Here is a 56,334-nt window from a genome sequence, read left to right as displayed (position 1 = left end):
GGTCTTGTGGGGCGGGACGTCGAGGAGACAGACGGTGTCGCGGGCTAGGACCTGCTGTGAGTCACCGGTGATGGGGACGCCGTCGTGCTGCCAACGGATGCAGCCCACCCTCAACCGCGCGATCTCGTTGCTGCGTTGACCGGAGAACAACCAGGTCAGTGTGACCGCCCGGACCAGTTCGAAGGGGTAGAACTGCCCGGCCTGGGACTGTGGGAGATCAGCGGCTTCCAGGTTCAAACCCGCCCACAGAAGCTTCGCCCAGACCTCATCGGCGATCACCCGCGGGTCGGGGCCGAGGAGGGCTTTGATGCTGCGAGGGATCGCCGGCGCGCGCAGTGGGTCGAAGCTGCGGGGCAGCCACTCCCATTCCTGGCAGTCCCTGAAGAACGTCCGCAGCTCGGTGATCTGCCCGGCCTTGGTCGCCGCTTCGAGAGGCTTGCCGAGACGGTCCCCCAGGCCAGCCGTCCGCTGAACGTAGTCACCGACCCTCATCCGGTCCACTGCGGCGATCCAGGTCGCGCAGGTCTGCCGCGTCCAGTCTGTCGGGTCAGCAATGTCGGGCTGTTCCGCGGCTATCCACCGGCCCACCCTGAGGAGGGCGGAACGCATGGCGCCGCGGACGCCCGGGGTGAGCGTAGAGGTGGCATACCAGCGATCGACCCATTGTTCCCACGTCTTCGCGCCGCCGGTCGCCCGTACCGACTGGCGGCCAGTGATGGGCTGCGGAGGATCACAGAAACCGAGTTCGGCAATCGCCCGCCGCGCGGCATGCAGCGTGGAGCGCTGTGAGCCGGCCAGCATCTCCTCGCGCCGGACCCGGTCGAACAGCGAAGTGTCGAGATCCTCAAGATGCGGGCTCCGGTTGAGGAGAAGCAGCTGGCAGACGGCCATCGGCAGCAGCGTGTCGTCGTCCCGCCCCAGTTGATAGCCCCTGGACGCGAGGACCGCGCGGATGCGGGCGATCTCGCTGCTCACCAGGCCGCGTCCGAAGATCCGCCAGGACAGGGTGAGTCGCTGGAAGCTGCCGAGTCGGTGGAATTCGTTAAAGGAGCCCAACAGGTAGGCGTGCGCGGCGAGAGAGGGGCGGACCTCGTCGTTGACCCAGCCCGGGGCGTGCTGGTGGAACTCGGTCTGATTGCGGCCGAGCAGATGGATCCACTCCTGCGGGGTCCATCCCCAAAAGGTTCGGCCGGTCTCCGCGCAACGTGTCAGCAGCACAGCGATCACGTCGAGCATGGCGCGCCGACGGTGCGGGGTGGGTGACGAGTCCAGAGCGGCGTTGACTGCCTCCAGCGGGACCAGCAGACGGCGGATCGCCCGCCAGCCGGCAGCGGACGGGTCGTGGTCCTTGAGCCGGCGCAGATTCCGCACCCCGAGTTCGCTCACTGCCAGTGCCTCGGCGGGCCGGATCTCGACAGCAGTGGCGTAGTGGTCCGGGATGATCGGCCAGGACCAGCGGTCGGGCCTGTTCTCCGCAGGCAGGGCCAGCCGAAATGTACTCACCGTGCCACCTCCGGCGACGTGCCGTTCGAGGAGGTGAGCGCCTCTATTCGCCACGCGTGGATGTGCTCCATACCGCGGGCGGGCTTGTCGGCCAGGTCCCGGCCGGACAGATGGATGTACTGAAGTGTGGAGTCGGTGTGACGGTGGCCGGCGAAGGATGCGATCGCGTGCAACTCCCAGCCCATCCGGGCCAGATCGGTCAGACACAGGTTGCCGAGTGGTGTGCGTGGAGAACTGCGGGACGTCGGCCGTCACGGCGATCCGCCGTATCACCTTCGACCACGTCCACAGGCTCAGCGGCTGGCCGTAGTTGCGCCGTGATTCGGAGAGGAACAGCGGGCCTCTCGCCCGGCTGACCGTGGCCCGGTGGGCGAGGTAGGCCGACATCAGCACTCCGGTCGACGCCGAGTACGGCACCACCCGTTCCAGTCGGTTCTTCGTCGTCTCCGCGCGCACCCGCAACGTACGGTGAGCCGGATCCAGGTCATCAGTCCGCAGCGAGCACAGCTCTTCGCGCCGCAGCGCGGCATCGTAGGCCAGGGCCGGCATCACCCGGTTGCGGACCGGCTCGCCCCGCGCGACCTCCAAGACTCCCAACCACTGCCGTTCGCTGGGAATCCACGGCAGCTTCGTCAGCCGCGGCACCAGGCCACGCTGGTGCCCACCCCAACGACGGCCCGGCGTATAACGGCCCCGGCCCACCGGATTGGACTCCCGCAGTCCCTCTTCCATCAGGAAGTCGTAGAACAACCGCACCGGCACCAGCCGCTAACCGCTAGCCGCTGCTGGATCGTGGCGTTCGCCAGACCCGACCCCGAATCGATCGAGACCACGTTCACGCCCCGACGGTTCGGCCGCAGTCAACTCCCTTACATAGAGGGAATTATGAGACCCACTGGCAGCGAGTGGGGCGACCCCCTCTCGTTCGCACACCACCAGGTACTCGGCCGGCCCGCGGGCGTAGGCATCGACCGTCCGAGGCGCACGACCAAGATCGCACCACACCTGCAGCCAGCCAGCTGCCTGCTCGTGGCGGCCCAGCACCGGCCACTTCTCCGTCACTCCCACAGCGGCGCTCAAGCCGTCTCCCAAGTTCGTGGCTACACCGGGGAAACATGATCACCCCGGCAGATTCCACGTAACTTTTAAGATGCTCAAGCGCCAGATGTCCGGCCGAGCCGGCTTCCAACTCCTCCGGAAACGCGTCCTGTTGTCGTAACGCCCACCGCCGATTGCCCGACCTCTGTCCTGCATCAAGTCCCCGCTCGGCGCGGCGGCCTCGCGTCCGCGGAGGTCAGCGAACGTGGCCCCAAGGAAGCCGTTACGGCACCAAGGCGATGCCTCCGTCGACGCGCAGGTCGATCCCGTTGATGTAGCCGGCCAGCGGACTGGCCAAAAACGTAACGACTGCCGCAATGTCCTCCGCAGTGCCCAGCCGCCCGGCCGGGTTCGGCGCGTACTCGGCTACGACCAGCGGCTCCAGCTCCGCCCACTGCCCCGACCAGCCCCGCGCAGCCGCCCCATCCTCGAACATCTGCCGCATTCCGTCGGTGACAATCACCCCAGGGCTCACGGTATTCGCCGTGATACCCGATCCGGCCAGATGCCGGGCCAAGCTGGTGGTCATGTTGACCACCGCGGCCTTCGCCGCCGAGTACTCAACCATGTTCGGCAACGGAGTCGTCGCGGCCCGGCTGCCCACATTGACAACCCGACCCCATCCGCGCTCACGCATCTGAGGCACCAGGGCTCGGATCATCCGCACTGCCGATACGACGTTGCCGTTCACTGCCTCCAACCATGCGGCCGGCCCCGCAGTCTCCCAGTCATGCTCGACAAACGGACCGGCGTTGTTGACCAGCACCTCCACACCCCACTCACGAGCGCGCTGGGCCACCTGACCGGCGGCATCGTCATCCGTGAGGTCACCCAGCACGACGTCCACCACTCCGCCGGCGACGCTCAGCTCCGCTGCCACCTCGTCGGCACGCACTGGGTCGCGGCCATGCACCAAAACGGCACACCCTTCATCGGCCAGTCGCCGGGCCACCGCCGCACCGATGCCCCCACTGCTCGCCGTGACCAACGCGCGCCGCCCCGCAAGATCAAGATCCATGGTCCGGCAGGCTAGACCACGCCTATGACATTCCCGCCGAACAGACGAGTTCCCGCAAGACGCCACCAAGATCAACAGTCACAGAGCGTAGACACACCACGGAAGTTGATCCAGAGCCAAGACTCGTGAACATCACCCGAGCATGGATCGGGGTGCCTCCCGGGCCCGTGAACAACCGTCGCCGTGGCCCGGGTTCTGACATTCCGTGAAGCGCGCACGTTGTGTGACGGATGGGCGCTCGCCTCGGCCCCCACGAGGTCGCATTCGCAGGCGTTCGGTGAGCGGGATGGACGAGAACAAAACTGGCGACGTGTGGGGCACGGGGCCTGGAGGTTCCGGGAGTGGTGAAGCGTCCGGGGTGGAGTAAGGTTCCCGCCAGGCCGACCAGGCCGCCCCGATTGAGGATCAGCCTTTGACCCCGTACTCCCTGGCGTTCTATGTGGACGTCGTCACTACCGGCACCTTGCTCGGCGTGAGCCCCGCGGACTCTCCCGACCGCGTCACCAGGGTCCTGGGGTCGAACTTCGGTGAGAACACCTTCGGCGACCGCAGCATGTGCCGTGACTACGGCCTGGCCGAGTTCTACTGGGACCGCGCGTGCGCCGACCACCCCTGGTCGGGCAACCACTTCACCCTGCAGGTGCACAGGCTCGCGTACCAGGACCGCACCCTCGTCAACGAGACGCTCCGCGCCCGGTACGGGCGGTTCACCCCCAGGCTTCGGTTCGAAAAGCTGCAAAGCCTACTGAAGCGACGCGGCGTCCCCCTTCTGGAGATCCCGGAAATCCCGGCGAACGCCCCGTACTTCCGAACTTTCTGGCAGCCCGATTCCCGAGTGGCTGTCTCCGTCATCGGTACCTACGGTGAGTACAGCACGCCGGACAATCTGCGGGTCGGCGACGTATACAGCATCCAGGCCCCGATGGCTGCCGAGGAAGTGGAGTGGCGGAGGGCGCGGGTCGGGTAGCACCAGGGCCGGCCGGGGGCTGTCAATTTCGCGCAACTTCCAGAGATCCCGCTGGACCAGCAATTGTCACTCAACGTGCGCGCTTCACGGAATGTGTGCCAGAACCGTGGCCCGTGAACAAAGCCGGCAGCAGCACTTCCAGGTGGCCTCCGGCCAAACCCGGTCCCACCCGCGGCAGGACCGGCGGACGGCCGCCACGACTCAACGCCGAGCCGTGGCGGAATTTTGCAGAGGATCCGTTGCAGAGAACCCTCTGCAACATACGCTGCTGCCATGTCTGAAGAACCCGCACGCGTACCACAACCCGCCAAGCCCACTCGGCGCATTGATGCGCGCAGCCTGCGGGGGTTGGCCCATCCACTGCGGATGAACATCTTCGAACTGCTCAGTCTGGACGGCCCCGCCACCGCCACCCTGCTCGCCGAACGCCTCGGGGAGAACACCGGCACCATCAGTTGGCACCTGCGCCACCTCGCCGAGCACGGCTTCATCGAGGAAGAAATCGGACGGGGCACGAAACGCGAGCGCTGGTGGAGAAGGGTCGGTGTCACGAATGAGCTGAACACGGCCGATTTCCGCGACGATCCCGCAACCCGGGGCGCACTGTCGGTCTACCTGCATGAACTGGTGCACAACTACTTCAGCCGGGTCGTGAACTATGTCAGCGAGGACTGGGACGACAGGTGGCGGAGCGCCGGCACGATCTCGGACTGGCGTGACCTGCGGATGACCCCGAATCAGCTGGAAGCGCTCAACGCGGAGCTGATGGCCGTCATCGCCCGCCATACCCCTGCCCCGGACGCCGAACCCGCCCCGGACGCGTGCCCCGTCGTCGTGCAGCTCCAGTCCTTCCCCCGCAAGAAGCGTGCAACCGCATGAGCCAGGGCATACGCGGTGGCCTCCTGCGCCGCCACCGCGATTTCCGTCTGCTGTGGTGCGGCGAGACCGCCGGCAAGTTCGGCGCGTCCGTCACCGGGGTGGCGATGCCACTGGTGGCCGTCTCCACCTTGCACGCCAGCACGTTCGAGGTCGGCCTGCTGAGCGCCGCCACCTGGGCCCCTTGGATGGTCATCGGTCTCCCGGTCGGTGTCTGGGTGGACCGACTGCGGCGCAGACCGATCATGCTGGCCGCCGCCGCAATCTCCCTCTTACTCTTCGCCTGCGTCCCGGTCACCGCGTGGTCCGGCTGGTTGAGTATCGGACTGCTGCTGACCGTCGCGTTGTTGGCGGGCACGGCAGCGGTGTTCTTCCAGACCGCCTACAGCGCCTATCTCCCCAGCATTCTGGAACCCGATGACCAGCCCGAGGGCAACGCCAAACTGCATGGCAGCGCGTCCACCGCGCAGATTGCCGGGCTCGGCTCCGGCGGCCTGATCGCACAGTTGGCGGGCGCGGTGAACGGAATGTTCGCCAACACCGCGACATTCCTCGTCTCCCTCCTCTGCCTCGCCGGCATCCGGCACCGCGAGCCGGGCGTCACCGGAGCCGGACATCGCCCCAAAGCGCTGGTCGGTGAGGTCCGCGAAGGCCTGCGGCTGATCGCCCTCGACCCCTGGTTCCGCACGCTGACACTCTTCGGAGCCGCCTCCAACCTGGCCCTTATGGGATACCAGTCAATCCAGGTCGTCTTCCTGGTCAGGAGCGTCGGCCTGTCCCCGGGCACGGTCGGCGCGCTCATCGCGGCCACCAGCGCCGGAGGCGTGGCCGGGGCATTCGCCGCACGCCGGGTCGCCGACCGGATCGGCACAGCCCGCGCGACACTGCTGTTCGAGCTGGGACTTCCCATGCTCGCTCTACTCATCCCGCTGACCGTCGGCGGAGCCGGGGTCCTGCTCTTTGTGACAGGCGGCTTCAGCGTCTCCGCGGGCGTCGTGGCCGGCAACACCATCAAGGCGAGCTTCCAGCAACGCTACTGCCCGCCGGATCTCCTCGGTCGCCTCACCGCAAGCACGGCATTCCTCAGTTACGGAACGATCCCCATCGGAGCGTTGCTCGGCGGCACACTCGGAACCGCACTCGGCCTCCGCGCCGCCATGGCCATCACGACAGCGGGGGTCCCGCTCGCCGCACTGATCCTGCTCTTCTCCCCGATCCGGCGTTCCCGAGACCTGCCGACAACCCGCCGGCCGACGAGTAATTCCAAACTTCCGCTGGATTCTGACGGCGAGCCGGTCCTACCTCGTCATTGACCACGTCCGCACCTGGTAGTCGCTCCTCGGAACCGGGCGCCGGAACCTCTCCCGTCGGATCTCACGGGGGGCTTCGCACCCGTGGACACGATGAACTGAGACACAGTCACCCACTCACCGTTAGTGGCCACTGGCGGCCACTAGACGAGTAGTTCCGTTGTCCGAGCTGTTGCGCGGGGTGGATGTCGAGTGCGCGTGTGGTCAGGCCAGCGTCGTGCCCTGGGGTGCTGCTGGAGGCCGACGTAGGGTGACTAATCCATGTCGAGCACCGGCCTCCAGGCGTCCGTCAGTAAATGGAGGAGCGTACATCCCGCCAAGCCGGCGGATCTCCTCCAGTGGATATGGGGTCTGCCTGCTCTGGCGCTGGAACTTGCGGTTGAAGTCGGACATCACTGCGGCAATCGGCGCGTGCCGGGCGATGATCGCCGCGGCCTCCTCTGGGATTCCTGTGGGGCGCTTGCCCTCTGCGCAGGCGCGCACCAGCGCGTAGCGGCCCTCCCGGTCCTCCCTCTGGTACCCGTACAGAGCGGTGACCAGCCAGTTCACCAGATACGTGGCGGTGTAACAGCGGTCGTAGGTCTGGTGCCGGTCGAAGAAGTCGACCTCGTCCTGCGACAGCTCGAACCCGGAGGACAGGGCGAGGCCGTAGTCCGCGAAGTAGAGGCGCCGACCGTCGGTCAGGATGTTCTCGAAGTGCGCGTCGAAGTGAAGGAGCCCGCGGCTGTTCATGAAGGAGGTGCCGGCTGCCAGTTCCCTCTCCACCATGGCAAAGGCCCGGTTGGCGGTTTGGTCTTCTGCTTCGACCTGGGTGCCCAGCCACTGGTGCAGGTTCTGCGGGATGTACTCCAGGAACAGCGCGACGCTCGCCGAGGACTGCTGGAGAGCCAGGATCCGGTTGCGCACCTGCGATCCGTCGCCCCAGTAGGCGACGGCCCGTTCGATGTCGGCCAGTTCTTCGGGCAGGGGCGTCGAGTCGGGCAGCACCCGCCAGTGGTACATCAGGGGGAAGCCCTCGTATTCCGCCGCGAGCACCCAGTTCGTCGTCATGGTGTGCACGGCGAGTTCCCTCCAGGCCCCGAAGCCCGGCGCGCCGATGGTGCCGATACCGTACTGGCAGAAGACGGGCAGATCGAACAGATTCGCCGTGGACCGGACGTGCTCAGGTTGCCTCTCCAGATCGGTGAGGGGTACCCGTTTCACGAAGACCGGGGTACCGGCGACCTCCAGCAAGGCCGATTTCCCGCCGATGCCGGATCCGATCGGCACGGCCGCGTCCACGAGCTCGCGCAGGGTGCGATCACTGCACAAGGCCAGGGATGTCGAGACAGCGCTATGGGCGGTCAGGCGCGAACCGCGCGACATGTCAGGGCACTTCACTGCGGCCTCCACCTTGGTGCCGACCTCGATTCTGCAATGGCTACGCAGTGCCGTCGAGCGCAACGCCGCTGGCGCTGCGGTTTGGCCTCCGGAGCGAGCAGAGGGCGTCCACGATCCGTGTGTGACGACAGAGCTGAACACCCTCCTGACCGCACTCTACGTAAAGATCGACGACGAAATTGGAGGAACCCGGCGCCTCGGTAGACCGCCGCTGCTCAGCAACTCCGAACTCGTCTGTCTTGCTGTGGCCCAGGCCCTGCTCGGGTACCACTCGGAGGCCCGGTGGCTGCACTACGCGAACAAGCACCTGACCGACATGTTCCCGTACCTGCCCCAACGGCCCGGCTACCACAAGCGATTGAAGGCCGCACTGCCGCTGCTCAAGCGCACGATCCGAGACCTCGCCATGGACAGTGACTTCTGGACCGACACGGTATGGATCGCCGGCTCCACCCCGGTGCCGTGCGGCATGTAGCACCCGACCGTCCAGCGTTCGAGCGTGGCGGGCTGGGCCGGCTACGGCTACTGCCGCGTCCCACTCGCGTTTCTTCTGGGGTCTGCGGCTCTACCTGGTATGCGCTGCGACCGGGATGCCGATCATGTGGGCCTTGGCCAACCCGAAGATCGGCGAGCGCGAGGTGTTGGCGGCGATGCTCGAAGCCGACGCCGACTTGGTCGCCCGGCGCGAGGGAATCCTGCTCATCACGGACGAGGGATTCGTGTCCAAGCCGTTCGAGAAGGACCTCGTCACCCAGGTCATCGAGTTGCTGCGGCCGTCGCTCAAGCGGGAGAAGAAGCGCTACGGAGAGCCGATGCTCCGGAATTGTGAGTCCGTGCCATCGAAGCTTGATCGCCGCGGGCGTCCTACCAGCCCATATCCTTGGCCACCTCATTCTGGGCCGCGGCGATCTCCTCCGCCGTGGCATCACTGACGTCCTCGTCCTCCAGGCGCGCCAGCAGGTCTGCGAGCGCCTGCTTCTGAGCCGGATGCGTGATCGGGACCGTGTTCAGGTCGGTGTTGTTCAGCCAGTCGAACAACACGATGGCATCGGAGCGCCACAGGCTGACATCGACGGTTGGTGTGGAGCCCCACGGGAAACCGGTTTCCATGGGGACATCATTCCAGGCCAGCGGGTTGCGGGCCGTCACTGCTCAAGGCGAGCACGCCGGCGTGCTCAACCTTCGGCGGCCCAACCGCACGTACGGCGAACGAGCTGCTGCACCTGCTGGCCGCAACTGAGGAGGGCGGTGTGCACGTCGCACGTCACCTCGCGGGGGCCTGGCGCGGCGCCTGCCCTCCAGGGCTGACCTTCAGCCCCTTCAGTTTTCGCGAACGGCCCCCTCGACTGACAACACCGGCCTGAGACGGACAGCGAAGGATCCCCCGGCGGCTGTGGCAGACCCCGTACACAGACGCGGGCCCGCTGGGCGTCGACCGTTCGCCGGTCCGGCCCAGCAAGAGGCCCTTCAGATGCCGAGTCCGACCAGGGCGCCGAGGTTCGTTTCGTCGCTGGCGCCGTTGGGGCCGATATCTGCGGATGCGGTAGAGGCTGCTCCAAGCGAGAGTGCGATGGCCATCAGGGCGGCCGTGATGAGTGGAGATACGCGACGGCGATGCGTGGATGCTCCCGCGGCGGGGCGCTTGTGGTCGGCGTCGTGGGTGTTCTTCGCCAGGGCTGTGGGGTCCATGGCTCTTGAGGTAGCGGATGGGCGTGCATCTTGCACGTGGCGCGCCGTGGATGTCTCTGGTGGGGCACCGTTCGGCGGTAAGGCGGGTTCGTCATGTACGCCCCTGCCCGCTACTGTCTCTCGCCAAGCAGGCGGAAGCTCCCAGGCATTGCGCGTATTTGTCCCACTTGCCTCGCTCTCCTTGCCCTGCCCACCGACCCGTCGACTGACCTTGACGCCAACAGCTTTGTGGGCGGCGGAAGTTGGTGGCGACGACATCCCGCTGAGTCTTCCCCGGCGCCGCCTCACCGCCCTCCGCCCTCCGCCCTTTTCCGGCTGCCATGGAAGATTGATCAACCAGGCCCCAAGCGCACACAGCGCCCCCGGAGAGAATCGCTACCGTGCGTTGCGTAGCGTGAGAATGTAGGTCGCGGTGAGCGCAACGGCACGGTCTTCATCATGTGACAGTTCTGCGAGGGCACGGGACGTCGTGACCCCCGGGATGTCCGCGAGCGCCTGTGTCAGCCGTCGGCGTGCAGACGATCCCATGGTGTCGTGGGTGAGGCAGTTGACGAGCCTCGTGGCGATCTGATCCGCCAACGCGGGATCATTCGCCAGCGCGCTCAATGCATCGGCGGCGTCGACGTCCTTCGTCTCCTCGACGATCATGTCGACGAGCGTCGGGACCGCGTCGGCCACTCCACGTGTCCCGAGCGCCAGAGCCGCGTATCTGCGGACCACGATGTCGGGGTTCGTGAGGGCGTCCTGCAGCAGTGCGGTCGCCTCGGCGTTCGGCAGCTCGGCGATGGACTGGACGGCACGCTTCCGTACCTCGGCCGCGGGTGAGCCGAGGCCCTTCGCCAGCGGTACCAGCCCACCCTCGCCCGAGTGCGCCAGAGCCCAGCGAAGGGCTCCGGCGACGATTGGGTCCGATTCGCTCAGCACGGCCTCGACCAGTGCTTCCACCGGTGCGGGAACGTCCTCGACCGCGGACAGGGCCGCGCGCTGCCGCGCCCCCGCGCTCTTCGACCGCAACGCCTGGAGGAGCGCGACGGTCTGGAGGACATCCTCCCAGCCGGCGGGTTCCGCGGCACCGATCCGACGGAGTCGCGTGAGCAGCTCCGTTTCCGCTGCGATGCGCTCTCGCGTCTGGCGGATGAGGTCGTCGACGAGCTCCGCGGGCGCGAAGCCGGGGTCATCGAGCGCGCGCCCGACGTCGCGCAGCGACAGCCCCAATGACCGCAGGCTCTCGATGTGGAAGACGCGCCGGATGTTCTCGCTGGAGTACTCCCGATAGCCGGAGTCGGTACGTCCCGTTGGCCGCACCAGGCCGAGCGATTCGTAATGCCTGAGCATGCGGGCGCTGACCCCGGACCGTCGCGCGACATCACCGATCAACACTGCTTACTGCCCCTCCTGGCCGCCCCCGCCGAGGGCTACGACGCGCTTCGCCTCTTCGATCGCGAACTCGAATCCGGCATCCGGGTCGCGCCACAGCCGTTCCGTGGCGATCGCGTGCGCGCGCACGCGAGGGTCGGGATCCGTCGTCGCGGCGCCCAGTGTCGGCAACATCACCTCACCGAGCGCGATCAGCGCCCGGCTGAGGCTCAGTTGCGTCTCGCGTTCGCCGCGCCCGAGCTGCGTCGCCAACACTACGGCCAACTCGCGCTCCTCGCCTTCGGGTACGAGCACCACCGCTGCCCGCCAGGCGCTCCGGGCCACCTCTTCGTCGGCGTCGGACAGCAGCGCCGGTGTGATCACCGGCCACGCCTGCCGATCCCCGATCTTGGACAGCGTGTGCAACGCCTGGCTCCGTGCCTGCGCACGCTCCGAGCGGACTTCGTCGAGAAGCACCGGGACCGTTATCGATGCCGCATGGCGGGTGAGTGCCCACGTCAGCATTTCGCGCACGTAGAACTCGGGTTCGATCGCGCATCGCTCGACGAGCTTGCCGACGAACCCCGGGTCCGGGGCCGTGCCGACCGCGAGCGCCGCCTGCAGCCGGACCGACGAGCTGCTGTTCTCCAGCGCCTGGAGAGCGCGCATCGTGTTCGTGTCCTCTTTCGACATGGTCATGAGAACCACCTCCTTGGCGACAGTGAAGGCCTTGTCACGGTGTCAAGGTCAAGCGGAGCCGGGTCGGGCGATGGCCAGGCATCCTCGGACCAGCGAGTCCGGTGCTAGGCATCCTCGGACCACCGAGTCCGGTGCTAGGCACCCTCGGACCACCGAGTCCGGTGCTTGTCACGTCGGACGAGCCGTGCGGACGTCGTGAGACGGGGTCCGTCGGGGCCGCTCGCCCGGGAATCCGGTGCGCGGGCACAATCAGCAGCCGCGCCTCCCCCTCCTGATCCCGTTCTCCTGTTCCCCGGTGTCGCGGCATGCGGCAGCCTCGCCGCAGCGCTACGGGCCGAGGCGGAAGGCTGCCTCGGCGCCGTCCCCGTCACGTCCCCGGAGGTTGCTCCGCTGCTTCACGCGAGCGTCGCAAGCGCCCTGCCGCACCGCGAGCCGCTACAGATCAGCGCATGGCAGGACCGTCACGAATCCGCCAGCCGCGACGGCAAGGAGTCCGGCGGCCATCCGCTGCCGAAAGGGCAGGATCGCGGACGTACGCCCCCACGCACGTGGCCGGTACACGGGGCGTGGGGGCTTCTTTTCCGGGTGGGTGTCCTGCGGTGAGGGCGTTTCCTGCCCGGGTGGGCGGAGCGTTGCTCTGGGGCGGCGGTGGCCGGCGGTGGTCGGCGACCGCCCAGGAGTGCGCTTTACCTCTTGTCGGTCGCTGACATCTGTGGCTCCGCAGGGGGCGACGGGATCGCCTTCGAGTCGCCGATCTGCAGGTCCATGAGGTCCGGGTTGTACTTGGACAGGAGGTAGTACGGTCGGGCCGCGGCCATCAGGACGTCCCGCGAGGCTATTCCCCGGTCCATTGCGTGCAGTTCCAGGGATTCGGCTTCGGTGCCCCATCGTTCGCTGATGTGGGTGGACATACGGTCCGCCGACAGGGTGTGGATGTCAAAGGTGGGCCGAGTCTGCTGTGCATGGTTGTTCACCGACTTCGCGGCGTTGACGAGCTTCGCCGCCGCCGAGAAGACCGGCCGTCGGCGTAGCGCGTCCAGCACCAGGCCGTCCGCGGGTGCTCCAGGCGTCAGCTGGAAGCTGCGCACGAGAAAGGTGCCGAGCTGGTCCTTCAGTGGGCGTGCGGCTCGCTCTGCCGGGGTCAGCCACAGGTCGAGGAAGCTCAGGTCTTCGGGCTTGTCCGATCGGGGGTCCGGGATGATGTGGCGATGCCGCGCGTGCTCCAGCGCCCTGTCGAGGGGCGCCTCCGTGTGCTGGGTGTGGCAGTTGGCGGCGCACTCCTGGACCAGGTGGTGAAAGACCAGGTCCCGATAGAAGTCCGGGTAGTCGCGGGCGAAGAGCTGGCACATCCGCAGCACGCTCATCTCGGCGGTCCCGCCGTCCTCGGTGTCAACGCTGCGTGCCAGCAGCTGCCAGCGGCGCAGGTAGACGGTGGGTGCGACGGTGGGCCTGGGCGAGAGGTGTGTGGTGTCGTTCGTGTGCGACGTGTTGAACGTGCGGATTTTGTCGACCAGTTGCAGTGCGTCTTCGCGTTTGAGGTTGACCGGCCGGGTCGTGCACAGCTGCTGTAGCGCTTCGATGGTTGCGGCTGGTGTCCCGGTCTCGCGGGCGAGCTGAACGAGCTCGGGGTAGGACCGCAGGCGGTACGGCCGCCGGGCCAGCGCGGCGATGAGGTGGCCGGCGGTGGGCTCGTCGAGAAGCCCGTCCTGTACGCACAGGCGCAGGGTCGCCCGGATGTTGACGAGTGCTTCGGAGAGGGGTCTGTAGCTTTCGTCTGCCGGCCCGTGCAGGAGGGCCACCTCGTCGTCGGCCGTCAGTCGGCCTTCTCGGTAGTCGCGGTAGATGCGGCCCACGCCGTGCATGCCGAAGGTGTCGAGTTCGGCCGCGCGCAGGGCGCCCATGCTGGCAGCGCCGAGGACTGTCACGCCGCTCTGGAGGAGCGTGAGGATCTCTTTGTGCCGGACGGCGCGGGTCTGGCGGAAGTAGCCGTCGATGATGCCGACGACGTCTCCCCGCTGGGGGGCGAGTGTCAGCAGGTCTCCCGCTGCTACCGGCGGGAGGACGGTGATGTCGTCCGCCGCGAGCAGGGCGGGGGCGTCCGGCAGGCTGGGGCCGACCAAGAGGTACCGGTTCATTACAGGAACGCCGATTCGTGGCTGAGGCCGGGGCAGACCACTCGTACGACGGGGATGCCCAGGTGAGGTCTGGTGTGGTCGGCGACCAGCGGGGCTCGTCCGGTCAAGGAGAGGACACCGGCGACCGTGGTGTGCAGATCGTCCGCGAGAGATGCGTTACGGACGGAGGCGATGTCGTCGTAGGTGAGCGGGCCGGCTTCCGGAAGAGGTGTGGCAGGTACGGATCGGCTTGCGGCGGCGCGGCGGTAGGCGCCTGTGGTGAGGTCGTCCCGGGCTCCGGCGATCTGGGTGGCGCGCGACTGTGCGGCTTCGGTCAGAGCGCGGCACAAGGCGACGTCACGGTCGAGGTGGGCGCCGGCGCCGGCGAAGAGCACCGGAAACTCCTCGCTCCAGATGGTGGCCAGAAAGCAGGCGAGCCCGGTGGGTGAGGGGAGTACGTCGACTCGGACCTCGACGGTGGCCGCGTCCATGAGGTCCAGCAGCTCCCGAGCCGGGCCGTCCACGGTGGTGAGGTTCAGCGCCGGTGAGGTGCCCGTCTTGGCACGGGCCAGACAGTCGCGTTCGATGACCTCGTAGATGCCGTGGAGCGTCGCTTCGACGACGGTGTTGCCGCTGGCCAGCCCGTTGCTGCTCTGGGCGAAAAGGGGCGGCATCCAGGTGTCGCTCACGCGGCCGTCAAGGCGCAGCAGGTCGGTCGGCAGGAAGGTGTCCGTGCCGTCGTCCAGGCGGCGGGCTCTCGTCCATTCGAGCTCCAGGCCTGGCCAGAGGTGGTGGCGGGGTTCCAGGGGCAGTTCCTGGACGCGGTATCCGCAATCGCGTTCCATATCGGCAACGGTCGCGGTCGTCTCGCCGGGATCGATGCGTTCAGCGTGCCAGGACTCGATGGATTCCATGGCAGCGGAGATCCTGGCGAGGTCGTGGGTGAGGCCCTTGCCTTGGCTCACCGACATCGTCCGGGAGTCGGGGCGGACGGCCTGGTGGACCGGGATGCCGATCTCGTCGAGCCAGGTGACATCGGCGAGCCGGGTGACACCGAAGACGGGGAAGAGTGGCTGGATCCGGCGCAGCGTGTGCGCGGGAGTCAGAACGCGGTGGGTGCCGGAGACGCAGGCTTTGTGGGTGTCGTCGAGGGAGGGGACGGGGTGCGCGAGCGCTCCGTCCCCTCCCGACACGTTGTCCGCCATGCCGCTATCAGCGTGGTCGACAGTGGTAGCGCAGCTCAAATCGGGACCGTCACACGCCCTGGATGTCGGCGGGCTCAAGGTCGGTGTCGTCCTTCAGGTGGACGGTCCAAGTGCTGTCCCTGGACGCCGCCTTGAGGGTCTTGAGGTCCTGCTCGTCAAGGATTTCGGCTGCAGTGGGGAACTTGAGAGTCATCTGCCAACCCTTTTGTCGTAGGCCGATTTTCTCGCCGAATGTAGCCGATCTTCGACCTTCTTGTGAAGATCTCGTCCCGTTGAACGCCGGTTGCAGGCTTGGGCGTTCAACGTGCCGGCGTCACGGCGACGAGGAACGCCTGTTTGTCTGGACACGCGGTCCCTGCGGGTGTCATCGAGGGAGGGGACGGGGTACGCGCGCTCGCCGTCCCCTCCTCCCGAAGGGTTGTCCGCCATGGCGCTATCGGCGCGGGCGGCAGTGGTCGGGCAGCTCGAAATCGGGACCGTCAAACGCCCTGGATGTCGGCGGGCTCGAGGTCGGCGTCGTCCTTCAGCTGGACGGACCAACAGGTGTCCCTGCTGGCCGCCTTGAGGGTCTTGAGGTCCTGCTCGTCAAGGATTTCGGCTGCAGTGGGGAAGTTGATAGTCATCCGCCAACCCTCTCTCGTACGAACGGTTTCCGGCCGAATCTAGTCGACTCTTGACCTTCCCGTGCAGATTTCGTCCCGTTGAACGCCGGGTGCGGGCTTGGGCGTTCACTGCACCGGCGTCGCGGCGACGAGGACCACCTGTTTGTCCTGGCCGTGTTCGCACAGCCGCACCTGAAACCCACAGTCGGCCAACTGGTCGGCCACCGCCGCGCTGTCGTGGTAGAGGTAGCGCCAGACGAGCACGGTGTCGCCCGGCTCGAACGACACCGTCCTCTGGTCCTGTCCGACGTCGAAGGTCACGGCGACCGGCTCCAGGAACCGTGCCCGGACGAACACTTCGCTGCGCATGCGGTCGAATCCCGTTTCGGTGACGTACCAGGAACGGTCGATGCCGAGCAGATCCAGTCCCGCCAGTTGCTGCGGTTTGTAAGGGCCGCCAACGCTGACCTGGTCCATGAACGGGGGCCTGTCGACGCCGGTGTCGATGCGCAGCGTCAGCAGCAGCACGTCGTGGTCACTCATGACGCGGCGCACATGGCGCAGGACCTTGGCCGGCTCGGCGAAGTTGTACAGCGTCCCGCCGGCCAGGACGACGAAGCGGACCGGATCGGCACCACCGTGGCCGGGTGCGCCCCCGGCGGCGAGGAACCGGGCGAGATCGGGGCCGGTGAAGTCTCCCCGACGCAGCTCGAAGCTCTCCGTGTGAGCGGGGAATTCGGCACGCAGGTTCTCACGGGCCAGCGCGAGGATCTCCGCGCTGATGTCGAGGGCGCGATAGCCGGCCAGGCGGGTGCGCTCCAGCAGGTGGCGGATCAGGCCACGGACGGGACGCGTCGTTCCCGGCCCGAGATCGATGATCTGCACCGGCGGTGATGACGGGGCGAGGGCGAGGAGCTGCTCGGCGTGACGCGTGAGGAGGGTGTCGAAGTCCCCCAGCATCGGCTGACGGCCGGAGTGGGACGGCGCTTCGCCCTCTCGCCACATTTCGCTCCCGTCGCCGAGGTAGGTCAGCTCGTACGGGAACTCGGCTCGGTGGCTGAGCGAATCGACGATGGCATCCACCTGTGCTGCCGAGTAAAGGCGAGAGAAGTTTCCGCGCGGCGTCACCGCGTGCTGTTGTATACCCGTCATGGCGGCGAGTACATCGTCAGCCACACACATCCGTCCAGTCGCGGGCCACGGTCCTCGGCCCGGGGCAGGCCGGCTGCCGGCGGCTACGGCACCACCCGACCGGCCCTCGCCTCCAGCGCCACCGCCACATCCACATCCACCAAAGCAAGGAACCAAAGCAAGGTGGTCACGAGAGCGGGAGGATCCGCTACTCCGCGGTGAACGGCGTGTACCCGGCAGGGACTTCGCTGACCTGCAGATCTGAGAAGAGCAGGGTGAGACAGTGCGCGTTGGTCTCGATGCGTACCTCATGGAAGTCGACCCCGAGGGCCCTTTTCCAACGGCGAGTCGCTTCCGAGTCGGGGAGAACCTCCGCGCCTGGGTACATGGGGTGGCACTTCACGCCCCAGACGTATCCGTCGAGGTCGGCACTGGTCTCATGATCGATGAGGCGGTCGTCCAAGGACTTGTGCCAGATCTCAGGGGTCACCGATGACTCGCAGCGGGCCTCGACGCAGTACCTGAAGAGATACCGCTCGTAGGCCGGCTCGATGCCGGTACGGGGATCCGCGGTCGCGTAGACGATGATCTCGTAGTCGCGCATGTAGCTGGTGTATCCGTGGTGCACGACGGCGTGATCGAAGCTCTCGTCCAGCATCTGTTGCAGTACAGCGGCATCCATGCCGCCGTTGTATCCCACGTGATCAGACCTCTGCCAACCGGTTACGGGAGCCGGCAGGCCCGTGACGACCGGCACCGGCACCGGTCCAGGGTGCGTGTGGACTCCGCCGTGCGCCGGGCAAGCATGTCGGCGGCGCCGGAAACTCGTACGACAAAGCCGCGAGCCCTTGGCATGATCGACCGGTTGTCCTGCCCACACCGGCTCCGGAGGAACGCCACGACCATCGATTCCGACCTCGTCCCGGCCCGGTTGCCGTGGTCTGCCGTCGACCCCGATCTCATTCCCTTCGTGTGGGACGAAGAGGAGGGCTCCCGGCTCGCCACGGTGATCGCCTCGATGGTGCCACCTGCCGATGCCGGGTGGGACGAGAAGCATCGCTTCTACACCGAGGTCACGGCTCTGTTGGCGGCCCGCTACGGCCGGTGGGCCTGCGGATGGCATTGGGCAGTCGGCGAGGGCGGTGGTGGAGGCGTGGTCGCCAGCTGGTGCTGCGTGTCCCATTCGGTGGGCGAGCCCGCGGCGACGGCTGCCAAGGTGGTCGCCTCGCTGCTGGAGTGGCGCGAGTGGCTGGAGGAGCTGGCCGAGCGGTTCGCGCGGTTGGCGCCGCCCGCCGGAGCGGATGCCGAGGATCGCAGCTGGCACCTGGAACGCGCCGCTGTCCGGCTGGTGACGGTGGTCGTGGACCGCACGGGTGCCGAATGCGGCTGGTACGGGCTCTGCCGCACGGTGCTGACATGGTTCCTGTCGTCCACGGGGATGGGTCCGGAGCATGCGCAAGCGGCGGTGGAGACAGCAATCGGGGGCCGGTTCAAGAGCTGGACCGAGCCGTCGCGGTCCCTGGTCGACACCGTGGGAGAGGATCTTGCCGTAGGCCTGACCGGAGAGCAGCCCTACCGTGACCGCTGACGCCTTGGCTTCCTGGTGCCGAGTCAGGAAGCAGATCGACTGGACTTCCGCAGCCGGTGAGACGCCGGCCCCGGTCACCGCTGCCGCGGACGGCCTCGCCGCCTGGTGCGAAGCAGGGCGCCGTTCCGCGAATCCGGCGCGAGCCGACCGACTCGTCGCAGCGCTGGCTCAATCGCGCACGGATGCTGCCCACAAACGCCCCCTCACCTGCGCACTTCTGGCCGAATGGCAGCAGCTCGTCCTCGGCCTGCCCGAGGTCCCGTTCCGCCAGGGCGATGCCTTCGCCAAGGGCGGCCGGGAACGCTACGCACTGACGCCACGCACCCGGCGGGACTTCGAACGCTGTCTGCGCGACAGCGCCGACCTGGGAGTCCCCCTGGCATCCCGCGCGGCCAGGGCCTACCTCGACGTGGCGTTCTTCCACCCCTTCCCGGACGGCAACGCCCGCCTCGCCATGCTCACCCTCGGCTACCTCCTGGAGCTGGAGGGGGTCCGGCTGGATCAAACCGGCCCCTTGCAGACCACGCGCTACGCGGACGACGCTGCCGGGGCAGCAGACCTGGCGACCCTGGTCGCCGTCCTCATCCGCTCGACCCATCGCCGGGCAACCAGAGCCCGCTGCTGAGAACTCCCCCACCGGGCTGTCCCGATCGGTCCGACCGGGCGGCGAGCACAGCCTCGGCCCGGCCGCGGCCTGAGGCGGTCAGCCGGCCGTACGACGCGGCCTGTGCCGCTGGGCGCGCGCCCCGAGACCGACCTCGATGCGGTGATGCTGTTCGGCATCGAGACGGCCGTCGCCGCCATCCGGTCCGGCGCGATCGACACGCCCTTCCGCGCCGCAGGTGCCGGTCTCAGTACGCGTACTCACGACATGGCGATCGCCGTGGGACACAGTGGGGGCCGGTTGAACAACCAACGGGAGAGACCATGATCCGCAGCATCAGCCGCCCTTGTTCCGCCGGTCGACGCCGGCGAGTCCGCACTGCTGCTGACGTGATCCTCGCCGGCGTTGTCACAGTCGTTGCGCTCACCGGCTGCTCCGACCTGTCCTTCCGGGACGACATCTGCAGCGACGACGAGTACCCCGTCATGACCGTCGGGGCCACAGGCTCGGCCTGCGTCAAGGACGGCGAGAAGGTGCCGGAGGGACACACGCGCTACCCCAAGGGCAAGGTGCCGCAGAAGGTCGACGACAAGTGGGACGTGTACTGGCGCACCCACACCGTCGACGAGAAGGGCAACACCGTGGACGCGCCGGCCGGGCGGTGAATCCGTCCTGGCCCAGGGTGCGACAGGCCCTCGGCGGCCGCAATCGCCGCGAGCCGCTCCTTGACCTCCTCGGGGCGGCGGATATGGGCATCGGACAATGTCATGCTCGTTGCTCGTTCCCATCCTCCGTGCCGCAAGGGCATCCCGCTGGCCAGTGGCTCCCGGGCGTCAGGTGTCGCCGTGGTCCTCGGGGATGTCGTCCAGGAGGTGTGGGCCGTTGTTGCGTACGCTGTTGACCGCGGTGGACACGGCCCGGGTGTCCAGGTGGCCGGCGGCCGGAGCTCCCAGTAGGGCGCGCAGTTCGTCGGTGTCCTGGTGGGCGGGGTCGAGCCAGGCGTCCCAGCCGTCGGGTGCGATGGCGAGCGGCATGCGGGGGTGGACGCGTCCGGCGGCGTCGGTGGCCTCGGTCGTGATGATCGTGCAGGTGGTCCACCAGGCGCCGGGGTCGTCGTCGGCCGCGGCGGGGTCGCGCCAGAACTCGTACAGCCCGGCGAGCGCCATGACCTGGCCGTCTTCCGGGCTGATGAAGTACGGCTGCTTGCGGGCCTTGGCCGTCCCGGTTGCGGCGATGGCCTGCCACTCGTAGAAACCGTTGGCCGGCAGGAGGCAGCGGCGCTTGACGAAGGCCCGGCGGTAGGCCGGCTTCTGCGCGACGGTCTCCACCCTCGCATTGATCATTTTCGCGCCGACATTCAGGCTCTTCGCCCACGACGGCACCAAGCCCCAGCGCAAGGGCCGCAGCTGCCGCGTGACCTCGCCGGTGTCGTGCTCGACGCGCTCCAGCACCGACCACACGTCATCGGTCGGTGCCACGTTCCAGCTCGGCTCCAGAACCCGGTCAGGGTCCCAACGCGTGACATCGAACAGGTCCACAAGATCCTGCGGACGGCGGGTGGAAACGTATCGGCCGCACATACCCCCACCCTGCCACGCCCCGCGCGTCGGCCGGTGCTAGGTCCCGCCTGCCGATGACACGGTCTCGGGCTCGGGCTAGGGCTCGGGCTCAGCGGGATGCGGCCCGCCGGTACCGCTGACGTACTGCGCCAGCGGCTCCAAGCCGCCACCCGACCGCCGCTCCCCCGCGCAGGTCCGGGGACCGACATCAGACATCAGACATCGCTCACTACGAGCCGGCCGGTGGTACGCGATACACAAGAGGGCCCGGACTGAACGCCCCCTGTTCGCAATGCCTTGCCGTTCTACCGGTCGGCCCGACGCCGCAGATCTCGGTGGAGGAACCACGCCGTACCTGCGACGACCGCCCCGCAGACCGTGGGCACGAGCAACCACGGGAGGCCCGTCCACACGGTGGACAGACCCACGACGGCACAGGTGGAACCCGTGGCGATGAGCAGCCACCTGCCGTACGGGCGCCACGTGAAGAGCCCGGGGTCGCGCGGCCTGACCAGATGCATCGCACCGAACATCAGCGCCAACGCCGCCAGCAGTCCCGCGAACGTGCCGATGGCGGCTGTCATCTGGGGTTCGTCGCGCGGCGCGTCGGCGGAATCCTGCCGGCTGTCCCCCTCAGCGACCACCACGACGACGCCGCGCCACACGGTTCCGGTGACCCGGTCCCCCCGCTGAAGCCCGCTCAGCACCGGCTCCGAGTCGCCGAACGGCACGACCATCCTTGGGAAGGGCGTGGGGCCGAGCAGGGTCGCCCGCATGTTCTTGGCGGTGTTCCGGGTGCTCTCGATGGTGAAGGTGGCCTTCCGCAGGCAGTCCTGCGACCTCGGTATCACCGTGCGGGCGGGGCACGCCTCGGCCGCCTTGTACTCCCGGTACAGGGTGCGATCGGTGGGCAGCCAGATGGTGAAGACGAAGGAGCAGATCAGTGCGGCGGCCAGGGACAGAACGATCAGTGCCGCACCTACCAGCCGGTTCCGGCCGGCCCTCGGCGGGAACGGCGGTCCGTCCGCCGCTCGGACGGTTCCGGTTCTCATCGTGGTCATCGCTCCCCTGCCGTTCCCCATCAAAAGGACGCCAGTCTCCTCCTGCTGCGATCAAGTAGGCAAGGAGATCCCCCGGCAGTCGGAGGTCCGTGGCATGCCTCCGTACGGCGGCGAGCAGAACGAGGGGAAGCGGACAAGCGGACAAACGCCGCCGGCGCGTAGCGCAGCCAGGCCCCGGGCGGGTCACCGCCGCTGCGGGCCTTGGGGCCGGGTGGAAGGGGTGGCCCAGGACCGGGGCCTGTTCGGCGCGCGTCCACCGGGCCCGTTGCCGTGCGTGGCGCGCCGCGTCACCCGGGCGCGTCCACGCTTCGCGCTTGGCGGTTGGCGCTTCGCGCTTAGGGTGACGCCCGGAGGTGGCGAATGCGAGTGGGGTTGCACGCGCTCGGTATCGGTGACGGTGCCCGTCCCGAGGTGATCCGTGCGGTGGCCACAGCCGCTGAGACGCACGGTTTCGCGAGGCTCTGGTGCGGCGAGCACGTCGTGCTGGTGGACGCGCCCGCCTCTCGCTACCCGTACTCCGCGGACGGCCGGATCGCCGTGCCCGCGGACGCAGACTGGCTGGACCCGCTGCTTGCCCTGACCTTCGCGGCGGCGGTCACCAGCCGGATCGAGCTCGCCTCCGGCGTACTCCTGCTGCCTGAGCACAATCCGGTCCTGGTCGCCAAACAAGCCGCCACACTCGACGTGCTCTCCGCCGGGCGGTTCAGTCTCGGGGTCGGGGTCGGCTGGTCGGCCGAGGAATTCGCCGCGCTCGGGGTCCCCTTCGCCGGGCGCGGGCGCCGCGCCGATGAGTATCTCGCCGCGATGCGCGCCCTCTGGACCGAGGACCCGGCCTCCTTCACAGGGGAGTTCACCCGCTTCGACGCGATCCGGGTCAATCCCAAGCCGCTGCGCGGCGGGCGGCTCCCGGTATTGGTCGGCGGCAACAGCGACGCCGCCCTGCGCCGTGCGGTCACGCTCGCCGACGGCTGGTACGGCTTCAACGTCCCGGTGGCCGACGTCCCGGCGCGCATCACCGTTCTCGCCGACGAGTGCGCCCGCCACGGTCGCGCCTTCGACGAGCTCACGGTCGCCGTCGCGCCGAGCGACGGCACCCCGGAACACCTCCCCGCACTCGGCGCGGCGGGCGTCACCGAACTCGTCGTCGTCGGCGCACCCCCGCCCGCTCCCGACGCGGCCGCCACCTGGGTCGCGGAACTCGCCCGGACCTGGCTTCGCCCGGAGGCATAGCCAGGGCCGGCCGGGTCTACGCGTACAGCTCGTTCAGCGTCTCGGAGCGGTCGTCGTTACCGACTCAAAGGGGGATGCCGGCAAGGGGGAATGCGGACTCATGGGCGATCGTGAGTGTGTCCGATGGCGTGCCGATGCGTGCCCATGAAGTGCGGTGTCCCGCAAGCGCAGGCCGGGCGTGTTCCTCCGGGCATGTTGCCCCGGGCGCGCGGCTCTACGACAGCAATCGCGACAGGAGATAGAGGACAGCCAGGACTCCCAGCACCGCCAGCCCAATCTGCCAAGTCCTTTGTGGCGAGGGCAGGATGAAGACCTCTGGCTTGGACCGGCCAGGGCAGACGTAGTAGACCCGGTGCCGGTGTTCGGGCACGACCACCCGGGCCAGCGGCAGGTACCGCAGATCGGCCTCTCGTGCGATCTCGCCGTCACGCGGCTTGAGATGAGGCTTCAGGAGAGCTTTGAACTCGTCCTCGAGATCGGCGGGCACGGAGTCGTTCTGGGTGAGGACGGTCTTGCGCCAGTTGCCGTACTCGCGTGCACGCTGGCGCGCCAAATATGGCAGGCCCGACTCGGGCCGCTTGATCTCCTCGGTCCGTGGTCGGCGGCGGATGATGCCTTCGGTCCACGTCACGATGTGTCCGGTGCCCGCACATCGCTCATGGGACTCGGTTCCCGCGCCATCGCAGTCGGGACACTCCCGAGTTCCCTCGCCCCGGCACGTCGGGCAGGTGACGTGTCCGCGGCCTCGGCACGTGGAACATGCCGCCTCGGCTGCCCCGCATTGTTTGCAGGTGACCCGTTCTTCCGCTGCCCGCCGCTGTTCGTCGGGGGCCTTCCGGGTCCGGCGCCCCGTGCCGTCGCAGCGTAAGCAGGCGTCGATGGCGCGGCAGTCACTGCACGTGGTGGTCGGCGGACAGGGCAGGTCCCCTCGTCCCTGGCAGCGCGAGCAGGTCACCTTCCCGTTGCCGCACGGGCATGCCTCCTCTTTCACCGAGCCTCGTTGCACCAGCTTCAGTGTCGTCTCGGCGCCAGGATCCTGCGGCGGGCCAAGGGGGTGGCGCCCGAGCGTGTCGTACTGCGGGCGGTCCGAGAGGTCGATACGGCCCCGGTGGATCCTCTCGTCCTCGGTGCGGCTTTCCATGCAGCGCACGACCGTCCCCTCGAGGAGCGGGTGCCGGGTGATCTCCCCGGAAGTCGGCAGTCCCATCTTCGGAGCCTCGCCGCGCCCGGCGATGTGCTCCCGTACCGCTTGCAGGATGTCCGTCTCGTTCAGCATGGGCCTCCTCCGTTCCGGTCGCGGTCCCGTCTCCGCGCCGTGATGGCACCGTAGCCAAAACACACAGCAGGCAGTGCCGAACCGAGCAACAGGTAAGGCCGGCCGACGTGGCCATGCGCCGGCGGGGGTGTCAGCGGGGTCTCCAGGCGCGGATCGCAAAGGGAATCAGCACAGAGGGTCGCAATGAGGCGCCTCGGCAGGACTGTTGAGCATGCGGGTGTGTTGAGCGTGCGGGTGCCGATGCGGGTGTCCCCAGCGGCGTTCACGGTCGAGGGTCGGAGCCTGGCCGGGCGGTTCGCCGTCGTCGAGTGCGACGTTTCGCCGGGGACCGGACCCGGGACATCTCCCCGAGGGTAGTGTCCTGCGGTGGAGATCTTGGACTTGACCTCTCTGGAACAGCGCCTCCGCCACAGGACCACACTGCCCTGGTACGGCAAGATCTGGGGACACCTGCAGGACACGACCGTTGGCTACGGCTTCCGGCCCACCTGTGCCATGGCCTGGTTCCTGGCGCTGCTGCTCCTCGGTTCGGTCGCGTACGGACTGCACCACCCGCCCCCGGCGGAGCGCGGCAAAGGACCGGGCTTCAACTCCGTCATCTACGCCCTCGACCTCCTCCTGCCCGTCGTCGACTTCGGCCAGGAGAAGGCCTTCACCCCCACCGGCCTCTATCAATAGCTGTCCTATCTCCTCATCGCCGCAGGATGAATCCTCGCCACGACCATCGCCGCAGGAGTCACCCGCAACCTCAACCGCACCTAGGCCCTACGTTTGGATCAGTCGGTCGTTGGTCCGGGTCTGCCGTTAAGTGAGCGCGAATTGAGCCATTGCTCCCGGACCGGACGCCGATGCCGGGTGGTCGCCGGCGGGATCACCGGGAGGTGATCGACGCGATCGCCATCTACTTGGCCGGACCTCGCATGGCGGGAATCTTCCTCTGGTCAGACCGGTGATCCAAACGAAAGTTCCTAGTCGTGGAAGGCCGTGGTCGCCTCGAGCGCGGCGCGCCCAGTCGTCACCCGATTCACTGGCGCGGTCCCATCGGCATAGCCGAAGGAGATGCCCATGAGCAGCTTTCCTCCGGTGACGCCGAGCTCGCCTCGGACGGTGTCGGCGTAGAAGCTGAGCAGTCCCTGCGGGCAACTGTCCACACCGTACGCAGTCATCGCCAGGAGAAGGGTCTGCATGTAGCCGCCGACGTCAGCGGCCAGCCGTGGCCCGCCGTCACCGTTGACGAATAGGAACGCCGCGTGTGGCGCGCCGTAGAAGCGCAAGCTCTGCGCGTCGTAGGCCGCACGTGCCGCATGGTCGTCAGGGTCGATGCCCAGCGCTCCGTACAGCTCGGCTCCGAATGCGGCCCGGCGCACCTGCTGCACCTGCGCGTAGATGTCCTCGGAATACGGGAGGTCCGCCGAGGTGCGCTTCTCGGCGTGGGCTGCCTGCAAGGCATGCGCCAGGCGCTCACGCGTCGCGCCGCTCACCACCTCCACCTGCCAGGGCTGCGCATTGGAGTTGGACGGCGCGGCGCCGGCCAGGGAGAAGATCGCGCGCATCGTGTTCGCCGGCACGGCTTCCGGGCGGAACGCGCGTGTCGCGTGACGGTCGCGTATCAGCTTCTCCGCGCAGCCACTCAGCTCGGTGGGGTCGGCGGGACCGGTGGGGACTGGTCTGGTCATGGAACACTCCTCAGGGGTTGCGTATGTAAACGGAAGCGTTTACTTGGAGGCAACCCTAGCGAGCCGACCCTGCCGAGGTAAACGCCTACGTATACTTGCTTCATGGGTACGACGACTGCCGCACCTCGACGAGGGGGGCGTGGGGGCCGGGAGCGCATCCTGGCTGCCGCCGCCCAGCTGTTCGCGGTCCAGGGGATCAATGCGACCGGCATGGAACAGGTCGCGGAGGAAGCGCCGGTGTCCAAGCGCACGCTCTACTCGCACTTTCGGACCAAGAGCGACCTGGTCATCGCCCACCTGCAGGACCTCGCGTCGTCGGGCGCCACCCTGGAGAGCGTGCTGACCCGCGAGGACATCCCCCCAAGGGAGCGGATCCTCGGACTGTTCGACCAACCCGCGGCGGACGCGGCTCCGGTGCGCGGATGCCCGTTCATCGATGCCGCCGCGGAGTTCCCCGACCCGAAGAGCGCGGTCCATTCCCACGCCCGCGAACAGAAACTGCGGATGACCGAGCTGGTCACCGCCTTGGTGAGGGAGCTGGGCTGCCGGGAGCCCGTCGCACTCGCCGAACAACTGGTCACCCTCGCGGACGGTGCGGCCAGTCGCGCCATGGTGCTGGGCGAAGCGGACTACGGCCGGCACGCGCGAGCAGCAGCCGAGGTCCTCCTCGAACGCGCTCTACCGGGCACGAACTGACGAGGCCGAGGGCCGCGCCGGACAAAGGCCCACCGAGGCATCGCTCGACGGTCTTGCGTTGCCCGTCACCTGCGTGACGGCTTCCTGCTCGATGACAGCCGAGAACGAGCAGATGATCCGAACGAAACGACCTGGCGGTGTCTTGACGCGCGCGTACCTGCTGAGTTTGTCGAACGTATTCCATTGACCGAGGGACGTCCGAGGCAGGAAAGTGTCGCCCCTGATCGGGATCAACGGCATACGGGGGACGGTGAACGGTGGCTGGCTCGGACATGGCCCGTGACCTGCAAGTCAAGGAAACCTCGTCTGATCTGCCGCTGTGGACAGCGGACTTCCGGCTGTTCTTCGCCGCCCGCACGACCTCTCTGCTGGGCGACGCGATGCTCCCCGTCGCGATCACGGCCGCCGTGATCCGGGCGGGATACGGGGCGAGCGGGGTGGGCTATGCGCTGGCCGCGCTCGTAGCCCCGTTCGCCGCGTTGATCATCTTTGGTGGAGTGCTGTCCGACCGCTTCGGCGCCCGACGGCTGATGGTCGTCTCGGACACGACCAGGCTGTGCTTCCAGGCGGTGCTTGCGCTGCTCTTTCTGCTGGGTACGCCGCAGCTGTGGCAGATCCTGGTGCTGCTGGCCCTGGTCGGGGCGGGCAGCGCAATCTTCCAGCCGGGAGTCGCCAGCATCACTCCGCGGATAGCCGAGGACGTGCAGAAGGCGAATGCCACGCTCCGCATCTCGGAGTCCGTCACCGCCGTGATCGGCCCGTCGCTGGCAGGTCTGCTGCTGGTGGTCTCCTCACCGGCAACGGTGGTCGCCCTCGACGCCCTGACCTATGGGATCAGCGGCGCCTGCCTGCTCCTGCTCCGCTCCGTCCCGATGGGCCCGGAGGCGCGGGACGGCGCCTCGTCGTTCCGGGCCGATCTCGTCGAGGGATGGCGGGAGTTCCGGGCCAGGACCTGGCTGTGGAGTGTCATCGTCGTCTTCATGCTCTGGCAGCTGGCGGGCGCCGGCCCCACCATGACCCTCGGCAACAGCACGCTGGTCACCGACTACGGAGCAACGACGTTCGGCCTGGTCATGTCGTCCCTCGGGGCGGGAAGTGTGGTGGGCGGAATCATCGCGATCAGGCTCCGCCCGCGGCATCCGCTCCGGGCCGGCGCCCTCTCCATGATCCTCTGGGCGCTCATGCCGTTGGGGGTCGCTCTCGGCCTTCCCGCGCCGCTCATCGCCGGGTGCTACGGGGTGAGCGGCGTGGGCATGGCGTTCTGGATCGTCATGTTCCACACGAGCGTGCAGACGCACATCCCGCAGAACGTCCTCGGCAGGGTGCACGCGTACGACGCGGCCGGCTCGCTGGTGATGAAGCCGGTCGGGCAGGCGGTTGCGGGGCCGCTCGCGGTCGTCGTGGGGACGGTGCCGCTGCTGTGCGTGTCCGCGTCCATGGCGCTCGTCGCCTGCGCCCTGCTGCTGGCAATCCCGGCCGTACGCGGCCTGAAGCGCGTGGCGCGCTGAGCCGCCCCAGGCCTGGTCACCGTCGCCTGTCGCAGGCCGCTCGGGAAACACGGGCCGTGTCCGCGAGCGGGGTCACGGTTCAGGGTCGGCAGGGCCGGGCGTGCAGGACTCGCAGTGCGGCGCCCGCGATCGGGGCGCTCAACGCCTGGTACGAGGAGGGCGGTTCCGGCGCACGGCGACCGGTACGAGGCGTACGACTCGCGCTCGTTGGTCCGCCAACGGCTGTTCGGAGCGTGCGACCGGTCCGATGGGTGCAGCGTTGGACTCTCCCCCCGTGGGAGAGTCCACCATGATGGGGTGCCAGACGAACTTCTCACCATCGGGCGCTTCGCCCGCCTGTGCCGGCTCAGCGTCAAGCAGCTGAGGCACTACGACGAGCTGGGGCTGTTGGCGCCGGTGCGCGTGGACGCCGGCTCCCGCTATCGCTATTACGCACCCGAACAGGCGCGTGATGCCCTGACCATCGCCATGCTCCGCGAGCTGGATCTTCCCTTGGCCGTGATCACCCAGGCGCTGGCTGCCGGGCCTGAGTCCAGGGCACACCTCCTGCGCGCCGAGCGCGACCGGCTGGCCGAGCGGATCCGCAAGGACCAGGCTCGGCTGGAGATGCTGGAACGGCTGGCGGAGGGCGGGCTGCCCGGTTACGAGGTGACGATCGGCAGCGAGCCGGAGCGTCTGCTGGCAGTGGTGCAAGCGGTCTGCGCCCCCGCGGAGATCGGGCAGAAGGTCGGGGAGTGCGTAGGGCGGCTGCTGCCCGTGCTCGGCCGGGCGGGAATCGCATGGGAGCCGCCGCTCTGGGGCTTGTACCCGCTGGACCTGCAGGAGCGGATGGGGATCGCCGTCGGAGTGCAGACGCCGCAGCGGGCAGGGACGCCCGGTCCGGAGTGGGAGGTGCTGCCCGGCGGACCCGTTGCCGAGACCGTGCACATCGGGCCGTACGCCCAGCTGCCCCTGGCCTACCACGCTCTCTTCGCCGCCATCCATGAGCGCGGGCTACGCCCGCAAGCGCCCGTACGGGAGGCCTATCTCGTCGGGCCGGCAGAGGCACCACAAGAAGAACTGATGACCCGGCTGATCATCCCCGTCCAGGAGAGCACGGCATGACCACGGTGAAAGACGTTGATGCCCGCGGGACGCAGCACTGCGAGACGACAACACTGGGGGTGCTGCTGCGGCACCAGGGACTCGATCTCTCCGAGCCCATGCTCTTCGGCCTCGGCTCCGGGCTGTCCTTCGTCTATTGGGACAGCAAGAGCATGGATTTCCCTTTCCTCGGGGGACGGATCAAGCCCTTCGACCTCACCAGAAACCTGTCCGCCGGACTCGGGCTGCAGCTCCTGGTCCAGGAAACCACCTCGCCGAGAAGGGCTTGGGAAAATGTGGCGGCCCCCCTCGACGCCGGCCGCCCCGTCGGACTGCAACTCGACAGCTACTACCTGGACTACTTCACCTCAAAGGTGCACTTCGGCGGTCATGTCGTCGCCATGTACGGCTACGACGACCACGACGCCTACCTGGTGGACACCCACCCGCAAGGCGGTGGAGTATCCACCAGCCTGACCAGTCTCGCCAAGGCCAGGGCCGCGCGTGGCCCGATGACCGCCAAGCACCGGTCCTTCACTCTCACCGTTCCACGGAACCTGTCGTCCCCGCAGGGCCAGATCGTTCCCGCCATCACCGCCTGCGCCGACGCCTTCCTCAACCCGCCCATCGCCAACCTCGGCCACCGGGGCATCGAAAAGGCCGGGAAACTGGTACGCACTTGGCTCCAGCGAACCGACAACCCGCAGCGGGACCTGCCGCAGGCGGCCCTCTTGATGGAGAAGGCCGGCACCGGCGGCGCCCTGTTCCGTAACCTCTACCGCGACTTCCTCGCCGAATGCGCCCAATTCCTCGACAGCAGTCATCTGCGCACCGGCCACCGGCTGTTCACCGATGCGGCCACCCTATGGACGGAAGTCGCGGCGCTGATCCGCAAAGCCGGTGAATCAGGCGATGGGCAGTGCCTGGCAGAGGCAGGCGCCATCCTCTGCCAACTTTCCCGGATGGAACGCGAGGCCATGGAGGTGCTGAAGCGCCTGGGGCAGTAAAGCCCCCAAGCCAGCCGTTCCGAAAGAAGCGACTCGCTCCATTGATGTCTTCGAGGTGGAATTCCCACGTCGAACGGAACACTCAACCCCCCGGCTGTACGTGGCGCTCGTAAAGTCCGGCCGCTGTCACGAGCCCTGATTCGTAGGCGCTGATGACCAGTTGCGCGCGATCGCGTGCCCGCAGCTTGCTCAGTAGGCGGCCGATGTGGGTCTTGACGGTGCCGTGGCTGAGGTGGAGGTACGCGGCGATGTCGGTGTTGGACAGCCCGCGGGCCACGAGGAGCAGAACCTCTCGCTCGCGGTCGGTGAGGTCGTCCAACGAGGAGCCGGGCGCCGGGAGCCCCTGGGGAAGCCGGGCGAACTCGGCGATCAGGCGCCGGGTCACCGAGGGCGCGAGGAGGGACTCTCCGGCGGCGACCGTGCGGATGCCTGACAGCAGGACGTCGGGAGAGGTGTCCTTGAGGAGGAACCCCGCTGCTCCGGCGCGCAGCGCGCCGTACACGTACTCGTCGAGGTCGAAGGTGGTCAGGATGAGGACGTGCGAATCCGCCGTCTCCGGAGATCCGGATATGTGCCGTGTCGCCTCGATCCCGTCCATGCCGGGCATCCTGATGTCCATGAGCACCACATCCGGGCGCAGGCGCCGCGCGCTCTCGACGGCCTCGGCGCCCGTGCCGGCCTCGCCGACGGCGGTCAGCCCGGGAGCGGTGTCGATGAGGACCCGGAAGCTGCCCCGGAGCAGGGACTGGTCGTCGGCTACGAGTACCCGGATCGGTCCGGTCACGCGATGGTCTCCTTTCGGCCGGGTGCGGTGCCGTGCGTGGGTTCGGCCGGGAGGCTTGCCGACACGGCGAACCCGCCGCCGGGCCGCGGTCCGGCCTCCAGCGTCCCCCCGTACATCATCACCCGCTCCCGCATCCCCACGAGTCCGTGCCCACCCCTGAGGTCCGCCCGGCCGGGCACGACCGCGTCCCCTGTTCCATCGTCCACCACCGCGATGTGCGCTCCCCCACGGGCGTCCGCGGTGATGGTCACCTCGCAGTGCGTTCCGTCGCCCGCGTGCTTGATCACGTTGGTCAGCGCCTCCTGCACGATCCGGTAGACGGTCAGGGCCGTTCCCGCGGGGAGGGCGGCCGTGAGCCGGGTGTGGAGTGCGGTGTGGATGCCCGCCTGCTCGGCGCGCTCGACGAGAGAGGGCAGGTCGTCCAGTCCCGGTGGGGGTGCGGTCTTGGCGGAGCCGGCACCTCGTGTGTGCGGTCCGGCGGTGTCGCCGCGCAGCACCCCCAGGGCGCGCCGCATCTCGGTGAGTGCCTCCCGGCCGGTCCGTTCGATCGCCTGGATGGCGTCACGTGTCTCCTCGGGACGTTCGTCGGCCACGTGGTTGGCGACCGCCGCCTTGACGACGATGACGCTGAGGCTGTGCGAGACGATGTCGTGCAATTCGCGGGCGATGCGCAGGCGTTCCTCGGCCAGCGCCGCCATGGCCAGGCGCCGTTCCCGGCGGGCCGCTCGGGCCCGCCGCTGCCGCACGACACGGCCCGTCGCCCACGCGGCTCCGAGCACCAGCCAGACGAGCGCCGCGGTTCCGGCGGCGTCCGGCCACGGGCCGGACGGGGACAGCACGGCCTCGCCGATGACGACCGCGGCCGCCGACACGGCCAGGGCCAGGGCGAGCACCGCGGCAGCCCGCCGCATCGGGTTCAGGAGCGCCACCGCGTAGAGCGCCAAGGCGGTGGAGACGTAGGGGTCGCGGGTGATGTCGAGAAGCGTGGCCGCTGCCGTGGCAGCCAGTACCACCACGAGAGCGGTCAGGGGCCACCGGCGGCGGACCGCCAGCGGCGCGCCCACGCACACGGCCACCAGCCAGCCCACCCACACCGGGCCGGAAAACCCGGGCAGGCCGTCGAGGGCGCCCTGCCCCGCCAGCACCCCGTACGCAGTCGTCACGACGCCGCCGGCGCAGGCGTCGAGTACCAGCAGATGCGGCCCCGTCCGCGGGCGCCACGGCACTGTGCGCATTGCACGACGATACCGACGCGCAGTCATCCGGCCTGCCCCAGGAGGAACATCGCGGTGCCCACCGTGCCCACCAGCAGCAGCCTGCCGATGGCCGTGGCCGGCCGCGGGGCCGGCCCGGTGCGCAGTGCGGTCACCCCCAGCGGAACGAGCGCCGCGCAGAGCCCCGCAGCAGCAACGACCGACCAGGCGGTCGTCCCCTTCAGCACTCCCAGAGGCATCGCCGCCGCCAGAGCCAGGGCCGCCGCGCGCAGGGGACCGAGGACCCGCGAGCGCCAGGCGCCGATGGCCAGCAGGATCCAGCCGCCCATGATGGCGGCGTTCAGCGCGCTGAAGACATGGAACGCGCCATAGGTCTCGCTCACCGTTCGTGCCGCCGACGCCGCGCCCTGGGCGGTCACCAGCCGGAAGCCCGCATGGTCCACCCCGGCGTGGAATACCCGGGCGAACAGGCCCAGGACGACGAGGACGCCGCCCCACACAGCCAGCTCCCGGAAACGCGCAGCGATGCGGGCGGCGAGGAGCGCGAGACCCGGCCAGAGCAGCACCCACCCCGCGGACACCAGGCTGTACGACGCCGTCATGAGGGCCGGATGATGCCCGTACGCACTCAGTTGGTCGGGAAAGAAGAAGCCGAAGCGCACCCGCAGCAGCACGCCGACGAGCACCAGCAAGGGCCCGACGATGAGGGATGCGCCGCCCACCCAGCGTCCGGGAAAGACGGGCTGCGGCGTGGCGATTGACGAAGAAGTGACGGTCATGGTGCAACGATGCGGCCGGTGCTTGCACCGCGTCGTCGGAGCACGGACCACACTTCCGCGTCGGACCATGGTCATAGCGCCCGCCTCACCGTCTGCCTCTGGTCCGACCCGACAACCGGAAGTCGGCCCGACAACCGGAAGTCGGCCCGACGACCGGACGCCGGCCCGACGACCGGGACGGGAACCTCCTGCCGAGAGGAGGGCAAGCCGTCCCCGCACCGCTCTCGCGGCGGCCGCCTGCGCCGCGACGCTCACCAGGCAAACTCATCGTCAGCCCCAAGGCGGCGGCACTGAGCAGGAATTCCTGGTCGCCCACACTCCTGGATCACCACACTCCCGGCAGTACCGCCGGCCCGCCGCCGAAATCACTAGACCGGTCGTCATAGTTCAGCTAGCCTAACGGGCATGGCTCACCGAACCGATACCCGGCGGCGGATGCTGGAGTCCGCCGCCGAGCTGTTCCACACGCAGGGCTACCACGCCACCGGGCTCAACCAGTTGGTCACCGTCAGCAAGGCCCCGAAGGGCTCGCTGTACTTCCACTTTCCAGGCGGCAAGGAGCAACTGGCGGCCGAGGCGCTGCGGATGTCCGGCAGCCAACTGCACGAGGTGCTGCGGGAGATCACCGCCGAGGCCACCGACGCCGCGAGTGCCATCCGGGCGGTCGTGGAGCTCTTGACCGGTACGCTCGCCGACTCGGAATTCCAGCGCGGCTGCCCGCTGGCGGCCGTCACGCTGGACGCCGCGACGGACAGCGAACAGATCAGGCAGGCCTGCGCGGAGGGTTACGAGTCCTGGCGCGAGCTGCTCGCCAAGTTCCTCACCGAACAGGGGCTGGCCACGGACAGGGCCGAAGCCCTGGCAACCGTCGTGCTCGCCTCGATCGAGGGCGCCCTGCTGCTGGCGAAGGCCGGCCACGACACTGCCCCACTGCGCGCCATCGCCGACCATCTGCACGACACGATCGAGAGGGAACTCGCCTGATGCGCGTCCATCACTTGAATGCCGGCACCCTCCGCCCGCTCGGCGGCCGGCTCGTCGACGGCGAGCCGGGGCTGTTGCGGCGCGCCGAGATGGCCTGCCACTGTCTGCTGCTGGAGACCGAAGCGGGCCTGGTTCTCGTCGATACCGGAATCGGCGCCCAGGCCGCCCACCGGCCCCAAGAGTGGCTCGGCCGGCGGTTCCTCAGCGTGGCCCGCCCGGACATCGACGGCGATCAGTCGGCCGTTCGGCAGATCGCGCGGCTGGGATACGACCCTGCCGATGTGCGGCACATCGTCGTCACGCACCTCGACCTCGACCACGCCGGCGGGCTGGCGGACTTCCCCGAGGCGACCGTGCACGTCTACGCCGAGGAGCTACGCGCGGCCGAGCGACCACGCACCGCACTCGAGCGCGGCCGCTACCGGGCGGCCCAGTTCGCGCACAAGCCGAAGTGGGCACCCCAGACGGGTCTCGGCGAACCGTGGCTCGGCTTCGACGCCGTACGGGAACTCGACGGCCTGCCGCCGGAGATCCTGCTCATTCCGCTGGCCGGCCACACCCTCGGCCACGCGGGCATCGCCGTCGACACCGGCCGCGGCTGGCTGCTGCACGCCGGTGACGCCTACTTCCACCCCGGCGAACTCGACCCGGCCCGGCCGCACTGCCCGCCCGCCCTGGCCCTGTTCGAGTCGATGATGCAGACCGAGAAACGAGCCCGGCTGCACAACCAGCAGCGGCTGCGTGAACTGGCCCGCACCCACGGCGACCAGGTCCAGATCTTCAGCGCACACAACGCCGGCGAATACCATCGCCACGCCGCGGGAAGCCACGACACCCCGCTCCGTTCAGCGTAGGCGGGCGGGGTCGAGCCAAGGTGGACCCCGCCGTCCGTTCTGGATCGCCGCGCTACCGTCCCGTGGTCCTCGACAGCGCGAGTCGGCCGGCGCAAGGGCACTCTTGCACCGCGGAACAGCGCCTTCAGCTCGGTCGCCGACCGCGAGGATGAGCGCGCGAGGGCTCTCGAAGTCCTCACTGAGGAACGTTCCTGTACCCCTGCGGCTGCGCACGGGGCCGTACGCCGGAACCAGGCCGTGGGCAGGGCCGTCAGACTCTGGCGTACGGCGCACAGCCGCGCGCACCGCGAGGCACATCGGGGGACGACATGTACAGCTTCTACGTGTTCGAGGGATCGTTCTGGCAGGGCAGCGGCGGCTGGGAGCACCTTGAGGTGTGCAGCCGCCTGGAAGAGCTCGATGCCTCCGTCGCCTACTACGTGCGTACGGGGTCGTGGGCCGCTGGTGGTGCGTTCGTGATCAGGGTGTACCACCTCGGGGAGCTCCTGGTGGAAAGGGAGCTGGACCCGTTCGTGACGGTGGAGGTCCCCGGGCTGACGGCGATGCGGTCCGCGCGGGACATGTCGGCGAGCGGCGGCGTACCGGAGCCCGGCGGGCAGTACGACGGCATGGACGACGACGCGATCTGGGAGGTGCTGCCCCAGGACATGTACGAGATCGCAGAGGAATCCCCCGAGCGCATCCGCGTGAGCATCGACTGGGACGGGCTCGCGCTGCCGGCGCTCGTCCGTCCCCTGCTGTCGCCCGGGGTCGGCGTCGTGATCGACGGGCACGAGTTGGCTTATGGCCGCCACTCGACACTGGACGGCTGCATCTGACCTGACGGATGTCCGGGCCGCCCCTCCCGTCCCGGCAGCGTGCGTCACAACGTCCAACGAGCCGAGCCCCGGTGGTGGTAGCCGGCGACCACCAGGCGGCCGTTCGATGACGCCTCTGCGGAGTGCGGTTGCACGTGATGCCGCTGGTGAAGCCTCGCTGGCACCGCGGCGGCCTGCGGACCGGTTGCCGTCTGACCTGCAGACACCCCGGTTCTGACCGGCCGGCTCCGGCCCGGGAACAGCCCTCTGATGCCGCGTGTGTGAGAGCACCGGACCCCGAAGATTCCGCACGGAATGTCGGGTCCCGGGCCCGCCTCCGCCCCGGACTTCAAGATCGATTGTCAGTGGTGGGTGAGAGGATCGGTGTACCGATTCGGCAAGCAACGGGGAGCAGTTATGTCCGGAAACCAGAACTACATCAATCACGTTGCTCTTGTACTGGATGCCAGTTCGTCCATGTCGCAACTGAGCCGCAAGGTCGTCGAAGTCGCCGACCAGCAGATTGCCTACCTGGCCCGCCGATCGAAGGAACTCGACCAGGAAACCCGCGTCACGGTGTACGTCTTCGCCAGCCAGGTGGAGTGCGTCATCTACGACAAGGACGTGCTGCGGATGCCGTCCCTGAAGCAGCTGTACCGAGCCGGTGGAATGACGGCCTTGCTGGCGGCCACGCTGAAGTCGCAGCGGGAGCTGGCGCAGACCGCTCAACTCTACGGCGACCACAGCTTCCTGACGTTCGTACTGACCGACGGGCAGGAGAACGCAAGCCACCGCTGCTCGGACGCCTCCTCCAAGGACCCGCGCGAACTGATACAGGCCGTGGCCAAGATGATCGAGACACAGCAGGACAACTGGACGCTGGCCGTCCTCGTGCCGGACCAGATGGGCAAGCGCGAGGCCATGCAGTGTGGTTTCCCGAAGGACAACATCGCCATCTGGGACGCCACGAGCACGCAGGGCCTGGAGGACGCCGGGCAGGTCATCCAGGAGGCAACCGAGAAATTCATGGTGGGCCGCACGCGGGGCATCCGCGGATCACGGACGGTGTTCTCCACGGGTGCCGACGCCGTCAACAAGGACACCATCAAGGCGGCCGGTCTCACCCCGGTGAAATCGTCCGAGTACCAGCTGATCCCCGTGGCTCGCGACGCGACGATCCGCGACTGGGTCACCGAATCCGGGCACACCTACCGCACCGGTTGTGCGTTCTACCAGCTGAGCAAGTCGGAAAAGATCCAGGCGCGGAAGCAGATCGCGGTCCTGGAGAAGAAGTCCGACCAGGTGTACACGGGACCGCAGGCCCGAGCCCTGCTCGGTCTGCCGGACTCGGAGGTCCGCATCAAGCCCGACCACAACGACGACTTCACGATCTTTGTGCAGAGCACCAGCGTGAACCGCAAGCTCGTACCGAACACGCGGCTGCTGCTCATGAACTGACGGCTAAGAGCGTCTCGCGGCGGCCGCCGTTCAGATCGCGGTCGCCGTGGTGCCGCTGACCGGCGCGCACCGGATCGCTGTCCGTGCTGGTCGTACTGAGCGCGGTCAACGGCGCGGTGTCCGCCGTCTCCATGCCGGCCTCGGCCTCGCTGACGCCGCAGACCGTGCCACCGCAGGAGCTGCGCCCCGCCGACGCCGTGGCACGGATGGGCGTCAACACCGACAGGATCCTTGGCGCCTCGCTCGGCGGCCTGCTCACGGCGGTGTGCAGCCCCGGCTGGGGCATCGTGGCCGACGCGGCCGGTTTCGCGGCGGGCGCGCTCCCGTACCACGGCGTCCGGGTGCAGACCAAGGCCGTCGCATCCGGACGGCCGCTCCGTCCCATCCTCTGGGCGAACTGCGGGAAGGCTGGCAGGAGTTCACTTCACGGGTCTGCGTGTGGACGGTCACGATCCGGTTCTGCGTTCGTCAACGCGGTGGCGGCCGGCGGTATCCAGGTCCTCGGCCCGGCGGTCGCCAGCAGCTACGGCCGTACGGCCTGGGGCCTGGCGCTCGCAACCCAGATGGCGGGCGCGCTCATCGGTGGCTCCCTGGTGGCCAAGCAGGTGTGCGCGCTGACCACTACGGCGGACCGGGCGGCGACCGAGGTGGCGGTCCCACCTCCTGAGGCGGCCGAGGCACCCGGCACCGCTCTTGGCACGGCCCCCGGCCCCGTCCCCGTCCACCGGGAGTCCGGCCCTACTCAGCCAGCCGTGGCGGGTTCCTCGGCCCGGGGGCCCGCGTCGACGCCAGGCGGCAGGAGTCGGTGCCGGTCTCGACGATGCTGCCGTTGAAGGTGAGGTGCAGCGGCCGGCCGGACACCGCCGACGGCATCGCCCTGGCCACCCGGCCCGGTCCGGCCCGCTCCATCGAGTTCAGCGCCGCTTCGAGGGTTTGCGCAGGGCGGAACCGTGCTCAAGACGTCCTGCCAGTTGGCCGGTCAGGCACGGCAGCGCAGCATCTCCAGCGGCGGCTTCGCGAGGAGGTCCGCCCAGAAATCCTCGCCGAATTCACGAATACCGGCTTCGGACACCTGCAGCGGAACCCACTCCACCGCACTGAATCCGGTTGCCCGCAGACACTCCTCGTAGACCTCGCGGCGCGGGGCCGTGGTGACAATGCTGATCGGCTGCGGGTCGAGAAGAGCCGTGACCCGCGCCCGCGGACCCGTCTCGATTTCCTCGCCGGTCGGTTCGCAACGGAACCCGTACTTCTCCAGGGAGAGACAGTCGAACCGGTAGTCGGGCTTCTGGGCGAGCACGAAGAACTCCCCACCCGGCACCAGGCTCCGGTGGATGTTGCGGCACATCCGCTCCATCGCCGCGATGTCCTCGGCGTAGTTGAGGCACTGCACGCCGGTCGCGATGTCGAAGCGCCGGTCGAGAGCCCGCAGTTCGGTCACGTCACCGACCTCGTAGCGCACACCCAACGGGTCACGCCGCTCGATCTCCCGCGCGGCGGCGATCATCTCTACGGAGAGGTCGACACCGAGGACATCCATGGCGCCGCGCCGCTTGAACTCCCTGCTGTAGAAACCGGTGCCGCACGCCAGGTCGAGTACCGACTTGCCGCTCACGTCCCCGACCATCCCCAGAAAGCTCGGCACCTCCCCGTAACGCGTCAGCGGCAAGGCCTTGAACCCCTCGAACGCCTCGCCGATCTCGTCGTACTGCTGCACGCTCACGTGCCGCCCCCTCGTGTGCTTCGTCCTGTACGCGGCCACGCCGGCCCCCTCCGCATTGGGAGGTTCGCCAAGTCGCGGTCGTGGCAGAAAGTCTCCACCGCCCGGTCTGGCCGCCGTACTGGTAGATGACACAGAAAGTTGGCAGGGTCGCCCTCCTATCGCCCAACTCCACCTCAGAAATCATTCATGCCGTCGGCGCGCGCACGGCGCATCGCGTAACCGCCCGCGCTGCTCGCTGCGCGCCTGGCCGACCAGCCAGACCAGCCAGACCAGCCAGACCAGTGGCAGGTACCACATCAGGTCCACCATCGCCCAGATCACCGAGAAGGCGACGAGCGTCGGCAGCGCCGGGGCTCCCTGTGGCACGAACTGCGACAGGAACGACACGGCGAACACGCCCGCCTTGGGATTGGCGACGTCCCCGATCCGCACCAGTACCGCGGCGCCGAAAATCCGCACCGCGTCATAGGCGACCTGCGAGGCCGGCAGCAGACCGGATACCCCCAACGCCGCCGCGAGACCCCCCACAGCAGCACCCCGCACTCATTCCCCAAAACTGTGGCCATTCCCCTTCTGTGGCCATTCATCACCGCTCGGCGCAGGATCGCAGTCGTACTCGGCCCGGGGACCATCGAAATCAGAAATGCCGCACCGCCGAGCGGAACAATGGAACTCCGCATCGGGTCAGCATTCCCGGCGTTCGAGTGCCTCACAAGGCCCTTGTCCGGCTGAAGAATTACGGAAAACCGGAGAGCAGGCATGTCCGAGGGTCGGCGCGGACGCGTTGAGGTTGCTACAGGTTGACGCCGCCGGTGACGTCGATCTTGGTGCCGGTGATCCAGCGGGCGTCGTCGGAGGCCAGGAAGGCGACCGCGTCGGCAATGTCCGGGATCTCGCCGATCCGGCCGAGGGCGGTCAGGCTGATGTTGCGCTCCAGGTTCGCCGGGTCGGCCAGCACTTCGGCGGTCATGTCGGTGCGGGTGAATCCGACGACGACGGAATTCACGGTGATTGCGCGGGGGCCGAGGTGCTTGGCCAGGGTGTGGCCGAACACTTCGAGTGCGCCCTTGGTGAGCGGATATCCAATGCCGTGGGCGGAGGCGATACGGGTGGAGACCGATGAGATGTTGATAATCCGGCCACCGTCGCGCAGTCGTGGCAGCAGCCGCTGGGTGAGGAAGAACGGTGCCTTGATGTTGACCGCGACCATCCGGTCGAACTCCTCAGGGGTGAGAACCTCGATCGGTCGCCCCATGAGGTTGAGTCCCGCATTGTGAACCAGGATGTCGATCGTCGATTCCCCGTGTGCGCGCAGTCCGGCCTCCAGCCCAGTCATGAGCGTGTCCACGTCGTCGGGGACGCCCAGTTCGGCGCCCACGATGAACGCCCGGCCACCGGCCTCGGCGATGGCCGCGGCGGTCTCCTCGGCCGCGGCCTCGTTGCTGCCGTAGTGCACGGCTACCAGAGCGCCGTCCCGGGCCAGGCGTTCGGCGATGCCTCGCCCGATGCCCCGGCTGCTGCCGGTGACCAGTGCGACCTTTCCACTGAGGTTTCCCATGCCCACTCCTTGGTCGTGTTCCGCAGAGTTCCCCACATCTAATTAGGTAAGGCTAGCCTCACTCTCGTTTGCCATCCATTCAGTTGCCGGGGACTGGTGCCCTTCTTGGCCAGGGACGCGCACACCCCTGAGCCAGGTCGGGGACTGGCACGGTGGCTGATGCCCCGTAACCAGTCCCCTCCTGCGCCCCCGTGAGTCAAGTACGCGCGTGCACCGCTCCCGAGGATCAGAAGCAAGAGGACCCGGAGCACACGCGCTCCGGAGCCTCGTAGCGGGTGACGAGGTGACGGTTCTTCATGCCCGGATCTGCCGTCGACCACCCGTGGCAGCGATACCCCGGCCAGGGCCCGCCGCAGCCGGCCGATCTCCAGCCGACCCCGGTTCAGGCCGCCCACAAGGCGCCGTGTCCGCACCCGCACTCGGGTGAGCTTGTGCACTTCGCCTGCGGGCTGTGGCCGCAGCTGAAGAGACCCCTCGCTCTACGCGCCGACGACGAAACGGCCTGCCCGCAGCCCGGCAGCAATCTCCGCAGTGGTCTGCTCCACCGACTGGACGCTCGAATCGACGACATGGCCCTCGAGCTCTGCGACGTTCTCAAATGCTCCGTACAGGCCGGTGATCGGTTCGACGTCCTTCAAGTGCCGGCCTTCGCGCTGGGTGGCCCGCGAAAGCGCCACCTCCAGACTCGGTCGCAGGACGATGTAGGAGAGGCCGAGGCCACGCTGCCGGCACGCGGCGCGGAACGGTTCGAGCATCCACGGCCCCAGGATGCCTTCGAGGATGACGTCATAGCTGCTTGCGTATGCGCATGCAGCATCGATCATCACGTTCTGGACGACCTCGTTCTGACGCTCGGCTTCCGGAAGATACGGCAGGACGAATCCCGAGCGGATCCATACATAGAAGGTGTCGGTGTGCATGTGGACGGTTGGCCATTCAGCCTCCGAGGCCAGATTTGCAGCGACGGTGGATTTTCCAGATCCAGGCGGTCCACCAAGCAGCACCAGCCCGCCGAATTTTGAAGTGCCAGCCGATTCTTGGTTCGACAATTGAAGCTCCTTACGGCGTGAGCGATACCGGCGGAGCTTATCCAGAGGAATTACCGGAAATCCACGCGGCGGAGCAAAGAAATTCCATCAAGGGACCCGCCGGGTGAGCTTTGTCACTTCCGACTGTTCCGAACGGGGTTGCGCTGGGGCTCAGCGGACCGCCGCCCTGCGCATACGCGCCGACCACAGCAGCGCGGACTACCGCCTGCCTGAGCGCCCAGCGCGGTCGCCTGTCGGCGAAGCGGGACTCCGATTGCCTGTACCGATTCGCACCGAGCAACGACTGCGGCTGCGGCTGCGGTAGAGGGGGCGAGGGCGGGGGCGCCAACGCAACAACATGCTTCCGCCCCCGTTCCCGCATTTAGAGCACGCCATTCTTTCGAAGCGCAGAATGGAATAGGGGACGACCGCGACGACCGATTCCGGGCAACAGGGATCCTCGAAGAGACTGCCTTCGCCACCAAGCCGGCCCTGGCCATTACGGTGATCACGTGCGCCCTGGAGGCTCTCGCTCCTGCCGCCTGGGGCGTCGGCGACGAGGTCTACGGGACCATCCCCCACTTGCGCGTGGCTCTGGAAGTCTGCCGCAATGGCTACGCCTTGGCCGCCGCCTGCGATCACCAAGTCCTCATCACGGAGCGGAAGTTCCGTCCCAACACGCCGACCAGGAAGCTGCCCGTGCAGACTTGGCAACAAAGCTCCGCAGACCCCGGGGCGCAGGGCCTGCGCTGCCACCCATGGGCGGGAGTTGAGCTCACCGGCACACAACCTGGTCACCATCAACTGCTGGTCCGCTGTAACTGCCGTACCGGTGACCCCGCTTCTAGCGCTGCTAAGCACCTGGCCCGAGGCCCCTGGCCATGCTGGTGCGCATTGCGGGATCACGATGACGGGTGGAAGAGCTCCCCCCGTCCGGCAAGGGCGTTGCCGGACGGGACGAACAGCAGGTCAAACGGTGGATCTGAGATCCCGCACCTGTTCATCCACGGGACCATCCAGCCCGTTCACGATCCGGACCACCGGCTCCACCGCTCCCACTGGCGACGGCGTCACCGGGCCCGAGCTAGCGAAGCGATGGCCGTTACCGGCCACCAACAACCCGACAACTACGAACCTCAGCGTCCATGGTGAAGTACGAGGCCGGTCCTGCCCGTTCCGGCTCATGCTTCGAAATCGTGGTCCCCGTACTCGACCCAGCCCCGCTCGATCAGCTCGTCCACCAACTCGTCCTCGTCGAGGTCATCAAGGGCATCAAGGTCGTCGAGAGGGCCGTCGCCAAGCATGACGTAGTCACCGTCCTGCGCGATATCACCCACGAGCGGCGGGACGGGAACACTGTCCCAGTCCACAGCGGCCTCAATCCTGTCGTCGAAGTCGCCGGTGGATATTCCGTCGGCAAGCTCCATCCTCACCTTTTCTGGATCATCCGCGCCGTCGGCGTAGCCAGTCGGCTTGCCCGGTCCGCGGAAGGTGATGTCCGGGTAGCCGTCGACTCGGATCGTGATGAAGGGGTGAAGATCGATCGAACGTACTCGTTCGCCCCGCTGATACACGTCCAGGGTCAGATCAGCACCGTGGCCGTAGTTGAACAGCAGCCATACGTTGCTGGACTCCGCGAGTTCGGAGTCCAAAGCGGCCACGGCCTCGTCGAGACTGCCGCAGATGAAGTGCGCGTCCTTCCTGGCTCCGCCGGGAGGCACGCCAAACGCCAGGTCGTAAAAGCTCTTAGGCACCATGTTCGGAAGCCTACGTAACGGGACTGACAATCGGCTTCCGCCGCAGGGCCAGCGCCGTGACCGTAGCCCCGCCACGGCCACCGACCCCGGGCTGGAGTGCGGTTGGGCGGGTTGGAGCCTGCCGGTCCCGCGCCAGGACGGTCCGCGCGTTGCACGAGCGGCATGTCACGGGCCGGTGCCAGCGCCTCTGCCGATCTGCCGATCTGCCGAGGGCGCCTCACGCTGAGTCTTGGAGATCACGCAGGATACGTTCGAGCAGATCCGGCTCGAAGCCCGGCACCGCCTTGAGCCGGCCAAGGGTCCGGCTGAACGTGAGGAAGCACCTTGATCTCTGACTACCAGCAGCAATTGCGAGAACGGTTCCTCACCGTCTCCGAGACGTCTCCGCCCTCTCCCTGGCATCCGGTCCTGAGTCGGCGAAACCCCATTGGCGGCCTGCTCGGCATCGGCTTCGGCGTCGCTCCTGACACCGGCCACGACCTGGTCATGGTGGTCTCGGCCAACGGGCACGGACTCTTCGACGGCGTCACCGGAGAAAAGATAGCCAGGGATCGCGACCCCGATCTTGACGGCAGCACCCCGGACGCGGTGCCCGACCTCTCATGCCCTGGACTCGGGCCGCTCGCCGGGACCCGAGTGCGCATCGCCGGACTCTTCGGAGGCGGCCTCCACACCACCACTTCCGACGGCTGGAGCCTGGAAGTCGTCAGCCCCGAATGGCCTCACCACCGGGTTCTGCTCTCCACGGACGGAGGAATGCCGCACAGCGGACCGCATGGCGAACGCTGGTGGCACATCTTCGACTCCCACTACTCGGAACTACGCACCGCAGGTTTCTCGCCGTCCGGACGCACCTTGGCGGTCGCCACAAGCAGCGATCTCAGCCTCTGGACGCGCCGAACTGCCGATGCAGGACCCGCGGGTAACACCAGCGCATGACACACCAGGACCTCGCCATGACGCCGAACGAGGAAACGTCGGCGTAGGGGGCTGCACACAACGCCCTCTCACCGGAGATGCCTTCCGCCTTCCTGGTCGGGGACACGGATTGGTCGCCTCCAGCCACCCCTTCGGGCCCTGGGCAGCGGGAACCCGCACCCCCAGGCTTCAGTGACAGGTGCCTGTCCGGCCGTCTACCTGACGGCTCGTCGCAGTGTCTGGGCGTCCGGTGACGTCGTCCGGAGATGGGCGAGCGCGGTTGCCGCGTCCGGCCAGATGTCGAACCGGCCCCAGCGGAGCGGCAAGGCGAAGCGCCGGTCGACGATCCAGGCCACCCGTGCTTCGATGTCGGCGCGGCGGTCGGGTGGCCCGATCGCCGTGTCCGGTTCGACGGGCAGGCACCAGGTGTGATCGTCGAGCGCAAGGATCCGGCCGTCGAAGTGGTCGTAGACATAATCCGGATGGAGTGGCAGCTCGGCGTCCGCTTCCCGAAGAAACGCATGGTCGCCCACGATTTCGTCCCTGTCGGCCCGCAGGAACCGCAGGATTTTCTCGCCCACCGCGACGATCACGTTGTCAACGCTCCACAGCACGCCTTGCGTACCGGCCGGGGCGACCAGCGTGCGCAGTCGCCGCGGCTCGCCGTCGCCCAACGACCAGACCTCGATGTGCCCCGCTGCCGTGAGGACAGCTCCCCGGTCTCCGGACGGCGCCCATGCCCATACCGCGAAGTCCTTGTTCTCGCGGGCCGGCGATGTCTCCGCGGGGGTGACGGCCAGTCGGTGGGTGAGCCGCCCGTCGTCGTAGACCGCCACGCCGGGCTCGGCCGCCTCCTCGCTCAGTACGGCGGCGAGCCGGGCCCTGTCACCGCGCATGCCCCAATGCAGCGACAGGTCCCAGCGCGAACCGGCGGTCGGTGCGGGATCGGTGACCGGGTGGCCAGTGGCCGCGTCGCGGAAGTGCAGCAGCCCGTTGTGGATATGGGCGAGGAACCGTCCGTCCGGGCTCCACTCGGCAAGCCAGGAGACCCTTGTGCACCAGAGTGGGGCGCCCGTGGAGACGTCGACGACGAAAGCTTCGGAGCGGTTGGCGACGTACAGCCGGCTTCCGTCGGGGGACCAGGCAGGCGACTGGTCGACCCAGAGCTCCTCCCCGAAGGATTCCCGGACGCTCGCCGGCACGGGTCCCTTGGCCAGGATGTGCTCGTGCGGCACCTCGGCTTCCTCAGCCAGCCAGAACAGGACGCCGTGCTCCAGCGGGGGGAGGCAGCCCTGCACACCGGCCGGGTCGCTGTTGCCCGTCGCGACGTAAGCGCTGTGCCCATCGGGATGCAGCGCCCAGGCCGGCGGGCGGGAGGCGCCGTTGGTCACCTGGGCCTCCGCGCGTGGCTCGAAGGACTCGCCGAACGGGTCCCACACGCCGATCGCGTTGGTGCGGAAGGCCATGCCCAGGTGCAGGCCGTCGGCCGACCACTGCATGGTGCGCGCATGGCCGTCCCAGCCGATGCCGCCGTCGATCCGCTTCAGGACGTTGACGCACTGCCCGGTCGCGACCTCCCAGACCTGCGCGGTGCCGCTTTCGCCCTCGCCCCAGTCGCCGGTGACCAGATGGCTGCCGGAAGGGCTGAGCGCCAATGCGGTGATCGGCGACCGGTGTCCGTACGGGCGGCTCAGCATCGTGCCCCGCTTGCGGATCATGTCCGTGGCCAGTCGGTGCGCCGGGGTGACACCGTGCTTGCCTTCGAGGTCCGTCAGCCGAGCCCGCAGCGGCGGGAGGTCCCGGGCCGGCACGAACGCCGACCAGTCGGCGTCCCTGAGCATCTCTTCCAGCTCCGCCGGGCCGGCCGTGGCAAGTGCTGCGGGGTGGATGAAAGGGGCTGGTGGCTCAGGGGTCCGGCTCAGCGGCTCCTCAAGCTCCGCGAGCGCCGCGAGGAGGGCCGCTTCGTCGTACCTCGGTATGCCTATGGCGTACGCCTCGCTGCCCTTGTCGCTCGATGTCTCCTGCCCTATGAAGATCGCAGCCGTCGAGGGCGTGAGCTCGTCCGTTACGTGCACGCCCGCGGCTTCCAGACGTCGCTCGGCCTCGCCCGGTCCGAGGGCGTGGAAGGTGCCGGCGAGCGCGATATCACGGCCTTTCAGGTTCATGAGGCGAGACTACTGGCCGGCACTGACATCGCCCTGACTCCGTAACTCCTAACTCGTAACTCCCTGGCTGCGTGACTCCCTGGCTCCCTGGCTCCCTGGCTCCCTTGTAGAGAGGACGGATCTGGAGGCGCGGCGCGGCGCGGCACAGCGCGAGCAGCGGCACGTCACCCGGCCACCGGGGCCGGCCAATTCCGCCGTCCCCGCTCGATGGGCCGCCGCCCTCACGGGAGGCAGGTAGCCCCTCTCATCCCATCGGGGCGTCTACGCAGCAGAACCCAGTCGTTTGCCATCAAGGGGACACCGTCACCAGGATCTTGATGGAATGGCGGTATGACGCCATTGCCGGACTCCGTCCTCCGGGGCCTTGAGCGGTTCAACGCCGCTCACCCTTGGGACCATAACGCCCACTACCACCGCTGGATCCTGCGACAACTCCCCCGGCGTTTCGACAGCGCCCTGGACGTCGGCTCCGGCAGTGGCGACCTGGCCAGGCTGTTGGCCCGGCGCGCCGGCGTGGTGCACGCTATCGACTCCGACCCGGAGATCGTCGCCAAGGCACAGGAGCTCACCCCTCCGGCCACTCCCGTCACCTTCACCGCTACAGACGCGCTGACCGGGATACCCGCAGACGCCTATGACGTCATCACGTGCGTCGCCGCGGTCCACCATCTGCCGTTCACCGACGCTCTCACCGCCTTCCGCCAGCACCTGGCGCCCGGCGGAACCCTCGTGATTCTTGGGTTGTCGCGCCCGACGACTCCAGGCGACCACCTGCTGGGAGCCGTTGCCATGCCGCTCAACGCCACCACGGGCTGGCTCAAGAACAGGGGCCGCACAGCACCTCGTCCGGCCTCGATGACGGCCCGGACCCGACCAGCGGAGATGAGCTTCCCCGACATCATCCGCGAGGCGCATGCGGTCCTGCCCGGCGCACGACTGCGCCGTCGGCTGTTCTGGCGCTACACACTCGTATGGCATCGTCGTTGAGTGGCATCGTCGATGAGCGACAACGCCGTTGAGTGGCAATGCCGTTGAACGGCATCGCTGTTGATCAGCCGCTCCGTACCACGCAATCCAGCCCTCCTCGTTCATTACTGCTTGAAGTGAACGAAGCCAAATGGCGCTCTGCCCGGCCCACCGGTCCGATCTACCTCGTGGGGCCAGAACGCGTCGGACGCATCGACCGGCGCACAAGACCTGTCTGGATGATCAAGCCAGGCACCAGCCCCTCCCCCGCCTGGGCAGGGAGTTTGTGCCCGGCGGTGGGCTCGAACCAAAGGTCCGCTTGACGTCAGCAGCGTCGGTGGAGGGTGGCCCGCCGGAGTTGTCGCTGTGCCGTTGACGAACTCTGTCTTCCGACGGGTCGGCTACCTTCACTGCCCGGCCCCGGCACCGGCACCGGCACCGGGGCATTCCGCCCGATCAAGTCCGCCGGTGGTGCCGAAATTACAAAGCAACCGGGTAGTTGTTGGCGGCACCCTGGAGCCATGAGTCGCTCGAAGTTCTACGACAACTGGCACGCCGATCTCCCCGGCCTCACCGTCGAGCAGCTGCGTGAGCGCCGAGCTTTTGCTGCCCAGCGCGCTCAGGACGCCGTAGCGCGGCGCATGGGCCGTAACCCCAAGGCCGCCCGTGACTGGCGCAAGAAGCTCTCCGCAGTGGAGGACGAGCTCCTGCGGCGGGGCATCGAGGATGCGTAGTCACGAGCATCTGCCGCCATGCGGTCCGTGGCTGTGCCTATGAGTTGTCCCATGACCACCAGCTACGGCACACCCCTCAGACGCGTCTGCACGCCGCGTTCACAGGCCCGGTTGGCTTCCTTGATCTCCGGGAACAGCGTGTGGCGACCGGTTCCGAAGGCAGTTGGTGATCACTTGGCTCACGGATCTGGGTCACGGATCCGGCTCACGGATCTCGATGAGAAACGACGGCACTGTCGTGTCCGCGAACGTGAGACAGCAGGCCCCGTCAGAGCGGCTGGCCATCGAAGGGGTCGCCGGAGCCGGGCTTGAACGTCGTGCCGAGGTCGTACTGCGCGATCCCGAAAGGTTGAAAATCGGCATCGGCAAGGACGCGGTAGAGGAATTCAGAGGTGGACATGTCGTACCGGTTCCAGGCGCCGCCGTCATCGGACCGTGCAAGGACGGGGTAATCGCCCGGCCGCTCGGCATCGATCAGCCAGCAGTACTCGTCGGCCCATTCGGTGGAGCCCCACTCAACCAGCCCCTTGCCGCCCGGCGCGTAGATCGTATAGGGATCGACAGCGGAGACGTTCCCGAACTTGCTGTCCTGGTCGACCGACAGGGAGACCCGCCACTGTGTCAGGAAGTCGAACGAGACGCCCTCGTCGCGCCCCAGAAAGTAGACGGAATCACTGAAGACTCCGCCGCCGAACGCCTCGTAGAGCTCCTTGTAGTCCGCCGGCAGCGGAACCCCCAGCTCTCCCTCGATCGCCGCCCAGTCGACGGAGATCCCGAGTGGCTCCCACCCGGTCAGTTCGATCACTCGCTCTACCCACATGCAACAATCTTTTAGCACTGGTTTTCGTTCCGATGTTCCTCACCCCCTCGTTGCTCACGTCAAGATCGGCAGCGCGATGCGGAGGCGATCGACGCAGCCGTAGCGGGCGATCGTCTGGTTCGGCTGGTTCTCGTCGGCGGGTCGCGGCCGGCTCGTTGACCAGCTTCGTCGCGAGCGTGTAGTGGACGCGGTAGCCCTTCATCGCGGCCTCGGTGCCCGGTCGACGCCCTTCTCGCCCTCCTTCAGCAGCTGACAGCGATCAGGAGCCGGGTCGCCGGGGCGGCCGTCCTTACAAGCCGAAAGCGCCGCCCTCGACGAGGATGAGCAGGCCGATGGCGATCAAGACCAGGGGCAGCAGGATGTGGCCCCACCGGCTGAGCGCCTTGGCGATGACGGGCCGGGTGGCGAAGAACCGGCCCGCGAAGCACCACACGCCCACCAGGATCAGGAAGACGATCGCGTACACGCTCATGCCGCCGACGCCGGTGGTGGCGAAGACGGGGACGTAGACGCCGATGTTGTCGCCTCCGTTGGCGAAGGTCACCGCCGCGACCTCCAGGGCCTTCGGGCCGCTACCCGTGGCCTCCTGCTCGTCGTCCTCATCGTCTCGGTGCTTCCACGCCTGCCAGGCCGCTTTGAGGCCGAGTGCGAGGGGCAGCAGCCCGAGGTAGGGGATGACCGCCTCGGGCAGAAAAGTGGCGCCGAATGCGGCGGAGACGGCGACGACGAGGATGGCGGCGAAGCCGAGGTACTGGCCGATGACGATCCGGCGGGCGGCGCCATGGTGTCCGGCGCCCTGGGCGAAGAACAGGGACAGAATGAGGATGTCGTCAATGTTGGTGACGGCGAACAGCCCGGCAGCCTGTCCGATGATGCCCAGGTTCACAGGCGGATCTTCCTCTCGCGCGGTTGCCCGGTGACAGTACCCGGCCGGCGTTACCCCGGTGCTTCCCGGGTGAGCGCCTCTGGCGACCGTGAGAACAGGTGCGTCGAACTCATCGCACCGCTCGTCGAGCCGCGCGCCCCAAGCGCCCCGAACAGGGCGCCGACCACATGCGCCCAGCTCGCGAGACCTGGCATGACCAGGTCATGAAGCTCCCAACTATCGCCCAGGACACGGCCGATGAGACCGTGGCGTTCAACGAGGAGCCGGCCGAGCGGCTGGGGGCTCTGGCGCCGAAGAGTTACGAGGTCAACGAGCCGGCGACGTTGCGCCGCGGCCTTGGGATCGTCCCCGATCCCATCCTGGTCGAGGAGGCAGTCGACCGGACCATCCCTGGCCGGGACGGCACCTCGGCCCCGCCGGCCCACGGACCGGGGAGAGCCGGCGGAGCCGGATCGGCGGTCGCGGTCAGCCTCCGTGTGCGGTGAGCGTGTAGCCCTCTGGGCCCTCGAAGGAAAACATCGGCCCGAAGGGGCTGTTCGCCATCGGGGTGAGGATCTTGATCCCGGCGGCCGCGAGTTGGTCGTGGAGCTGGTGAGCGTCGGAAGTCCGGAACCAGAGCACCACGCCGAGGCCGGGTCGTGCGGCGTCGGCAAGGTCGATGCCCGGGAGGAGCTCGCGGACGGCGAACGGGGTCGGCTTGGTGTCGAACACGACCGCATGCGGCGGTGAGACCGCGGCCCGGCGCAGGCCCAGATGCCGCTCACAGAAGGCGGCCGCGGCGTCCACATCACGGACTTGCAGGGCAACGAAGTCAGGGCCGTCGATGGCTACAGGCACGAGTACTTCCTCCATTCGTATGTCAAAACATTGACATACGCGAGGCTAGGGGGCCGGCACTCCTATGTCAAAATGCTGACATGGAAGAGAGCGCGCCCACCGAGCCACCCCACCCCGCGACAGACGTCACCCACCACGTGGGATACCTGATCAAACGGGCGCAGGCGGCCCTCCGCGGCGCCATGGACAAGGTCCTGCGCGCGCACGGGCTCACCGTCCCGCAATACGCCACCCTCGAACTCCTGGCCCTGCACCCCGGTATGTCCAACGCCGACCTCGCCCGCGCGACCTTCGTCACCCGCCAGTCCGGGAACGTCGTCCTGCGGGGCCTGCAGGAAGCGGGACTGATCACCCGCCCCGCCACCGCTGACCACGGGCGCGCCCGCCCCACCCACCTCACGGAGGAGGGCCACCGACGTCTGGCCACGGTCCAGGACGCCGTCTATGCCATCGAACAGCGCATGGTCGAGGCGATCCCGCCACAGCGCCTGCCGGCACTCCTCACCGACCTCGACCGCCTGGCAGCTGCCCTGGAGGACTGACCCGCCTACGTGTTGTGGGAGGGATGCGGTGGGGGCGGTCGGGCACCGTCGACCGGGCTCGGGCCGCCTTTGAGCCGCCCCGACGTGCCTGCCGGTGCCGGCCGTCGATCGCCGCCCGCGACCGGTCCGGCTTCCCCGCCTGATGCAGCTCGGTCGGCAGCAGCGACTTTGAGTACGCGTACTCAAGCCCGTGGCCGACAGGGCTGCGCATACTCGCGCCATGCGCATGGAATCGCCGGGGTGCCCGGACTGCGGAATGCCTCTGGGGTCGCCTTCGCCCGCTCGGTGCGGCCGTTGCCTACTGCCTCTGACCGGGCCGGATGCCTTCGCGCTGTGGCAGGTCGCAGGAGAGTTGAGCGCACTGGACGCACGCAGGCAGTGGCTGGCGCAGCGGCACGACGAGTTGCTGGCCGCGCTGCGGGTACGCCGGGACGCACCCACGGGGATACCGGTGGCCGCATCCGCGGGAATGCCGGTGATCGCTCCCGTGGGCGGGGGCAGCGGTGCGGCGATCGCCTCGGGGCGGGAGATCTCGGCTCCGTCCGCCCGGACCGCGCTGCTGATCGTCGGCGGAGTGCTGGTGGTTGTGGCCGCGCTGGTGTTCACCGTGGTGAGCTGGGGACGGCTGGGTATCGGTGGGCGGGCCGCCGTACTCCTCGCGCTGACCGCGTGCGCGCTCGTACTGCCCCGTCCGCTCCGGCGGCGGCAGCTCACGGCCACCGCCGAGGCGTCGGCCGCGGTGGGGCTCGCCCTGGTGCTCCTGGACGGCTACGCCGCCCGGGAGGCCGGTCTCGGCGGCCTGGACCGCGTCGGGACGGCGGGCTACTGGGCCGTGCTGACCACGCTGACGGCGGTGGGAGCGGCGGTCTACGGCTGGTGGCAGCGGCTCCGTCTCCCGCTGCCCGTGGGGTTCCTGATGGCATGGCTGCCCGGCCTCCTGGGCACCGCCGCCCTGGGCGGAACGGTCGAGGACTACGCGACCGCGCTGATCGCCACGGCCGCGGTGGACTTCGCGGCCCTGTACGCCCTCACGGCACGCGCCAACGCCGGACACGCCGCGCTGAGCGACCGGCTGGGCGGCGAACGGGCCGCCACCGCCATGGTGGTGGCAGCCCGAGCGGTCAGCGGCGGAGGGGCGCTGCTGGGCGGGGTGCTCGCTGCGGGGTACGCGGTGATCGCTCCCTCGCCGGTCGAGGTGGTGCGGACCTGGGTGCCGCTGGGTCTGTTGGTGCTGCTCGGCATGGCACTGTGCCGCGGCTTCCGCACGCTGCCGTTCGCATTGCGCACCGCCGGCGAGGGCGTGGCCGTCGTGGCGTTGATCGTGGCCATCGGTGCCGGTTTGCGGTACGTCATGCCCTCGGGTTGGGCCGTGGTCGGATACGCGGCACCGGCGGCGCTCATCGCCGTGTGCGCGGCGGTGTTGTGCGCGTGGAGCGGCCGCTGGGCGAAGTCCGCGACGGGTGGGCCCTCCGCACCGCCGTCCGAAGCCGCGGCTGCGGTGGGAGGGCTGTTCGCCGCCTCCACCATCCTGTTGTCGTCCGGTGTTGTGGCTCTGCCGGAACTCGCGCGGGCCCTCATCCAGCCCCTCGTCGCCGGTGTGGCGCTCTGGCGCGACGGTCACGCGTCGTCGTGGAGCTGGGGGCTCGCGACCGCGCCGCTGCTCGTGCTCTGGTTGTTCGCCTCCGCCCTGGCCGCCACGGCCGTAGTGCGTGCCCGAGCCGTCGGCGACCGGCACCCGGACCAACTGGCGAACGCGCTGCGCAACGCCGCAGCACTGGCGGCCGTCCCCGCGCTGCTCCTGCTGCCGGTGGCGCTGGGGCTGCCGTACGGGTGGGTGCTGGCGGCCGCCGCCGTGGCGGCCATCGCCCTGGCGGTGGACGTCGTGCGCCGACGGGGGGCCGCATTCATACCGCGGCTCCTGGCGCCGGCCGCCACCGGTGGCCTCGCCCTGCTGTGGTCGTCGGCCGACCGGTCCGCCGTGCTCGCGGTGTGGGGTACCTTCGCCGCGGCGGCCGCCGTACTCGCCCACGTCCTTTCGGCGCCGACAGCCCGGCCCGCCGAGCGCGCCACAGCGTGTGTGGCAGGCGCCTTCGCCGTCCTCGCCCTGGGCGTCGAGGCGGTCGCCGCGGGGATCAGCGCCGACCTGCCCGCACATGTCACGGCGTTCGCGGTACTCGCGGTCGCGGTCGCCGCCGCCGGTGCCGCAGCGGCCTGGCACCGCATCCCGGGGCGCGATCGGCTCTCCACGGCCGTCGAGGCCACGGGGTACGCCCTTGCGGCAACCGCCCTCGCCCTGACGATCCCTCACCCCGGTGCGCTGAGCCTCGCCCTCGCCGTGACCGGAATCGCAGGCCTGGCCCTCGCGCTGCGCCCGGACCGCCGCCGCGCCGCGCTCGCCGGAACCGCCCTGCTCATCGCCTCCTCCTGGGTGCGCCTCGCGCTGGCGGGCGTCTCCTCTCCCGAGGCGTACACACTCCCGGTCACCGCGGCTGCACTGGTCATCGGCCACCGCCGCCGCAGGAGCATCCCGGGGACGGGCTCCTGGCCCGCCTACGGCGCGGGGCTGACCGCGACCATGCTCCCCAGCCTCGCCGCCGCGTGGAACGACGAGAACTGGGTGCGCCCGCTGATCCTGGGCGCGGCGGCCCTGCTCGCCACCGTTGTCGGAGTCCGCACGCGCCTGCAGGCCCCGCTGGTCGTCGGCGGCGGTGTACTCGTGATGGTCGGGCTGCACGAACTCGCCCCGACCGTGCTCCAGGTGCTCGGTCTTCTCCCCCGCTGGGCGCCGCTGGCCGCGGCCGGGCTGCTCCTGCTGCTGCTCGGGGCCACCTACGAGAAGCGCATCGACGAGGCCCGGCGCCTGCGTGACACGGTGCGCGGCATGACGTGAGCCTTGCAGCATGACGTGAGCCTTCGACACGGGCCGTGGGAAGGAGCAGCGCGGGGACGGCGGCCGGCACCAGGGCGTACGCAGCGCGTTCGCCAACCGGCCGGTGGGGGGCAGGTCGCCGACAACATCGGACCTGCCGCAGCCCCCTGCCGTGACGAATGCCCGACCCGCCTCACCCCACAGAACGGGTCTCAGCCCTTCGTCTGCGACTCAATACCGTCGAGAAGGAACTCCAACCCAGCCGCGAAGCTGGCATCCCAGTCGTCATCGGCGATGTAATTGTTGGCGGCGACGGTCGGGTACTGGTCGCGCCGGCTCTCCAGGCTCCGCCATCCCCGGCAGCTTCGTCGTGAACATCGGCGACCTCATGGCGCTCTGGACCGGCGGCCGCTGGGTCTCCACGATGCACCGCGTCATCAATCCCGAACGCGGCGACAGCTCCTCCCGAGTCACCATCCCCTTCTTCTACCTCCCCAACCACGACGCCACGATCGAGCCGCTACGGCCGTATTCGGAATCGGCTGACGGTCGCGAGCAGTTCGGCACCCGTGTGATTGCCGGGCAGTGGATGTCGCGCAAGCTCCAGAAGCTGTTCTCCGGGACGGCGTAGCGAGAGGGCGACGGCTGCCGTTGGCGCATGGCTCGCCCAGTAACATGCCCCCGGTGGATGCGCGGGCGAGCCCGGACAGCCGGTGTGGTGCGGACGAGTTGGTCGCCACGATCGCGCGTCAGGGCGGTGCCCAACGCGCGATGCGGGCTTGGTTGGTCCCGATCCATACGGTCAAGCCCGAGGGCGTCGTCCGGGAGGAGGCTGGGCGTCCAAGATCAGTCCACGATCAGTGGATGATGACCGGTCTTGGACGCCCCTTCTCATGGGACCGTACGTTCAAGATCGAGGGCTGGGCGTTGCAGCGGCCCTGCGCCCCTGTCAGCCTGTGTGGACCTTCAATGCCGTCCGGACGGCGGATTCGAGGGCGCCTTCGATCCAGGCGGGCTTGATGGAGGTGTGGTCCCCCGCGAAATGCAGTGGCCCTTCAGAGGTGGGGATGTCGGGGAACAGCTCCGCGTGCTGGCCCGGGAAGAGCACGGATGCCTCGCCATAGGCGTAGTGGTCACGCATCCACGACTGGGTCTTGCACTTGTTGGTGAAGAAGACCTCGCAGCGGCGGCCGTAGATCTCCTGCAGTCCGGCGAGCGCGCGCAGGTAGCGCTCGCCGTCAGCGAACGCGTCCCACTTGAGGGCGTCGTCGGACCAGCTGTAGGAGGCGAGCGTGATGCCTCCCTCGCCGACTTCCGCACCGCCTGAGTGCTCGAAGTACACGAAGCGGTTGGCGTTGTCGCTCACGGAGCCGCCGCCGCGGGTGTGAGCGGCTTCGGGTTCGCCGCTCGTGACGGGGCGGAAGGAGGCGTAGCACTTCTTGAGTTCGTCGGGGATCGTCACCCCCAAATCCTTGACGGACTTGTGCGCGCCGAGGTACTTGCCGTCCTTGACCTGGCCCGCCTTGTACTTGTCGTAGAGCTTGTCCTCGATGGAGTTCAGGGCCTGCTTCCACTGCTCCTCGGTGAACTCCCACCAGCGGCGGGAAAACTCCAGCAGCACCTTGGTCGCGGCGTCGTAGTGCAGTTCCGTGATGGCCCGGCGCTTGCCATAGGTCAGCGGAGGGTCGAAGGGCACGTGGCGCAGTCCGGAGAAGGGGACGGTGATGATCGCCTCGTCGCCCTCGAAGACCTCCGTGACACCGCCCTCGCCGGTCTGGCACTCCTCGGAAACGGTGTGCACCCTGACCTTGCCGCCGTGGCGTTCGATGCGTACAGCGCGCCTGTCGAGCCGTACCTTGCCCTTCACGGGCGCGTAGAGCGCGTCGGCGAGCCGTGCCGTGCCGCCCTTGATCTCCCAGAACTTGGTCTTGGGGTCGATCAGCGCGGCGGACAGGAAGCTGTGGGTGAAGGAGAGATGCAGCCGTGAGGTCAGGTTCTGGATGGTGCCGATGAGGTCGATGGTCCTGGTGTCGAGTTTGGCGACCTCGGTGAGGTAGCGGTACATGGACCAGTTGCCGTACCTCTTGAGGACCTTGACCCACCCGTTGACCAGGGCCGTGCCTTCCTTGCCGCGAACGAGCCGGTGTGCGGGTTCGAGGGCAGCCGCGAGGATGGCGGCGGCGGTCTTGGTGCGGTTGGGGCCCGTGACTCCGAAGGTGTCGTTGATCTTTTCGGGGTTCTTCTCGTAGTCGGCCCGGCGCATGCGGATGCCATTGACCTGGATCCAGGTGCGGTTGGCCCGCTTCGTCGGGTCGCCGACCTCCACATCCACCAGGTAGAACTCCTGGAGCGCGAGGTTGAGCTTCTTGAGCAGTGCCATCAGGAGCGGGTGGCTGTCGGGCAGCCGCATGGCCCCGGCTTCGGC

Annotated in this window: 55 protein-coding genes and 2 pseudogenes (2 of these 57 running past the window's edge); 26 read left to right on the top strand and 31 right to left on the bottom strand. The window is 68.5% G+C overall.

Annotation, left to right across the window (positions count from 1 at the left end; all coding sequences use genetic code 11):
- Both AC5677_RS40305 and AC5677_RS40300 read right to left on the bottom strand, forming a co-directional pair.
- Positions 1–2,253, bottom strand: the 5' portion of a protein-coding gene (locus AC5677_RS40305) for a tyrosine-type recombinase/integrase (RefSeq protein WP_497192809.1). It extends 402 nt beyond the left edge of the window; only the first 2,253 of its 2,655 coding nucleotides appear in the window; the start codon lies at positions 2,251–2,253; its stop codon lies beyond the left edge, outside the window.
- A gap of 571 nt (positions 2,254–2,824) precedes the next feature.
- Positions 2,825–3,619 carry an SDR family NAD(P)-dependent oxidoreductase gene (locus tag AC5677_RS40300; protein ID WP_497192808.1) on the bottom strand — a complete coding sequence of 265 codons (795 nt, stop codon included), beginning with the start codon at positions 3,617–3,619 and terminating at the stop codon, positions 2,825–2,827.
- 412 nt (positions 3,620–4,031) lie between these two features.
- Here AC5677_RS40300 and AC5677_RS40295 point away from each other — a divergent pair, with 412 nt between their 5' ends.
- From AC5677_RS40295 to AC5677_RS40285, 3 genes are all read left to right on the top strand, one after another.
- Positions 4,032–4,586: a hypothetical protein gene (locus AC5677_RS40295; RefSeq protein WP_497192807.1), complete on the top strand. Its 555-nt coding sequence runs from the start codon at positions 4,032–4,034 to the stop codon at positions 4,584–4,586.
- 273 nt (positions 4,587–4,859) lie between these two features.
- Positions 4,860–5,465: an ArsR/SmtB family transcription factor gene (locus AC5677_RS40290; RefSeq protein ID WP_497192806.1), complete on the top strand. Its 606-nt coding sequence runs from the start codon at positions 4,860–4,862 to the stop codon at positions 5,463–5,465.
- Entirely contained in the window at positions 5,462–6,775 is a 1,314-nt protein-coding gene (locus tag AC5677_RS40285) for an MFS transporter (protein WP_497192805.1), read from the top strand. The genes AC5677_RS40290 and AC5677_RS40285 overlap by 4 nt, the downstream gene beginning before the upstream one ends.
- 201 nt (positions 6,776–6,976) lie before the next feature.
- Here AC5677_RS40285 and AC5677_RS40280 read toward each other — a convergent pair whose 3' ends face one another.
- Positions 6,977–8,137, bottom strand: coding sequence for a BUD32 family EKC/KEOPS complex subunit (locus tag AC5677_RS40280; RefSeq protein WP_497192804.1), 1,161 nt, complete (start codon positions 8,135–8,137; stop codon positions 6,977–6,979).
- 136 nt (positions 8,138–8,273) lie between these two features.
- On the opposite strand from AC5677_RS40280, the pseudogene AC5677_RS40275 reads away from it, so the two are divergent.
- Positions 8,274–8,976: pseudogene (locus AC5677_RS40275) on the top strand (transposase family protein); the annotation flags it as partial.
- Between the two features lie 40 nt (positions 8,977–9,016).
- Here AC5677_RS40275 and AC5677_RS40270 read toward each other — a convergent pair.
- The 10 genes from AC5677_RS40270 to AC5677_RS40225 form a co-directional block, all read right to left on the bottom strand.
- On the bottom strand, positions 9,017–9,301 hold the full coding sequence (locus tag AC5677_RS40270; protein WP_497192803.1) for a hypothetical protein: 285 nt from the start codon (positions 9,299–9,301) through the stop codon (positions 9,017–9,019).
- 318 nt (positions 9,302–9,619) lie between these two features.
- On the bottom strand, positions 9,620–9,841 hold the full coding sequence (locus tag AC5677_RS40265) for a hypothetical protein (RefSeq protein ID WP_497192802.1): 222 nt from the start codon (positions 9,839–9,841) through the stop codon (positions 9,620–9,622).
- Positions 9,842–10,216: 375 nt separating this feature from the next.
- On the bottom strand, positions 10,217–11,221 hold the full coding sequence (locus tag AC5677_RS40260; RefSeq protein ID WP_497192801.1) for a HEAT repeat domain-containing protein: 1,005 nt from the start codon (positions 11,219–11,221) through the stop codon (positions 10,217–10,219).
- A 3-nt stretch (positions 11,222–11,224) separates the two neighbouring features.
- Entirely contained in the window at positions 11,225–11,896 is a 672-nt protein-coding gene (locus AC5677_RS40255) for a HEAT repeat domain-containing protein (RefSeq protein WP_497192800.1), read from the bottom strand.
- A gap of 686 nt (positions 11,897–12,582) precedes the next feature.
- Positions 12,583–14,031 carry a TfuA-like protein gene (locus tag AC5677_RS40250; RefSeq protein WP_497192799.1) on the bottom strand — a complete coding sequence of 483 codons (1,449 nt, stop codon included), beginning with the start codon at positions 14,029–14,031 and terminating at the stop codon, positions 12,583–12,585.
- Positions 14,031–15,215 (bottom strand): YcaO-like family protein, encoded by a 1,185-nt coding sequence (locus AC5677_RS40245; protein WP_497192798.1) that lies wholly within the window; start codon positions 15,213–15,215, stop codon positions 14,031–14,033. The genes AC5677_RS40250 and AC5677_RS40245 overlap by 1 nt, the downstream gene beginning before the upstream one ends.
- 49 nt (positions 15,216–15,264) lie before the next feature.
- Positions 15,265–15,408 carry a hypothetical protein gene (locus AC5677_RS40240; protein WP_497192797.1) on the bottom strand — a complete coding sequence of 48 codons (144 nt, stop codon included), beginning with the start codon at positions 15,406–15,408 and terminating at the stop codon, positions 15,265–15,267.
- 286 nt (positions 15,409–15,694) lie between these two features.
- On the bottom strand, positions 15,695–15,838 hold the full coding sequence (locus AC5677_RS40235; protein ID WP_497192796.1) for a hypothetical protein: 144 nt from the start codon (positions 15,836–15,838) through the stop codon (positions 15,695–15,697).
- Between the two features lie 105 nt (positions 15,839–15,943).
- Positions 15,944–16,969, bottom strand: coding sequence for an L-histidine N(alpha)-methyltransferase (locus tag AC5677_RS40230; protein ID WP_497192795.1), 1,026 nt, complete (start codon positions 16,967–16,969; stop codon positions 15,944–15,946).
- A gap of 187 nt (positions 16,970–17,156) precedes the next feature.
- The gene (locus tag AC5677_RS40225) at positions 17,157–17,630 is read right to left on the bottom strand and encodes a YxiG-like protein (RefSeq protein ID WP_497196933.1); all 474 of its coding nucleotides are present in this window, start codon (positions 17,628–17,630) and stop codon (positions 17,157–17,159) included.
- Between AC5677_RS40225 and AC5677_RS40220 the strand changes: the two genes are divergently transcribed.
- The 4 genes from AC5677_RS40220 (at position 17,568) to AC5677_RS40205 (ending at position 19,805) form a co-directional block, all read left to right on the top strand.
- Entirely contained in the window at positions 17,568–18,536 is a 969-nt protein-coding gene (locus AC5677_RS40220; RefSeq protein WP_497196961.1) for a hypothetical protein, read from the top strand. The genes AC5677_RS40225 and AC5677_RS40220 overlap by 63 nt on opposite strands.
- The gene (locus tag AC5677_RS40215; RefSeq protein ID WP_497192794.1) at positions 18,526–19,161 is read left to right on the top strand and encodes a Fic family protein; all 636 of its coding nucleotides are present in this window, start codon (positions 18,526–18,528) and stop codon (positions 19,159–19,161) included. The genes AC5677_RS40220 and AC5677_RS40215 overlap by 11 nt, the downstream gene beginning before the upstream one ends.
- A 102-nt stretch (positions 19,162–19,263) precedes the next feature.
- Positions 19,264–19,467 (top strand): hypothetical protein, encoded by a 204-nt coding sequence (locus AC5677_RS40210; RefSeq protein ID WP_497192793.1) that lies wholly within the window; start codon positions 19,264–19,266, stop codon positions 19,465–19,467.
- A 62-nt stretch (positions 19,468–19,529) separates the two neighbouring features.
- On the top strand, positions 19,530–19,805 hold the full coding sequence (locus AC5677_RS40205; protein ID WP_497192792.1) for an SCO0607 family lipoprotein: 276 nt from the start codon (positions 19,530–19,532) through the stop codon (positions 19,803–19,805).
- Positions 19,806–19,973: 168 nt separating this feature from the next.
- Here the strand turns inward: AC5677_RS40205 and AC5677_RS40200 are convergent, their stop codons facing one another.
- Entirely contained in the window at positions 19,974–20,720 is a 747-nt protein-coding gene (locus AC5677_RS40200; RefSeq protein ID WP_497192791.1) for an SOS response-associated peptidase, read from the bottom strand.
- 284 nt (positions 20,721–21,004) lie between these two features.
- Positions 21,005–21,760 carry a hypothetical protein gene (locus tag AC5677_RS40195; RefSeq protein WP_497192790.1) on the bottom strand — a complete coding sequence of 252 codons (756 nt, stop codon included), beginning with the start codon at positions 21,758–21,760 and terminating at the stop codon, positions 21,005–21,007.
- Positions 21,761–22,120: 360 nt separating this feature from the next.
- On the opposite strand from AC5677_RS40195, the gene AC5677_RS40190 reads away from it, so the two are divergent.
- Positions 22,121–22,990, top strand: a complete 870-nt coding sequence (locus AC5677_RS40190) for an LLM class F420-dependent oxidoreductase (RefSeq protein WP_497192789.1) — start codon at positions 22,121–22,123, stop codon at positions 22,988–22,990.
- Positions 22,991–23,204: 214 nt separating this feature from the next.
- Here AC5677_RS40190 and AC5677_RS40185 read toward each other — a convergent pair whose 3' ends face one another.
- Positions 23,205–24,266, bottom strand: a complete 1,062-nt coding sequence (locus tag AC5677_RS40185) for a hypothetical protein (protein ID WP_497192788.1) — start codon at positions 24,264–24,266, stop codon at positions 23,205–23,207.
- A gap of 366 nt (positions 24,267–24,632) precedes the next feature.
- On the opposite strand from AC5677_RS40185, the gene AC5677_RS40180 reads away from it, so the two are divergent.
- On the top strand, positions 24,633–24,944 hold the full coding sequence (locus AC5677_RS40180) for a hypothetical protein (protein ID WP_497192787.1): 312 nt from the start codon (positions 24,633–24,635) through the stop codon (positions 24,942–24,944).
- A 290-nt stretch (positions 24,945–25,234) separates the two neighbouring features.
- Here AC5677_RS40180 and AC5677_RS40175 read toward each other — a convergent pair whose 3' ends face one another.
- Positions 25,235–25,942 (bottom strand): nitroreductase, encoded by a 708-nt coding sequence (locus tag AC5677_RS40175; RefSeq protein ID WP_497192786.1) that lies wholly within the window; start codon positions 25,940–25,942, stop codon positions 25,235–25,237.
- Positions 25,943–26,044: 102 nt separating this feature from the next.
- On the opposite strand from AC5677_RS40175, the gene AC5677_RS40170 reads away from it, so the two are divergent.
- The 4 genes from AC5677_RS40170 to AC5677_RS40155 all read left to right on the top strand — a co-directional run bounded on the left by AC5677_RS40170 (position 26,045) and on the right by AC5677_RS40155 (position 30,236).
- Positions 26,045–26,638: a TetR/AcrR family transcriptional regulator gene (locus AC5677_RS40170; protein ID WP_497192785.1), complete on the top strand. Its 594-nt coding sequence runs from the start codon at positions 26,045–26,047 to the stop codon at positions 26,636–26,638.
- 272 nt (positions 26,639–26,910) lie between these two features.
- Positions 26,911–28,146 carry an MFS transporter gene (locus AC5677_RS40165; protein WP_497192784.1) on the top strand — a complete coding sequence of 412 codons (1,236 nt, stop codon included), beginning with the start codon at positions 26,911–26,913 and terminating at the stop codon, positions 28,144–28,146.
- A gap of 297 nt (positions 28,147–28,443) precedes the next feature.
- Positions 28,444–29,250 (top strand): MerR family transcriptional regulator, encoded by an 807-nt coding sequence (locus AC5677_RS40160; protein WP_497192783.1) that lies wholly within the window; start codon positions 28,444–28,446, stop codon positions 29,248–29,250.
- Positions 29,247–30,236, top strand: coding sequence for a BtrH N-terminal domain-containing protein (locus AC5677_RS40155; protein ID WP_497192782.1), 990 nt, complete (start codon positions 29,247–29,249; stop codon positions 30,234–30,236). Before AC5677_RS40160 ends, AC5677_RS40155 begins: the two co-directional genes overlap by 4 nt.
- Before the next feature lie 82 nt (positions 30,237–30,318).
- On the opposite strand, the gene AC5677_RS40150 is transcribed toward AC5677_RS40155, so the two are convergent.
- From AC5677_RS40150 to AC5677_RS40140, 3 genes are read right to left on the bottom strand one after another with little or no spacing between them, the layout of a single operon-like run.
- A complete protein-coding gene (locus AC5677_RS40150) occupies positions 30,319–31,020 on the bottom strand; it encodes a response regulator (protein ID WP_497192781.1) in 702 nt (233 codons plus the stop codon).
- On the bottom strand, positions 31,017–32,255 hold the full coding sequence (locus AC5677_RS40145; RefSeq protein ID WP_497192780.1) for a sensor histidine kinase: 1,239 nt from the start codon (positions 32,253–32,255) through the stop codon (positions 31,017–31,019). The genes AC5677_RS40150 and AC5677_RS40145 overlap by 4 nt, the downstream gene beginning before the upstream one ends.
- 23 nt (positions 32,256–32,278) lie before the next feature.
- Positions 32,279–33,013, bottom strand: coding sequence for a hypothetical protein (locus AC5677_RS40140; protein ID WP_497192779.1), 735 nt, complete (start codon positions 33,011–33,013; stop codon positions 32,279–32,281).
- Positions 33,014–33,418: 405 nt separating this feature from the next.
- Between AC5677_RS40140 and AC5677_RS40135 the strand changes: the two genes are divergently transcribed.
- The 5 genes from AC5677_RS40135 (at position 33,419) to AC5677_RS40115 (ending at position 37,939) form a co-directional block, all read left to right on the top strand.
- Positions 33,419–33,997 carry a TetR/AcrR family transcriptional regulator gene (locus AC5677_RS40135; RefSeq protein ID WP_497192778.1) on the top strand — a complete coding sequence of 193 codons (579 nt, stop codon included), beginning with the start codon at positions 33,419–33,421 and terminating at the stop codon, positions 33,995–33,997.
- Positions 33,997–34,851 carry an MBL fold metallo-hydrolase gene (locus AC5677_RS40130; protein WP_497192777.1) on the top strand — a complete coding sequence of 285 codons (855 nt, stop codon included), beginning with the start codon at positions 33,997–33,999 and terminating at the stop codon, positions 34,849–34,851. The genes AC5677_RS40135 and AC5677_RS40130 overlap by 1 nt, the downstream gene beginning before the upstream one ends.
- A gap of 308 nt (positions 34,852–35,159) precedes the next feature.
- The gene (locus AC5677_RS40125) at positions 35,160–35,669 is read left to right on the top strand and encodes a hypothetical protein (RefSeq protein WP_497192776.1); all 510 of its coding nucleotides are present in this window, start codon (positions 35,160–35,162) and stop codon (positions 35,667–35,669) included.
- A gap of 396 nt (positions 35,670–36,065) precedes the next feature.
- A complete protein-coding gene (locus AC5677_RS40120; protein WP_497192775.1) occupies positions 36,066–37,106 on the top strand; it encodes a vWA domain-containing protein in 1,041 nt (346 codons plus the stop codon).
- A gap of 83 nt (positions 37,107–37,189) precedes the next feature.
- A complete protein-coding gene (locus AC5677_RS40115) occupies positions 37,190–37,939 on the top strand; it encodes an MFS transporter (RefSeq protein WP_497192774.1) in 750 nt (249 codons plus the stop codon).
- Positions 37,940–38,085: 146 nt separating this feature from the next.
- On the opposite strand, the gene AC5677_RS40110 is transcribed toward AC5677_RS40115, so the two are convergent.
- From AC5677_RS40110 to AC5677_RS40090, 5 genes are all read right to left on the bottom strand, one after another.
- Positions 38,086–38,829, bottom strand: coding sequence for a class I SAM-dependent methyltransferase (locus AC5677_RS40110; RefSeq protein WP_497192773.1), 744 nt, complete (start codon positions 38,827–38,829; stop codon positions 38,086–38,088).
- A gap of 180 nt (positions 38,830–39,009) precedes the next feature.
- Positions 39,010–39,357 (bottom strand): hypothetical protein, encoded by a 348-nt coding sequence (locus AC5677_RS40105; RefSeq protein WP_497192772.1) that lies wholly within the window; start codon positions 39,355–39,357, stop codon positions 39,010–39,012.
- Positions 39,358–39,622: 265 nt separating this feature from the next.
- The gene (locus AC5677_RS40100) at positions 39,623–40,387 is read right to left on the bottom strand and encodes an SDR family oxidoreductase (RefSeq protein ID WP_497192771.1); all 765 of its coding nucleotides are present in this window, start codon (positions 40,385–40,387) and stop codon (positions 39,623–39,625) included.
- A gap of 479 nt (positions 40,388–40,866) precedes the next feature.
- The gene (locus AC5677_RS40095) at positions 40,867–41,436 is read right to left on the bottom strand and encodes an AAA family ATPase (protein WP_497192770.1); all 570 of its coding nucleotides are present in this window, start codon (positions 41,434–41,436) and stop codon (positions 40,867–40,869) included.
- Positions 41,437–42,596: 1,160 nt separating this feature from the next.
- Complete coding sequence (locus tag AC5677_RS40090; RefSeq protein WP_497192769.1) at positions 42,597–43,172, bottom strand: hypothetical protein; 576 nt, start codon at positions 43,170–43,172, stop codon at positions 42,597–42,599.
- A 324-nt stretch (positions 43,173–43,496) separates the two neighbouring features.
- Here AC5677_RS40090 and AC5677_RS40085 point away from each other — a divergent pair, with 324 nt between their 5' ends.
- Positions 43,497–44,111: a hypothetical protein gene (locus AC5677_RS40085; protein ID WP_497192768.1), complete on the top strand. Its 615-nt coding sequence runs from the start codon at positions 43,497–43,499 to the stop codon at positions 44,109–44,111.
- Positions 44,112–44,305: 194 nt separating this feature from the next.
- Here AC5677_RS40085 and AC5677_RS40080 read toward each other — a convergent pair whose 3' ends face one another.
- Positions 44,306–46,255: a WD40 repeat domain-containing protein gene (locus tag AC5677_RS40080; protein ID WP_497192767.1), complete on the bottom strand. Its 1,950-nt coding sequence runs from the start codon at positions 46,253–46,255 to the stop codon at positions 44,306–44,308.
- Between the two features lie 330 nt (positions 46,256–46,585).
- Here AC5677_RS40080 and AC5677_RS40075 point away from each other — a divergent pair, with 330 nt between their 5' ends.
- Both AC5677_RS40075 and AC5677_RS40070 read left to right on the top strand, forming a co-directional pair.
- Entirely contained in the window at positions 46,586–47,242 is a 657-nt protein-coding gene (locus tag AC5677_RS40075) for a class I SAM-dependent methyltransferase (protein ID WP_497192766.1), read from the top strand.
- 500 nt (positions 47,243–47,742) lie between these two features.
- Complete coding sequence (locus AC5677_RS40070; protein WP_497192765.1) at positions 47,743–47,955, top strand: hypothetical protein; 213 nt, start codon at positions 47,743–47,745, stop codon at positions 47,953–47,955.
- A 268-nt stretch (positions 47,956–48,223) separates the two neighbouring features.
- Here the strand turns inward: AC5677_RS40070 and AC5677_RS40065 are convergent, their stop codons facing one another.
- The 3 genes and pseudogenes from AC5677_RS40065 to AC5677_RS40055 all read right to left on the bottom strand — a co-directional run bounded on the left by AC5677_RS40065 (position 48,224) and on the right by AC5677_RS40055 (position 49,661).
- Positions 48,224–48,760 carry an SMI1/KNR4 family protein gene (locus tag AC5677_RS40065; RefSeq protein ID WP_497192764.1) on the bottom strand — a complete coding sequence of 179 codons (537 nt, stop codon included), beginning with the start codon at positions 48,758–48,760 and terminating at the stop codon, positions 48,224–48,226.
- Between the two features lie 90 nt (positions 48,761–48,850).
- Positions 48,851–48,992, bottom strand: a pseudogene (locus AC5677_RS40060) (IS21-like element helper ATPase IstB); the annotation flags it as partial.
- 72 nt (positions 48,993–49,064) lie between these two features.
- Positions 49,065–49,661 carry a cadmium resistance transporter gene (locus AC5677_RS40055; RefSeq protein ID WP_497192763.1) on the bottom strand — a complete coding sequence of 199 codons (597 nt, stop codon included), beginning with the start codon at positions 49,659–49,661 and terminating at the stop codon, positions 49,065–49,067.
- Between the two features lie 203 nt (positions 49,662–49,864).
- Between AC5677_RS40055 and AC5677_RS40050 the strand changes: the two genes are divergently transcribed.
- The gene (locus AC5677_RS40050) at positions 49,865–50,146 is read left to right on the top strand and encodes a hypothetical protein (RefSeq protein ID WP_497192762.1); all 282 of its coding nucleotides are present in this window, start codon (positions 49,865–49,867) and stop codon (positions 50,144–50,146) included.
- On the opposite strand, the gene AC5677_RS40045 is transcribed toward AC5677_RS40050, so the two are convergent.
- Positions 50,127–50,498: a VOC family protein gene (locus AC5677_RS40045; protein ID WP_497192761.1), complete on the bottom strand. Its 372-nt coding sequence runs from the start codon at positions 50,496–50,498 to the stop codon at positions 50,127–50,129. The genes AC5677_RS40050 and AC5677_RS40045 overlap by 20 nt on opposite strands.
- An 80-nt stretch (positions 50,499–50,578) precedes the next feature.
- On the opposite strand from AC5677_RS40045, the gene AC5677_RS40040 reads away from it, so the two are divergent.
- The 3 genes from AC5677_RS40040 (at position 50,579) to AC5677_RS40030 (ending at position 54,540) form a co-directional block, all read left to right on the top strand.
- On the top strand, positions 50,579–51,040 hold the full coding sequence (locus AC5677_RS40040) for a MarR family winged helix-turn-helix transcriptional regulator (RefSeq protein ID WP_497192760.1): 462 nt from the start codon (positions 50,579–50,581) through the stop codon (positions 51,038–51,040).
- Between the two features lie 352 nt (positions 51,041–51,392).
- Positions 51,393–53,930: an SCO7613 C-terminal domain-containing membrane protein gene (locus tag AC5677_RS40035; RefSeq protein ID WP_497192759.1), complete on the top strand. Its 2,538-nt coding sequence runs from the start codon at positions 51,393–51,395 to the stop codon at positions 53,928–53,930.
- 349 nt (positions 53,931–54,279) lie between these two features.
- Entirely contained in the window at positions 54,280–54,540 is a 261-nt protein-coding gene (locus AC5677_RS40030; protein ID WP_497192758.1) for a 2OG-Fe(II) oxygenase family protein, read from the top strand.
- Positions 54,541–54,858: 318 nt separating this feature from the next.
- Here AC5677_RS40030 and AC5677_RS40025 read toward each other — a convergent pair whose 3' ends face one another.
- Positions 54,859–56,334, bottom strand: the 3' portion of a protein-coding gene (locus AC5677_RS40025; protein ID WP_497192757.1) for a flavin monoamine oxidase family protein. Its footprint extends 435 nt past the window's final position; 1,476 of the gene's 1,911 nt are visible here — the last part of the coding sequence; its start codon lies beyond the right edge, outside the window — the gene reads right to left on this strand; its stop codon occupies positions 54,859–54,861.

The organism is Streptomyces sp. JLSY215, from assembly GCF_059682825.1.
This window is presented reverse-complemented; position numbering and strand designations above follow the sequence as displayed.

Coding starts and splice junctions, on each gene's coding strand:
- AC5677_RS40195 (WP_497192790.1), bottom strand. CDS start 21,760: ATGACCACGATGAGAACCGGAACCGTCCGAGCGGCGGACGGACCGCCG.
- AC5677_RS40250 (WP_497192799.1), bottom strand. CDS start 14,031: ATGAACCGGTACCTCTTGGTCGGCCCCAGCCTGCCGGACGCCCCCGCC.
- AC5677_RS40040 (WP_497192760.1), top strand. CDS start 50,579: ATGGAAGAGAGCGCGCCCACCGAGCCACCCCACCCCGCGACAGACGTC.
- AC5677_RS40265 (WP_497192802.1), bottom strand. CDS start 9,841: ATGGACCCCACAGCCCTGGCGAAGAACACCCACGACGCCGACCACAAG.
- AC5677_RS40140 (WP_497192779.1), bottom strand. CDS start 33,013: ATGACCGTCACTTCTTCGTCAATCGCCACGCCGCAGCCCGTCTTTCCC.
- AC5677_RS40090 (WP_497192769.1), bottom strand. CDS start 43,172: ATGGTGCCTAAGAGCTTTTACGACCTGGCGTTTGGCGTGCCTCCCGGC.
- AC5677_RS40225 (WP_497196933.1), bottom strand. CDS start 17,630: ATGGATGCCGCTGTACTGCAACAGATGCTGGACGAGAGCTTCGATCAC.
- AC5677_RS40080 (WP_497192767.1), bottom strand. CDS start 46,255: ATGAACCTGAAAGGCCGTGATATCGCGCTCGCCGGCACCTTCCACGCC.
- AC5677_RS40135 (WP_497192778.1), top strand. CDS start 33,419: ATGGCTCACCGAACCGATACCCGGCGGCGGATGCTGGAGTCCGCCGCC.
- AC5677_RS40300 (WP_497192808.1), bottom strand. CDS start 3,619: ATGGATCTTGATCTTGCGGGGCGGCGCGCGTTGGTCACGGCGAGCAGT.
- AC5677_RS40070 (WP_497192765.1), top strand. CDS start 47,743: ATGAGTCGCTCGAAGTTCTACGACAACTGGCACGCCGATCTCCCCGGC.
- AC5677_RS40240 (WP_497192797.1), bottom strand. CDS start 15,408: ATGACTCTCAAGTTCCCCACTGCAGCCGAAATCCTTGACGAGCAGGAC.
- AC5677_RS40290 (WP_497192806.1), top strand. CDS start 4,860: ATGTCTGAAGAACCCGCACGCGTACCACAACCCGCCAAGCCCACTCGG.
- AC5677_RS40165 (WP_497192784.1), top strand. CDS start 26,911: ATGGCCCGTGACCTGCAAGTCAAGGAAACCTCGTCTGATCTGCCGCTG.
- AC5677_RS40145 (WP_497192780.1), bottom strand. CDS start 32,255: ATGCGCACAGTGCCGTGGCGCCCGCGGACGGGGCCGCATCTGCTGGTA.
- AC5677_RS40255 (WP_497192800.1), bottom strand. CDS start 11,896: ATGACCATGTCGAAAGAGGACACGAACACGATGCGCGCTCTCCAGGCG.
- AC5677_RS40285 (WP_497192805.1), top strand. CDS start 5,462: ATGAGCCAGGGCATACGCGGTGGCCTCCTGCGCCGCCACCGCGATTTC.
- AC5677_RS40230 (WP_497192795.1), bottom strand. CDS start 16,969: ATGACGGGTATACAACAGCACGCGGTGACGCCGCGCGGAAACTTCTCT.
- AC5677_RS40130 (WP_497192777.1), top strand. CDS start 33,997: ATGCGCGTCCATCACTTGAATGCCGGCACCCTCCGCCCGCTCGGCGGC.
- AC5677_RS40050 (WP_497192762.1), top strand. CDS start 49,865: ATGAAGCTCCCAACTATCGCCCAGGACACGGCCGATGAGACCGTGGCG.
- AC5677_RS40235 (WP_497192796.1), bottom strand. CDS start 15,838: ATGACTATCAACTTCCCCACTGCAGCCGAAATCCTTGACGAGCAGGAC.
- AC5677_RS40190 (WP_497192789.1), top strand. CDS start 22,121: ATGCGAGTGGGGTTGCACGCGCTCGGTATCGGTGACGGTGCCCGTCCC.
- AC5677_RS40120 (WP_497192775.1), top strand. CDS start 36,066: ATGTCCGGAAACCAGAACTACATCAATCACGTTGCTCTTGTACTGGAT.
- AC5677_RS40175 (WP_497192786.1), bottom strand. CDS start 25,942: ATGACCAGACCAGTCCCCACCGGTCCCGCCGACCCCACCGAGCTGAGT.
- AC5677_RS40075 (WP_497192766.1), top strand. CDS start 46,586: ATGACGCCATTGCCGGACTCCGTCCTCCGGGGCCTTGAGCGGTTCAAC.
- AC5677_RS40280 (WP_497192804.1), bottom strand. CDS start 8,137: ATGTCGCGCGGTTCGCGCCTGACCGCCCATAGCGCTGTCTCGACATCC.
- AC5677_RS40170 (WP_497192785.1), top strand. CDS start 26,045: ATGGGTACGACGACTGCCGCACCTCGACGAGGGGGGCGTGGGGGCCGG.
- AC5677_RS40245 (WP_497192798.1), bottom strand. CDS start 15,215: ATGGCGGACAACGTGTCGGGAGGGGACGGAGCGCTCGCGCACCCCGTC.
- AC5677_RS40185 (WP_497192788.1), bottom strand. CDS start 24,266: ATGCTGAACGAGACGGACATCCTGCAAGCGGTACGGGAGCACATCGCC.
- AC5677_RS40100 (WP_497192771.1), bottom strand. CDS start 40,387: ATGGGAAACCTCAGTGGAAAGGTCGCACTGGTCACCGGCAGCAGCCGG.
- AC5677_RS40125 (WP_497192776.1), top strand. CDS start 35,160: ATGTACAGCTTCTACGTGTTCGAGGGATCGTTCTGGCAGGGCAGCGGC.
- AC5677_RS40200 (WP_497192791.1), bottom strand. CDS start 20,720: ATGTGCGGCCGATACGTTTCCACCCGCCGTCCGCAGGATCTTGTGGAC.
- AC5677_RS40155 (WP_497192782.1), top strand. CDS start 29,247: ATGACCACGGTGAAAGACGTTGATGCCCGCGGGACGCAGCACTGCGAG.